Raw genomic sequence first — 45,077 nt, forward strand, 5'->3', positions numbered from 1 at the left:
TGGCGGGCCCGCGACCTCGGTGAACACCTGGCGGCGCACGACATCGAGACCCGGCCCATGTTCAAGCCGATGCACCGGCAGCCGGCCCACCTCGACCGGTGGGCGGTGGTGACCGGGGCGGCGGACCGGCTCTTCGCCGGCAGCATCTCGCTGCCGAGCGGTTCCACTCTCCCCGGCGTCGATGCCGACCGCGTCCTCGGGCTGGTCGAGGAGTTCCTCGTCCGGCACCGGTGACCCACCCGGCACCCGGCCGGGCGGCAGCGTGGGGCAGGCGGGCAACGCCGCATCCCCGGCCCGGCCGGGTCCGGTCAGTACGGCCGGGTCCCGGTCAGAACGCGGTCATCCCGCCAGCGCCGGGTCGCACAGGGCCAGTTCCGCCCGGACCTGCGGGAGGGTGAGCAGCAGTTCCATGATCTCCGGCACGTCCAGCCGCCGGGCGGTGGCGGAACTGAGCTCGGGCAGCGCCGGCAGTCCGATCCGGCCCTCGGTGACGTAGGACGCGTAGCTGAGCCGCCTGGCGTCGACCGGCAGCCGGTAGAAGTCGCCGAAGTCCTCGGCGCGGGCCAGCTCCTCGCGGCTGGCCATCGTCTCGAACTGCTTCTCGCCGTGGCGGACGCCGATCACGTCGTACTTCGGGGGCACGTCGAAGAGCTGGCACAGGGCGACGACGAGGTCCCCGACCGTGCAGGCGCCGGCCTTGCGGACGAAGATGTCGCCGGCGTGGGCGTGCTGGAACGCGTGCTCGACCAACTCCACGGAGTCGGCCAGCGACATCATGAACCGGGTCATGTCGGGATCGGTGACGGTGGGCACGACCCCGGCCTTGATCTGCTCGATGAAGATCGGGATCACCGAGCCCCGCGAGTACATGACGTTGCCGTACCGGACGCAGGAGACGACGGTCGCGCCGCCCGAGCTGCCCCGGGCGTGGGCCTGCGCCAGCTTCTCCATCATCCCCTTGCTCATGCCCATCGCGCTGACCGGGTGGACCGCCTTGTCGGTGCTCAGCATCACCACGGAGCCGACGCCGTGCCGATCCGCCGCCTCGATCACGTTCGCGCTGCCCACGACGTTGGTCCGGAACGCTTCCAGCGGGAAGAACTCGCAGGAGGGGACCTGCTTGAGCGCCGCGGCGTGGAAGACGAAGTCGACTCCCCGGGTGGCGCGCACGACGCTGTCGAGGTCACGGACGTCACCGAGGTGGTAGGAGACCCGGTCGTCGGCGAGGGTTCGGCGCATGACGTCCTGCTTGGCCTCGTCCCGGCTGAGGACGCGCACCTCCGCGACGTCGCGGTCCAGCAGCCGCCGCACCATCGTCTGGCCGAACGAGCCGGTCCCTCCGGTGATCAGCACACGGCGACCAACAGTCGAGCAAGTCATCCAAGTTCTCCTATTTCTTGGAGCGGCGCCGGCCTTCCTGGCTCCGCGCAGCAGCCACTGCGGACGGTCACGGGCCGCCGAGCTGCACGGCAACCGGTTCAACGAAGGGTCAGAGTACAGGGAAACGCCAGAAAGGTGCATATTGTCCGCTTCGTCGCCGGTGATCGACCGCGCGACCTGCCGGCCCGCCCCGGGGGTTCGGCCGTGGCCAAGGGGGCGGTCCGGTCGTTCAACGGGAGTGGAGCCCCTTCGTCCCCGGCAGGGACACCTCCGCCACCGTCCCGCCCGCCGCCCGAGAAGGACCCCCGCCATGAGTCCACCCAGCAGGTCGCACCGGCTACGCGTCGCGGTGCTGCTCAAGACGAACACCGGCGGCAGGTGGATCCTGCCGCAGGTGGACGAGCTGCGCGGGCGCGGACACGAGGTCGTGGTGATCCTGCCCGCCGGGGACGGGCCGCTCACCGGGGAACTACGGCGACGGGGCGTACGCGTCGCCGAGTCGCCGTTCGACTTCCGGGTCGGCCCCGGCGCCCCCGTCGGCCTGCTCGGCCTGCGGCGGTTGATCCGCCGGCTGGACCCGGACGTGCTCCACTACCACCTGCTCGCCTCCGCCTTCGCCGCCCGGGCGGCCACCGTGGGCCTGGCCCTGCGCCGCGTGCACATGGTGGCCGGACCGGCGTACCTGGAGTCCCGCCCCATCCGCCTCGTCGAGCGGCTGCTGTGGCGGCTCGACGACGCCATCGTCTGCGGCTGCCAGCACGCCTCGAACCGGTACGGGGCGATGGGCTGCCCGCCCCACCGCCGCCCGGTGGCCTCCTACGGGGTGAACACCGAGCGGTTCCGGCCGGACTGGTCGGCCGGTCCGCGCCCTGACGACCACCCGGACCCCTGGTCCGACGGCCACGGCGGTCCGGCGTACGCCGAGGCGCGGGCCAAGGCCCGGGCCGAACTGGGCGTCGCCGACGACGTCTTCCTGGCCGTCATGGTCGCCTACGTCTACCCGCCGAGGCGGCTGGTCAACAGGGGACGGGGGATCAAGGGGCACGACGTGCTCCTGCCCGCGTGGCGGCGGTTCCGGTCGACCCACCCGAAGGCGCACCTGTTGATCATCGGTGACGGCTGGGGCGACGCGGGCGAGACCTACCGCCGCCGGCTGCTCGACCGGTTCGGCGTCGCGGAGGACCCCGGGATCACCTGGCTCACCGGCGTCGACGACGTGCGCCCCTGGTACGCGGCGGCCGACGTCAGCGTCAGCCCCTCCCTCGGCGAGAGCCACGGCGCGGCGGTGGAGGCCGGGGCGATGGCCGTGCCGAGCATCGTCAGCGATGCCGGTGGCCTGCCCGAGACGGTCGACGAGCACAGCGGGTGGATCGTTCCGGCCGACGACGTGCCGGCCCTGACCGACGCGCTCCGCCTCGCGTACCGGGAGTTCGAGGCCGGACGGCTGCCCCGGCGCGGCCGGGCGGCCCGCAGCCTGATGGTGCGACGGTTCGACAACCGGCGCTCGGCCGTCGCCGTCGCGGACGTCCTCGAATCCGTCGTGGCCACCGGCGGACGCTAACCACAGGGTCCCTCCGCCGCCGGGCCGCGGGGCGCGACGGCACCCGGCCGCGCCGACGGCGGGCGGTCAGAGCACGAAGGCGTCGGTCCAGAGCGCGCCGGAGCGGCCCGACAGCGCGTCGAGCATCGCGACCGCCTGCCCGTCGGTGAGCTGCGCGACGAAGTCGATGATCGCCCGGCCCCGGGCCCGGCCGATCCGGTCCGGCGTACGCGGGTGCAGCTCCGCCTCGGCCAGCTCGACCAGGTCGTGCAGCCGGCGGGGCAGTCGGGACTCCTCCTCCGGGTCGAGCAGCCACTCCCACAGCGCCTCGACGAGGGTGCCGAGCAGCCGCGCCTGGCCCCGCTGGTGCAGGGCCAGGTCGGGGCGGGCCAGCACGAACCGGTGGTGGACGAACTTGAGCACCTGCACCTCGTGCCACTGGGCCGGGGCGAGCAGCACGTGCCCGGAACGCACCGAGGGGGCCCGCGTCACGGTGATCGCGTCGACGAACCGGGTGGTCCACCGGGCGGAGAACCGGGCCACGTACTGTTCCGCCTCGATCGAGCCGTCGAACGGCAGCGCGAGCAGCCCCTCGACCAGCTCCTGCCGGACGTGCTCGACGGCGGCGGCGAACGCCTCGTCGTCGGCGATCCAGCCGTCCTTGCGGTGTAGTTGCCGGCGCAGCCGCTCGATGGCGGCCCCGGGCCGGCGGCCCACCCCGTCCAGCGCGGGGCCGGTGACCGCCCGCAGGTGATCGCCCTCCCGCTGCCAGGCCATCAGCTCGGCGGCGACGGCGCCCTGCTGGAGCACCCCGACCCGGTAGAAGTCCTCCACGTCGTGGATGGCGTACGCGATGTCGTCGGCGGTGTCCATCACCGACGCCTCGACGGTCTGCTGCCAGTCGGCGATCCGCCCGGCGAACGGCTCCCGGGCCTGGCGCAGATCGGCCAGCTCCGTGCGGTACGCGCCGAACTTCGCCGACCCGCTGTCCGGGTCGTCGGCGGGCACGGCGGCACCCCGGGGCGGCGGGACGAGGTGCCGGGGGTGCGGGTCCGGGTGGTCCAGCCGGGTCCACGGGTACTTCAGCAGGGCCGCCCGGACCGCCGCCGTCAGGTCCAGGCCGGTGGTCGCCGCGCCGCGGATCTCGGTGCTGGTGACGATCCGGTACGACTGGGCGTTGCCCTCGAAGCCGTCGGCGAGGCCCAGCCGCTGGCGGGCCAGCCGGTCGAGCACCCGCTCCCCGAGATGCCCGAACGGCGGGTGCCCGAGGTCGTGGGCGAGGGCGGCGGCCTCCACCACGTCGGGGTCGCAGCCGCCGAGGGACGCCAGCAGGTCCCGCCACCGCTCGTCGGCGGTGAGCCGCTCGGCGATGGCGCGGGCGACCTGGGCCACCTTGAGGCTGTGGGTGAGCCGGTTGTGCACCAGCAGGCCGGAGCCACCCGGGCTGATCACCTGGGTGACGCCGGCCAGCCGGGCGAAGAAGGGCGAGGCCACGATCCGGTCCCGGTCGGCCCGGAACGGGCTGGCGGCGAGGTCGCCGAGGGTCCGCGCGCTGCCGCCGAAGAGCCGCCGCGCCCGCGGGTCAGCGGGATGTTCCATGATCGCCACGCTAGCGCAGCCGGTGGCGCCGCACGTCGGCTCGGCCCCGGCGGGGGTGCCGCGCGGCGTCGGGGGCGGGCGGCACAATGCAGGGCGGAACCCACACGAAGGCGGATGAAGATCGTGACCCAGTCTGTGCACCAGCGGATCGCCGACGAGCTCGGCGTCGCCGAACGTCAGGTCCGGGCGGCCGTGGAGCTGCTCGACGGCGGCGCCACCGTGCCGTTCATCGCCCGCTACCGCAAGGAGGCCACCGGCCTGCTCGACGACGCCCAGCTGCGCACCCTGGAGGAGCGGCTGCGCTACCTGCGCGAGCTGGACGAGCGCCGCGCCGCAGTGCTGGAGTCCATCCGCGGCCAGGGCAAGCTCGACGAGGCCCTGGAAGCGCAGATCATGGCGGCCGACTCGAAGTCCCGGCTGGAGGACATCTACCTGCCGTTCAAGCCGAAGCGGCGCACCCGGGCGCAGATCGCCCGCGAGGCCGGGCTGGAGCCCCTCGCCGACGCGCTGCTGGCCGACCCGGGCCAGGAGCCGCGGGAGCGGGCCGCCGGCTTCGTCGACGCCGACAGGGGGGTGGCCGACGCCGCCGCCGCGCTGGACGGCGCGCGGGCCATCCTGGTGGAGCGCTTCGCCGAGGACGCCGACCTGATCGGCACGCTGCGCGAGCAGATGTGGTCGCGGGGCCGGCTGGTCTCCCGCGTACGCGACGGCCAGGAGTCCACCGGCGCGAAGTTCTCCGACTACTTCGACTTCGCCGAGCCGTACGCGAAGCTGCCCTCGCACCGGATCCTGGCGATGTTCCGGGGCGAGAAGGAGGGCGTGCTCGACCTGACGATGGACCCGGAGGCCGAGGGCGACTCCGACGCCCCGGTCACCGGCCCGACCCGCTACGAGGCGGCGATCGCCGGCCGGTTCGGGGTGAGTGACCAGGGGCGGCCCGGCGACAGGTGGCTGACCGACACGGTGCGCTGGGCCTGGCGCACCCGGATCCTCATCCACCTCGGGGCGGACCTGCGGATGCGGCTGTGGCAGGCGGCCGAGGAGGAGGCCGTGCGGGTCTTCGCCACCAACCTGCGCGACCTGCTGCTCGCCGCGCCGGCCGGCACCCGGCCGACGATGGGCCTCGACCCGGGCCTGCGCACCGGGGTCAAGGTGGCGGTGGTCGACGCCACCGGGAAGGTGGTCGCCACCGACACGATCTACCCGCACGAGCCGCGCCGGCAGTGGGACGCCTCGATCGACACCCTCGCACGGCTGGCCGGGGCGCACGGCGTGGAGCTGGTCGCCATCGGCAACGGCACCGCCAGCCGGGAGACCGACAAGCTCGCCGGCGAGCTGATCAAGCGCCACCCGGAGCTGACGCTGACCAAGGTGGTCGTCTCGGAGGCGGGCGCGTCGGTCTACTCGGCGTCGGCGTACGCGTCGCAGGAGCTGCCGGGGCTGGACGTGTCGCTGCGCGGCGCGGTCTCCATCGCCCGCCGGTTGCAGGACCCGCTCGCCGAGCTGGTCAAGATCGACCCCCGCTCGATAGGCGTGGGCCAATACCAGCACGACCTGTCCGAGGTGAAGCTCTCCCGTTCCCTCGACGCGGTGGTGGAGGACTGCGTGAACGCCGTCGGCGTCGACGTCAACACCGCCTCCGCGCCGCTGCTCACCCGGGTCTCCGGCATCGGGGCGGGGCTGGCGGAGAACATCGTGCTGCACCGGGACGCCAACGGCCCGTTCCGGTCCCGGGCCGAGCTGAAGAAGGTGTCCCGGCTCGGCCCGAAGGCGTTCGAGCAGTGCGCGGGCTTCCTGCGCATCCCCGGCGGCGACGACCCGCTCGACTCCTCCAGCGTGCACCCGGAGGCGTACCCGGTGGTCCGCCGGATCCTGGCCCGCACCGGCCAGGACCTGCGGTCCCTGATCGGGCAGAGCGCCATCCTGCGCGGGCTGCGGGCCACCGACTTCGTCGACGACACGTTCGGCCTGCCCACCGTCACCGACATCCTGGCGGAGCTGGAGAAGCCCGGCCGGGATCCGCGCCCGGAGTTCCGCACCGCCACGTTCGTCGACGGCGTGGAGAAGATCTCCGACCTGACCCCCGGCATGATCCTGGAGGGCGTGGTCACCAACGTGGCGGCGTTCGGCGCGTTCGTCGACGTCGGCGTGCACCAGGACGGCCTGGTGCACGTCTCGGCGATGTCCCGCACGTTCGTCAAGGATCCGCGCGACGTGGTGAAGTCCGGCGACGTGGTGCGGGTGAAGGTGCTCGACGTCGACGTGCCGCGCAAGCGGATCTCGCTGACGCTGCGGCTCGACGACGAGACGCCCGCCGGCGGGCAGGGCGGCGACGGGCAGGGCGGCGGGCAACGCGGCGGCGCAGGACAGGGCGGCGGGCAACGCGGCGGAGGCCAGCGCGGCGGACAGGGCGGTGGAGGACAGGGCGGCGGCGGGCAGGACGGCCCGCGCGGCGACCGGGGCGGCTCGCGCGGCGGGCAGCCGCAGCGGCAGGGGCGCGGGGGCGGCAGAGCCCCGGCACCGGCCAACGACGCCATGGCGGACGCGCTGCGCCGCGCCGGCCTGGCCTGAGGTTGCGGAGGCGCCGCCGAGCTGGTGTCGTGACCGACTCGGCTCGGCGGCGTGACCGGGGACGCGGGCCCATGACACGGGCGCGTGACCGCGCGCGTACCGTCGGCGGCGTGGGTGAGGACGACGACCTTCGGTGGCGGGAGCGGCAGCGGCACGCGGTGCGGGCGCATGCGGCGGCCGACGCCGAACAGCGCGCCGCGGAGCAGGCGGAGGCCGCGGAGCTGGTGGCCCGGTTCGCCGCCGAGGCGCTGCGGCGCGGGCTGCGCAGCGAGCCGCTGCGGGCGATCGGCTACGACGGTCGCGGCCACTACCGCACCCGGATCACCGGCTGGTACGTGGACCGGGCCCGCACCCGCGCCGTGGACACCGAGGGTCGCTTCTATCTGCTCGCCGTGCCGCGCAGCCTGCGGGCGCGGTTGTTCGGGGCGGAGCCGGAGCCCACCCCGCCGCCGCTGGTGGTCGGGCGCGGCGGCCGGGACGGCGAGTCGGTGCCCCTGGCGACCTTGCTCAGCCTGCGTCTCGAGGCGGGCGACGACTGGCGGTGAGCCGCGCCGCGCGGCCGGACCGCGGCCGGGGCACGCTGCCTGCGAACCGCCATTGCACCCAGCGCCACCAGCAGAGCTGCACGACCAGGGTGAGCAGGCCTGCCAGCACGATGGCGGTCAGGTTGATCACGAGTTGGAGGGCGGAGCCCGCCGCCTCCCGCCACACCCCGTAGGCGGCGGCGACCGCGACGTTCGCGGCGGCCGGCACGGTGGTGACCGAGATCAGCACGCCGACGAGCGAGCCGGACTTCTTCGAGGTCAGCGAGAGCATCCCGGCCACGCCGGCCAGCAGGCCGACCACCCAGGACAGCGCGTCGGGCCGCCAGATGAAGTCGGTCAGCGGCCGGTCGGCCAGCAGCATCCCCCGGTCCACCAGCCCGGCGGCGGTCAGCGCCCAGGTGCTCAGCACGGTGGCCAGCATGGCAGCGAGAAAGCCCACCACGAGGGCCTGCACCGAACGGCCGACGACGGCGGGCCGGCGGCGCAGCAACGCCACGCAGAGGGCGGCGAGCGGACCGAACTCGGGGCCGACCACCATCGCACCGACGATCAGGATCGGCTGGTCGAGCAGCACACCGATGCCGGCGATCATGGTGGCCACCACGATCAGCACCAGGAACGTCGCGGAGAGTTCGGTCTGCTCGCCGGTCTTCGCGGCGATCTCGTCCCAGACGACCGCGTCCGTGCCGCTGCCCGGGGCCTCCTCGGCGGCCCGGTCCGCGGCGGCGGACAGCGTCAGCTCCACGTCGTCGGCGGCGATGCCGCCGCGCGCCTCGACGCCGAGTCGTTGCAGTTCGTGCAGGACGACGTCGGCCCGCTCGCGGACCACGTCGCACAGGACGAGGTCACCCGGGGGCCGGCGGGCCGCGCCGGGCAGGACCGCCAGGTGGGTCACGCCCGGGTCCGCGCCGAGCAGGTCCACCACGGCCGACGACTGGTCCGGGGGCACGATCACCCGCAGATGCAGCACAGCTCGCTCCCCAGGAGATGGGCCGGGCCCTACGCCCCGCGCAGCACCATACCCGTCCGGCGTTCCGCGCGCCGCCGGCCGTGGCCGTAACGCGACACGTGGCCCCGGGGTTAGTGGGATGAGGACCGCGAGCGGGCGGGGGTGCGTCGTCGGTCCGACCGGAGACGAAGGGGTCGACGTTGGCCAACCCAGCGCCGGGCGGCCGGTGGTCCGGCCTGTCGAAGGTGAGCTGGTTCCTCGCCGGCCTGGCCATGACCTCGCTCGCGCAGTGGACGATCGTCACGGTGCTCGCCCGGGCCGGCAGCCCCGGCCTGGTGGGCCAGTACGCCCTCGGTCTCGCCGTCGGCGCGCCGGTCGTCCTGGCCTGCGGGCTCGGACTGCAGCCGGTCCTGGTCACCGACGTGGCCAGCCGGTTCACGTTCCACGAGTACCTGCGGCTGCGGCTGGCCGGGATGGCGGTGGCGCTCCTCGCGATCGGCGTCGTCGCGTACTCGATGGGCTCCGGGGGTGGGCCTGTCGTCTTCCTCGTCGGCGTGGCGAAGGCGCTCGACGCCGTCGGCGAGATCTACTTCGGCATCCTGCAACGCCGTCGCGCGATGCGTACCGTCGGGTTGTCGATGGCCCTCAACGCCGCGCTCTCGGTCGTCGTCACCACGGGCCTGCTCCTGGCGACCGGCAGCGTCGCCCTCGCGGCCCTCGGCTCGGTCGCCGGTTCGGCGCTCGGCTCCGTCGGCTACCCCCGGTGGGTGGTCCGTCCGGACCTGCGGCGGGCCGGCGGAGCGGGCGGGAGCCAGGCGCTGCGCCGACAGCGGCGGCTGTTCGCCACCGCCCTGCCCGTCGGCTTCGCCTACAGCCTCACCTCGTTCACGGGCAACGTGCCGATGTACGTCGTGCAGCACGAGTTGGGCACGCAGGCCCTGGGGGTGTTCGCCGCGCTGAGCTACACGACGATGGCGGCGAACCTCCTCTACGCCGCGATGTACCAGGTGCTCCTGCACCGGATGGCCGAACTGTCCGGCGCGGGACAGCTGCGGGCGCTGCGCGTCCTGGTCGCCCGGCTCGTGCTGGGCTCGCTGCTGTTCGGGCTGGCGGGCGCGTTGGTCGCCCGGGTGGCCGGCGAGGCGGTGCTGGGGCTGCTCTACGGGCGTGACTACTCCCGGCACTGGCCCGTGCTGGTCGTCCTCGCGTTGGGCATCGGGGCCAGCGGCGCGCTGTACTTCGTCAACGCCGCGCTGCTGGCACTGCACCGCTTCCAGCACCACCTGACGGCGACCCTGCCCACGCTCGGGCTCGTCGCGGTGGCGAGCCTGCTGCTGGTCCCCCGGCACGGGCTGATCGGCGCGGCGTCGGCCGTCGTCCTGGCGCTGGTGGTGGAGGCCGTCACCAAGGCGCTGCTGCTGCGCCACGCGCTGGTCGGGGCGACCGGCGGGTCCGGCGTGCCGCGCGACGAGGAGCCACCGGACCTGCCTTCCGCAGGACCGGTGCCACCGGAACGAAGTACCGTACCGAAAGTCGCCACTTAACCACGCAATCGACATTTTGGACAGTGAGCTACCGATGACCTGCCTCGCCATCGTCACGGAGTACCGATTCGTCCGCACTCCCGACGGACGGCTATGGGTCGGGGTCGGCCCGGAGTACGACATCTGGACCCGCTACCTCGCGGCCTTCGACCGGGTCCGGGTGATCGCCCGGGTGCAGGACGTCCAGGAACGGCCGGCGGGGGTCGCCCGGGTCGACGGCCCGGGCGTCGAGGTGTGGCCGCTGCCGTACTACGTGGGGGCGGGCGGGTTCCTCACCCGCGCGCCGCTGATCCGGCGTACGGCGCTGGAGGGCACCAGGGACGCCGACGTCGTCATGCTCCGGGTGCCCTCCCCCATCGCCAACACGATCAGCGGCCACTTCGACCGGCGACGGCGGCCCTACTGCCTGGAGGTCGTCGGCGACCCCGACGCCGTGCTGTCGCGCGGGGTCGTCGACCACCCGCTGCGTCCCCTCCTGCGCCGCTGGGCCACCGCCGCGATGCGGCGGCAGTGCCGGCTGGCGGCGGCGGCCGTGTACGAGACCGGGCGCACCCTCCAGGCGCGGTACCCGGCGCGGGACGGATCCCTCAACGAGGGCATCTCCTCCGTCGAACTGCCCGGTGCCGCCTTCGCGGCCGCCCCCCGGACGCACGACGCCCCGCCGGGGCGGGCGGTCCTGATCTCGGTCGGCACGCTCGACCAGCTGTACAAGGGCATCGACACCCTGATCGAGGCGCTGGCGCTCCTCGACGACGGCGCGACGACGCACCGGCTCGTGCACGTCGGCCGGGGCCGGCACCTCCCGACGCTGCGCCGGCTCGCCGAGGAGCGGGGCGTCGCCGACCGGGTCGAGTTCGCCGGCTGGCTGCCCACCCCCGACGATCTCAGGCGACGGCTCGACCAGGCCGACCTGTTCGTCATGCCGTCGCGCACCGAAGGGCTGCCCCGGGCCCTGATCGAGGCCATGGCCCGGGGTCTGCCCGCGATCGGCTCGGCCGTCGGTGGGATCCCCGAGTTGCTGCCGCCCGACTGCCTGGTGCGGCCGGGTGACCCCGCCGCGCTGGCGGCGGCCCTGCGGGGGATGTTGTCCGACCCGCGGCGGCTGACCGAGGCGTCGGCGCGCAACCTCGCCGCCGCCCGCGCGTTCGGGGCGGACGCGCTGGCCGCCCGGCGTACCACCTTCTACCGTTCTTTGCGCCACCTCGGGGCCGCCCCCGCCGCGCGGGTGGGCAGGCCCGCCGCCCGCTGAGGGAGCCGGGAGCGCGCCCCGCCCGAGGATGGCCGGGCGCGGGGCACGTCCGCCGGGCGGCGCGCGTCCGACGCCTGCTCGCCGAGACGTAGTCGGTGCGGCCACTTTGTCCATTGGTCGCTTTTATTGTGATCAAAACTGATAAAAGTGGTATGTCGCATGAAACCGCCACGGGAGTCCATCATGAACGCTCGCCGCCCCGCAGTCCGGCCTCGTGCCACGTCCCCGAGTGAGGCGACGTGACGGGCCGCATCGCGCTCTTCCAGCCCGATGTGGGCCCACTCGAGGAGTCCTTCCTGCTGCGCGCCTTCCGCTCCGGCTGGCCGGGGCCGGCCGGCCCCGAGACGGAGGCGTTCGAGGCCGAGATCGCCGGGCGGGCGGGGGTCCGGCACGCCGTCGGGGTCAGCTCGGGGACGGCCGCGCTGCACCTGGCGCTGCTCGCCTGCGGCGCGGGCCCCGGCACGGTCGTCGTGGTGCCGACGCTCACCTTCGCCGCGACGGCCAACGCGGCCGTCTACACCGGGGCGCGGCCCGTCTTCGTCGACAGCGACCCCGCCACCGGCAACGTCGACCCGGGCCTGCTGGCCGGCCTGCTCGACCGCCTGGCCGCCGCCGGCACCCGGGTCGCCGCCGTGATGTCGGTCGACCTCAACGGCACCTGCGCGGACTACTCACGGCTGCGCCCGATCTGCCGGGCCGCCGGAGTGCCCCTGGTGGAGGACGCCGCCCAGGCCCTCGGATCGACCCACCAGGGCGAGCCGGCGGGGTCCTTCGGCGGGCTCGGCACGTTCTCCTTCAGCTGGAACAAGGTCATCACCACCTCGGCGGGCGGGATGGTGGTGACGGACGACGCGGCGCTCGCGGCCCGCTGCCGGCACCTGTCGACCCAGGCCCGCGAGCCGGTGACGCACTACGAGCACCGGGACGTGGGCTACAACTACCGGCTGAGCAACCTGCTCGCCGCCGTCGGGCGGGCGCAGTTGCGCCGGCTCGACGAGATGATCGAGCGCCGCCGCCGGCTACGGGAGCGGTACGCGAAGCTGTTCGCCGCCGTCCCCGGCACCCGGATCGTCGGCGACGGCGACCCCGGGGCCAACTGCTGGCTGACGTCGGTGGTGGTGGACCCGGAGGTGGCCGGCTGGGGGGCGGAGCACCTGGGCCGCCGCCTGGCCCAGCGGGGCATCGAGACGCGGCCGATGTGGAAGCCGATGCACCGCCAGCCCGTCTTCGCCGGCCACGACGCCGTGGTCACCGGCGTCGCCGACCGGCTCTTCGCGCGCAGCATCTCGCTGCCCAGCGGATCGAGCCTGACCGACGCCGACACCGACCGGCTTGTCGAGGTGCTCGAAGAATTCCTGGAGGAGCGGGGATGAACCGACATCGCTACGAGCAGATCAAGCGCGTTCTGGACGTGACCGTGGCGGCCCTGGTGCTCGTTCTGGCCGCCCCGGTGATGGGGGCGACAGCCCTGGCCATCGCCCTGACCATGGGTCGGCCGGTCCTGTTCCGCCAGGCCCGCCCCGGGCTGCACGGCGAGCTGTTCGAGCTGGTCAAGTTCCGGTCCATGCGGGCCGATGGCGACCCGCTGTCCCCCGTCCAGGACGCCGGGCGGATCACCCCGCTGGGCCGTTGGCTGCGGGCCACGAGCCTGGACGAACTGCCCTCCCTGTGGAACGTGCTGCGGGGCGACATGAGCCTCGTCGGGCCGCGTCCCCTGCTGCCGCAGTACGTGCCGCGCTACACCGCCGAGCAGTTCCGCCGCCACGAGGTCCGCCCGGGCGTCACCGGCCTGCAGCAGGTACGCGGACGCAACGCCCTCGCCTGGGAGGAGCGCTTCGTGCTCGACGTCTGGTACGTCGAGCACCGCAGCCTCCTGCTGGACCTGCGCATTCTCGCCTGGACGGTGGTCACCGTGCTGCGCCGCGACGGCATCACGGCGCCCGGCAGCGCGACCGCCCACGAATACCGGGGCGTCTCGGTGCCCGACCGCACGCGGGAGCCCGCCCGATGAGCCCGGAGCTGGTGATCGTCGGGTGCGGCGGCCACGGCCGGGAGATCCTCGGCATCGTCCGGGCGGTCAACGAGGCGGCCCTCGGCGGCCCGGTCTGGCACGTGCGGGGGTTCGTCGACGACGACCCGACGGAGGAGAACCGCAAGCGGGTGCAACGGCTCGGCGTGCCGTGGCTCGGCCCGGTGTCGTCCCTGGCCGACGCCGGGGGCGCGCACGTGGCGGTCGGCGTCGGCGATCCACGGGCGCGCGGGCGGGTCGCCCGCCGGGTCGACTCGTACGGGCTGCCGGCGGCGGTGCTGGTCCACCCGGACGCCACCCTCGGCGCGGACGCCCGCGTCGGCGAGGGGACGGTGCTGTTCGCCGGTGCCCGGGTGACCACCAACGTGACGCTGGGTCGGCACGTGCACCTGAACCAGAACGCGGCGGTCGGCCACGACTGCGTGTTCGGCGACCACGTCTCGGTCAATCCGCTCGCCGCCGTCTCCGGCGACTGCCGGCTCGACTCGGACGTGCTGATCGGGGCGGGCGCGGTGGTCCTGCAGGGACTCCGGGTGGGCGCGGGCGCGACCGTCGGCGCGGCGGCCTGCGTGGTGCGTGACGTGCCGGCCGGCGTGGTGGTGAAGGGGGTGCCGGCAAGGTGAGGGTCGTCGTCACCACCGAGTACCGCTACGCCGCCACGCCCGACGGCCGGGTCTGGACCACGCACGCGCACGGCTACGACGTCTGGCGGCGCTACCTCACGGCCTTCGACGAGGTGCGCGTCGTGGCCCGGGTGGCCGAGCAGCCCCAGGTGCCGGAGACGGCACTGCGGGTCGACGGCCCCGGGGTCACGGTGCACCCGGTGCCGCACTACGTCGGGCCGCAGCAGTACCTGCGCCAGCGGGTGCCCATCGGCCGTGCCATGGCGACTGCGGCCGGACGCGACGACGCGGTGATCCTGCGGGTGCCCTCCGCGCTGGGATCCCTGCTGGCCGGCGTCCGCCGCCGGCACGGCCTGCCCTATGCGCTGGAGGTCGTGGGCGACCCGTACGACGTGCTCGCGCCGGGGGTGGTCCGGCATCCGCTACGGCCCCTGCTGCGGCAGCGCTTCGCGACCCGGCTGCGCCGCGAATGCGGCTCGGCGGTCGCCGTCTCCTACGTGACGGCGGACTATCTCCAGGCCCGCTACCCGGCGGCCCCCCACGCGCCGACGGTCAACGTGTCGAGCATCGACCTGCCGCCCGAGGCGTTCGCCGCCGCACCGCGTGCCGTCCGGGCCGATACCGGGGGCGACCGCACGCTCATCTCCATCGGGACGCTGGACCAGCTCTACAAGGGCGTCGACACGCTCATCGAGGCGGTGGCCCGGCTGGCGTCGCGCGGGGTCGACGTCCGGCTCGTCCACGCCGGCACCGGGCGGTTCGCCGGGCACCTGGCGGCCCTGGCAGAGGCGCGGGGCGTCGCCGACCGGGTGACGTTCGCCGGCTGGGTGGCCCCGGGCGCACCGTTGTACGCCCACCTCGACGCGGCCGACCTGGCGGTCGTCCCGTCGCGGACCGAAGGGCTGCCCCGCGCGCTGATCGAGGCCATGGCCCGCGCGCTGCCGGCGATCGGCACCGCCGTCGGCGGGATCCCGGAGCTGCTGGCGCCCGAGGACCTGGTGGGCCCCGACGACCCGGCGGCGCTGGCGGAGGCGATCGCCCGGATGCTGGCCGACCCGGACCGGATGGCGCTCGCCTCGGCCCGCAACCTCGCCCACGCCCGGCGCTACTCCCGCGACTCCCTGGAGCCCCGGCGGCACGCCTTCTACCAGTCGGTGCGCGAGGCCACGGCCCGGCGGTGAGCGGCGCGCCCACCGGTGGCCGCCCGCTCGCGGCCGGGCCGCCAGGTGCGGCCCGGCCGACGCCACGGCCACCACGCACGACGGTGGCGGGAGCCGACCGCTCTCCCGCCACCCGCCTTTCACCCGCCCGTCACCGGCCGCGGGCGTCCTCCGTGCCGGCGCGCCAGGCGCGGTACCAGTCGAAGGTCCGACGCACCCCGTCCTCCAGCGGCACCACCGGCTCGAAGCCGGTCAGCCGCCGCAGCGTCGCCAGGTCGGGGCAGCGGCGGTGCACCGACCCGGGCGGCGCGGGCATCGGTTGCAGGACCGGGGCCGCGTCGGCGACCCGCAGCACCAGCTTGGCCAGGTCGCCGATGTTGGTCTGCTCGGCGTCGTTGCCGATGTGCACGATCTCGCCGGCCGCAGCCGGGCAGCGCATCAGCCGCAGCACCGCCTCGACCGCGTCGTCGACGTGGCAGAACGCGCGGTACTGGTCGGCGCCCCACACCCGGAACGGATCCTCCCCGTCGAGGGCGCGCAGCGACATCTCCGGGATGACGTGGTCCGTGCCCATCCTGGGGCCGTACACGTTGTGGAAGCGCCCGACCGTGGCGGCGCAGCGTCGGGCGCGGGCGGCGTGCACGAAGGCGGCCTCGCCGAGCAGCTTGCTGATCGCGTACGAGAACCGGGGCGACGTGACGTCGGTGATCATGACGGGAACGTCCTCGGCCGTCGGCACCGGCACGACGCGGGCGTCGACGCCGCCGGCGTACACCTCGCTGGTGGAGCTGAAGAAGACCCGGTCGCCGGGCTCGACCCAGTCCAGCAGATGCAGGGCGGTCAGGGTGTTGACCCGGATCACCCGTGTCGGATCGGCCTCGACGTTGCGCACCCCGACCACGGCGGCGAGCAGGTAGATCTCGTCGCAGCCGCGGGGCAGCGCCGCCCACGCCTGCGGCCGGGTCAGGTCCGCCGAGACGACCTCGACGGCCGGGTCGCCGCGCAACGCGCCGAGCCGTTCGTCGTCGCGGCCCCGGGAAAAGTCGTCGACGACGACCACCCGGTGGCCTTCGGCGAGCAGCCGCTCGGTCAGGTGCAGGCCGATGAAGCCCGCGCCGCCGAGGACGAGTGCCCGCCTCACGCCGTCACCCGGCCGGTGGGGGCGGCGGCGCGCGGCGCGGGGAGGTAGCCGATGCCGGCGTACCGCGCCCCGGCGGCGGTCACCGTCGCCTCGTCCAGGATCCGCCAGGAGTCGTAGACGACGCCCGCCCCGCCGGCCGCGAGCAGGCCGCCGATCTCCAGCGCCCGGTAGTCGGGGTGGTCGTTGACCACGAGCACCGCGTCGCTGTCGCCGAATGCCTTGTCCAGGCTGGTCGGCTCTCCGCCGTAGGCCCGGATCACCTGGTCGGGCACCATCGGGTCGTGCCCGAGCACGACCAGCCCGGCCGCCCGGAAGACCGGCATCATCGCGGCGATGGGCGTGCCGCGCATGTCGTCGGTAGGCGGCCAGCCCTTGTAGGCCCAGCCCAGCACGGCCAGCCGGGCGCCAACGGTGTCGCCGCGCCGCTGCCGGATCAGCTCCACGACGGTCTCGGCGACGTGCACCGGCAGCTGCTCGTTGAGCCGTCGGGCCGCACCGACCAGGAACGCGCCGTCGTCTCCGGCGCTGGCCACCATCAGGTACGGATCCTTCGACAGGCAGCCGCCGCCGACGTACCCGGGCCGGCTCAGGTCCGGCCGGGGGTAGTCGAGGTTGGCGGCCCGGATCACCTCCAGCGGGTCGAGGCCGTGCCGCTCGGCGATCAGCGCCACCTCGTTGCCGAACGAGTAGATCAGGTCGGTGTGGCAGTTGTTGGAGAGCTTGACCAGCTCGGCGGCCTCCAGGCTGGACACCGGCACCGTCTGCCGGGCGAGCCCGCCGAACAGCTCCAACCCGGCGTGCAGGCTCTCGTCGTCCACGCCGCCGACGACCTGGGGCAGCTCGACCAGTTCCCGCAGCGCCTGCCCCTGGATGGTCCGTTCCGGCGCCATCACCAGCAGCGCCCGCCCCCACGCCGCGGTCAGCGCCGGCAGGACCACCCGCCGGCTCGTCCCGACGGGGACGGTGCTGCGGACGACCACCAGCGTCTGCGGGCCGCACCAGCGGGCCACCTGCTCGGCGGCCGCCGCGAGGTTGGACAGGTCGGGCCGCCGGGACCGCTCGTCGACCGGCGTGGAGACGCTGAGCACCACCGCGTCGAGGTCCGTCGGCAGCTCGTCGTCGACGAACACCGAACGGCCCGCGTGCGTGGCGAACACGTCGGCGATGCCCGGCTCGAAGATGTGCGGGCGGCCGCCGCGCAACGCCGCCCGCACCGCCGGGTTCGCGTCCACCCCGTGCACCTCGAACCCCTTGCGCGCCAGCGCGGCGGCCAGCGTCAGCCCGACGTAGCCGAGGCCGACGATCCCAATCCTGCGATACACGTTGTCTTCTTCCCCTCGTTTGTCGTGCTCGGTGCACCGGCGCGCCCGCGGGCGGACCGGTCAGGCGCCCATCGCGGCCCAGCTCGCCTTGACCGACTCGGCGAGGTCGTAGGAGGTTCCCCAGCCCAGGTCGCGCGCGGCCCGGGAGATGTCGCCGCACATCCAGTCGACCGCCGCCGAGCGGCCCGGGGCCGGCTGGTCCTCGCGTACCGCGCCGGTGAAGCCGGCGGCCTCCGCCATCAGCCGGACCGCCTCCCGCACCGGCACCGCCCGGCCACTGGCGACGTTGTAGACCCGCTGCGGCAGCCAGGGTGCCCGGACGGCGGCGGCCACGGCGGCGGCCACGTCCCGGACGTCGACGAAGTCCCGGTGGGCCGAGAGGGGGCCGACGGTGATGCGGCCACCGGGCGTCGCGCGGCGCAGCAGCGTCGCGACCCGGCCGAGCACGGTGTCGGCGGACAGGCCGGGGCCGATCGGGTTGAACACCCGCAGGGTGACGCCGTCGACCCGGCCCGCGGCGGCGGCCAGTTCGACCAGCCGGGTGGCGGTCAGGTGGGTCAGGCCGTACTCGCTCACCGGGCGCGCGTCGTCGCTCTCGGCGGCGGCGTGCCCGTGCGGCACCGGCCCGTACTCCCCGGCGGAGCCGATCCGCACCAGCCGCGCGCCGGGGGCCTCGGCCGCGACGGCCTCGACGAGCTTCGCGGTCACCGACACGTTCGCCGCGACGAGTTCGTCGGCCCGCCCGTCGAGCCGACCGGTGCAGGCCACCACCGCGTCGGGTCGGGCGGCGCGCAGCAGCGCGGCCAGTTCGTCGACGTCGCAGGCGACGAGGTCGACGTCGCGCCGGCCGGGGCAGACCAGCGCCGCGTGCGGGCGCAGGGCGGCGCGGACGTGCCCGCCGATGAAGCCGGAGCCCCCGAGGACCAGGACGGTGGTCACACCGGCTCCGGGGTGCGCGGGGACAGCAGGATCGGCCGGAGCCGTTCGAACGCCCGGTTGGCCTCGTCGTAGTCCTCGGGCCGGCCGATGTCGAGCCAGTACCCGTCGAACGGGTAGCTCGCCGGCGGCTCCCCGCGCTCGAGCAGGTCCAGCACGAGCTGGTCGAAGCCGAAGGCGAGCCCGGCCGGGTACGCGGCGATGGTGCGCGCGGAGAGGCCGTAGACGCCCATGCTGACGTGGTAGTCGAGGATGGGCTTCTCGCTGAACTCGACCACCCGGCCGTCCTCGACCGAGAGCACGCCGAAGTCGATCTTCACGGTGCGGTGGAAGGTCGCCACGGTCAGCGGGGCCTCGGAGGCGGCGTGGGTGCGCAGCAGGTCGCCGTAGTCCAGGTCCGTGAGCACGTCCCCGTTCATCACCAGGAAGTGCTCGGGCAGCCGGTCGCGGATGCCGAACAACGGGCCGATCGTCGACAGGGGAACGCTCTCCTCGACGTACCGCACACACAGCCCGAACCGGGAGCCGTCGCCGACGAAGGCCCGGATCAGCGAGCCGAGGTGGTTGATCGCCAGGGTGACATCGGTGAAGCCACAGCTCGCGAGCTGATGCAGGACGATCTCCAGGATCGCGTGGCTGTCCCCGATCGGCACCAACGGCTTCGGCAGCGAGGTCGTGTACGGCTTGAGCCGCGTTCCCTTGCCGCCGGCCATGATCACTACATGCATCTCGTCATCCGATCCGTCCGCCGCTGCCGGCGCCCCGGCCGCCGCCAGGCATGAGCCAGGCGTCGCCGGGCGGTACGCCCCCGTAACACCCAGGGCAACGACCGACCCGCATCCAGGAAACGCCCATAACAGAGCATTAGCCGTTTTTCTCCCGGCATGGCTCGCGTCCACCCGGACGGATCCATCCGGCCCCCCGCCCCGTAGCGCTGAGTAACGTTCCCGGCCCGGACCTGGTTAGGAGGGTGTCGACGCCACCGGCGCACCCATCGCCGCCGCACGAGGAGGATCCGATGACGACCCTGGCTGGTCCCGCCGCACGACCCGTCGGCGCGCTCCGCGCGACCGGGCCGGTGACCACGGGGAAGCCGGTGGACAACAACGTCCTGGCCGTGATTCTCGTGACGTCGCTGAGCCTCACGCTGATGGCGTGCCTACCGGACCTGCGCCACTGGTTCATGGTGCCCACGACCCTCACCGGCGTCCTCATCGGCGCCGAGGCGCTGCGGTGGTTCCGCCGGGGCGTCGACGTGTTCGACCCGCGGGCCTGCGCGGGCCTGATCGGGCTCCAGTTCCTCTACCTCGCGCCGATCCTGAACGTGGCCCTCGACGAGTGGGTGACGGGCGTCTACAACCAGCCCGTCTGGCGCGACGCGCTCGGCATGCTCGGCATCCTCAACGCGGTCGGCACGGCCCTCTACCGGGTAGTGCTCGCCCTCCCCCGCCGGCCCCGCCAGCGGCACCGCCGGGCGCCTTCGATGCACCTGCCCACCTTCTACGCGGCGGGCCTGGCCCTGGCGGTGGTCAGCACCGCCGCGATGGGCTACGAGATCGCCATCTTCGGCGGCATCGACGGTTTCGTCGCCACGATGGCCGACCAGGCCAACCGGGTCAAGGACATGACCGGGCTCGGCCCGCTCATCGTGCTCTCCGAGGCGTTCCCGTACGTCCTCTTCACCCTCGCGCTCGTCCGCTGGCGCAAGACGTTCGCCCGGCGCACCGTCCTGCTGGTCCTGCTCGTGCTCGCGCTGACCGTGACGCAGTTCTTCATCGGCGGGCTCAAGGGCAGCCGGAGCAGCACGCTCTGGCCGCTGCTGCTGGCCCTCGTCCTGATCAACGTCACCGTCCGGCGGGTGCCCCGCAAGGTTCTCGCCGGGGTGGCGGTGCTCGCCTTCGCCTTCATCTACCTGTATGCCTTCTACAAGCTGGGCGGCACCAAGGCCCTCGACGAGATCCGGCGGGCAGGCACGGTCCAGGGCGCCGTGTCGGACACGGGGCGGGACATGCCCATGCTGCTCACCGCGGACCTGGGCCGGGCCGACATCCAGAGCGTCATTCTGCAGCGCTACCTCGACGGCCAGTTCGAACCGGTGCTCGGGGCGACCTACGCCAACGCCTGGTTCATGTTCCTGCCCGACGGCCTCTTCCCCGACGTGCCGGCCAGCAAGGTCGACGTGGGATCGCGCATCCTCTACAACCCGCTCTACTCGGCGGGGGAGGGCAGCTCCAGCAAGATCTACGGCACGGCCGGCGAGGGCATCATCAACTTCGGCCTGGTCGGCGGCGTGCTCTCCTTCGTGGCCTTCGGCCTCGCCGTCCGCGCCGTCCAGGGGTACTACACGGCGGCCGTGGACGCCCCGGAGCTGACGCCGAAGCTCGTCGCGCCCGTGGTGTGGGTCCTCGTCACCACCCAGAGCTCCGACCTCGACAACATCCTGTTCTGCCTCGTCAAGTACTCCATGCCGACGCTCCTGCTGGTCTGGCTGGCCTGCCGGTTCGGCCGCCGGCACCGCACCCGCGTACGCCCGCTGTCCGCGGTGCCCTGACCCGCGCCGGTCCCCTGCGGCGCGGGACCGCCCCGACCCGCCCCATCGCCGACCAAGGAGTGCCCATGACCCTCGCGGATCCGACCGCGCCCCACCCGGCCCAGCGCCGTCCAGCGGAGTCGACGCCGGCCGTGCGGGTCCTGCACGTGGTCGGGTGCCTCGACCGGGGCGGCATCGAGATGGCGTCGCTGGACATCTGCCGCGCCGTGCCACCCGGGCAGGCGCACCAGACCTTCGTCACCGTCAACGGCGTGACGGGGTCGCTGACCCCGGCTTACCGGGATGCCGGGGCCACCGTCGTGCAGTGTCCGATCCGGCCCGGCCACCTGTTCCCCCTGCGGCTGTGGCGCTGCCTGCGCGCCGTCCGTCCCGACGTGGTCGTCTCCCACATCAGCCTGTTCAGCGCGGCGGTGCTGGCCGCCGCCCGGGTCGCCCGGGTGCCGGTGCGGATCGCCCGGATGTGGAGCGAGGGCGACGGCAAGCCGGCCTCGCTGCGACGTCGCCTCCTGCGCCGACTGTGCCGGGTCGTGCTCGCGCACGCCGCGACCGACGTCCTGGGGGTGACGGCCGCGGCCGTCGACTTCGCCGGTCCCCGGCCGCACGACCGCCGGTACCGGGTGCTGTACAACGGCGTGGACACCAGCAGGGCCGATGGCTGGGACCGCGCCACCGCCCGACGGCGCTGGGACCTGCCCGGCGACGAGCCGGTGTTCGGCTTCCTCGGCCGGGCCCACCCGGTGAAGAACCGCCCCTTCCTCGTGGAGGTGCACCGCGCCGCGCGGGAGCACCGCCCGGGGGTCCGGCTGCTGGTCGCCGGGCCGCTGGGCGTCGACGACCTGACCGCCGCGCATCCGGGCGTCGACCGCGACCCGCACGTCGTGCTCGCCGGTGAGGTCGAGGAGGTCGGCCCGGTGCTGCACGCCGCCGACGTGCTGCTGCTGCCCTCCTTGCGGGAGGGCCTGCCCGGCGTGGTGCTCGAAGCGCTCGCCGTCGGCGTCCCGGTCGTGGCGGCCGACCTGCCGTCCCTGCGGGAGCTGTCCGGCCTCGTCTCGGGGCTGACCCTGGTGCCGCTGAGCGCCGGGCCGCAGGTCTGGGCCCGGGTCGCGCTGGAACAGGCCGGCGCGGACGACGTCCGGCGTGCCGAGATCGCCCGCGTGCTGCGCGGGTCGCCGCTCACCCTGGACCACGTCGCGCGGCAGTGGCGTCGGCTGTGGGGGGTCGACCCGGCCCCGTGACTCCGGCGGCGTCCGCCCGCCCTGCCGGCGGACGGACGGACGGGCGTCACGACGCGGGCTGGCACCGGGGCCGGATGCCGGCCCAGTCGTGGTGGCGGCGCACGGTCGACAGGATGAAGTCGACCACCCGGCGGGACGTGTCCGGCACCCGGTAGTCCGCCGGGCACGGCACGCCGTGCGCGGCCACCTGGTCGACGGTGAGGGCGACCGCCTCGACGACGCCCGCCGGGTCGAGCCCGGTCATGATGATGCCGCCGGCGTCCAGCGCCTCCGGGCGTTCGATAGACTCCCGCAGCGTCACGGCGGGAAAGCCGAGGATGGCGGACTCCTCGCTGATCGTGCCGCTGTCGGACAGCGTGCACCGCGCCCGGGTCTGCAGGCGGACGTAGTCGAGGAACCCGAACGGCTCGTGGAAGTCGATGCCGTCGAGCGCCACGTCGGCGGCGGGGATCGCCTCCAGCCGCTTGCGGGTGCGCGGGTGGGTGGACACGAGCACCGGCAGCCGCCAGGTGTCCCGCACGGCCGCCAGGCAGTCCAGCAGCCGCCGCAGCCGCGCCGGGTCGTCGACGTTCTCCTCCCGGTGGGCGCTGACCACGAAGTATCCGCCGGGTTCGAGGCCCAGCCGATCGAGCACCGAGGAGGTCTCCACGGCGGCGCGGTGGTGCTCCAGCACCTCCCGCATGGGCGATCCGGTGTGCAGGATGCGGCGCGGGTGCAACCCCTCGGCGAGCAGGTTGCGCCGGGCGTGCTCGGTGTAGACCAGGTTGAAGTCGGCGACGTGGTCGACCATCCGCCGGTTGGTCTCCTCGGGCACGTTGAGGTCGAAGCAGCGGTTGCCGGCCTCCATGTGGTAGACGGGCACCCGCATCCGCCGGGCCATCAGCGCCGCGATGCAGCTGTTCGTGTCGCCCAGCACCAGCAGGGCGTCCGGGCGGTGCTCCTCGATCGCCGCCTCCACGCCCACCAGCACTCCGCCGAGCACCCGGCCGAGGGACGCCGTGTCCACCCGCAGGAACCGGTCGGGGCGGCGCAGCCGCAGGTCGCTGAAGAACACGTCGGACAGCGCCGGGGCCCAGTTCTGCCCGGTGTGCACGAGGACGTGGTCCACCGTCCGGTCCAGCAGGGCGATCACCCGGGACAGCCGGATGATCTCCGGCCGGGTGCCGACCACCGTCATGACCCTGGTCATCAGGTCCACCTCCGTCGTTCGCACACCGGGACCCGCCGCCGTCGACCGCGCCCTACGCGGCGGCCACGGGCTCCGGGTAGGTGTCCGGCCGGGCCGGGTCGAACAGGTCGTTCGTCCAGAAGAGGGTGAGCAGGTCCCCGTCGCCGGTGTTGGTGATGTCGTGCGCCCACATCGTCGGCATGTCCACCACGACCGGCTCGGCCCCGTCGACCGGGAACCGGACCAGCTCCCGCCCACCGACCCGGCGGAGCCGGATCTCGGCGCGTCCGCGCAGCACGACGAAGCGCTCCACCTTGGCCAGGTGGAAGTGCTCCCCCCGGGTCACGCCGGGGCGGGTCGCCGAGCAGAACGCCTGCCCCGCGCCGTGGCTGCGGACCGCCTCCACCAGCTCGCCCCGGTGGTCGACGCGGCGGACGAGCGGGATCGGATAGCCCGCCGGGAACAGGTGCGAGCGGTAGGTGTTGAACAACCGCACGTCGTGCCGGTCGGTCAGCGGTGGGAGGTCCCCGCTGCGGTAGGTCGCCGCGAACCCGGCCAGCCGGCCGGCGAGGGCGTGGACGCCGATGCGCAGCGCCGGCATCGCGGCGTCCCAGGCCCCGGCCGGCGGGGCGTCGAGCAGCGCGGCGGCGGCGTCGGTGACGTGCACGAGGCGCAGCTCGCGGTCGTCGCGCAGCTCGGGCTCCCCGCCGTCGGCGAGGACCCGGCAGAATGTCGCGGTCACGGAGTTGTAGAACGGCCGCCCGTGCTCGCCGTACAGGTGCGGCAGGCGGTGGTCGACGAGGTGGCAGCCGGCGGCGGCCCTGGCCAGGATCGCCGCCGCCGCCGCCTTCGAGTCGCCGTAGGGGGTGCCGTTGCCGGCCTGGACGGTGTTCGCGTACACCAGGGTCTTCGGCGGCTGCGCGCAGCGGCGCAGGCCGCGCGCGAGCGCCTCGGCGACGGCGACGTTGCCGGCCGCCACCTCGGCCGGCTCCCCACGGTTGGCCCCGGCCAGGTGCAGCACCCGGTCGACGCCGCTGAGCCGGTCGGCCAGCACGGCCGCGTCGGCCAGGTCGGCCCGGCCGATCAGGACGGGATCGGGCCAGCCGAGCGCGCGCAGGAGCACCCGGGTGTGCCAGCCGAGGAAGCCCTCCGCGCCGGTGAGGGCGACCTTCACGAGGTCAGCACCGGCTCGCGCAGGGCCAGCTCCGCGCGGATCTCGGGCAGCGTGCGCAGCAGCGCCACGATCTCCGGTACGGTGAGCCGCCGCGCGTTCGCGGAGGTGAAGTCCTCGGCCGGACGGCCGCCGAGGGTCCCCTCGGTGACGTATGCCGCGTAGTTGAGATCGCGGGCGTCGACCGGCACCCGGAAGAAGTCGCCGAAGTCCTCGGCCCGCGCGAGTTCCTCGCGGCTGGCCAGCGTCTCGTGCTGCTTCTCGCCGTGCCGCACCCCGATCACGTCGTACTTGGCCGGCACGTCGAAGAGCTGGCACAGGGCGACGACCAGGTCGCCGATGGCACACGCGGCGGCCTTGCGGACGAAGACGTCGCCGGCCCGTGCGTGCGCGAAGGCGTGCTCGACCAGTTCGACCGAGTCGGCCAGGGACATCAGGAACCGGGTCATCGCGGGGTTGGTCACGGTGGGCATCGCGCCGGAGCGGATCTGCTCGACGAACAGCGGGATCACCGAACCCCGGGAGTACATGACGTTGCCGTACCGGACGCAGGACACGACGGTGCCGCCCGAGCTGCCCCGGGCGTGCGCCTGGGCGACCTTCTCCATCAGCGCCTTGGTCAGGCCCATGGCGTTGATGGGTTGGACGGCCTTGTCGGTGCTGAGCACCACCACCGAGCTAACCCCGTTGCGGGTGGCCGCCTCGATGAGGTTCGCGCTGCCCAGCACATTGGTGCGGACGGCCTCCAGCGGAAAGAACTCGCACGACGGCACCTGCTTGAGGGCGGCGGCGTGGAAGACGAAGTCCACCCCCCGGCTGGCGCGCTGCACGCTGTCGTAGTCGCGCACGTCGCCGATGTGGTAGCTCACCCGGCCGTCGCCGAGGGCGCGGCGCATCGCGTCCTGCTTGGCCTCGTCCCGGCTGAGCACCCGGACCTCGCCCACACCGCGATCGAGCAGCCGCCGGGTCATCGTCCGGCCGAACGAGCCGGTCCCCCCGGTGATCAGCACCCGACGCCCCGCTGTCGTTGGGTTCATCAGCGTTTCCTCGTCCTCGCCCCTGGTTCGGCCTGTCGGTCGTCGCCGAGATCAACGACCCGGGGCACCACTAGTCACGCATTAGTGGCAAAAGGTGCATATCACCCCTGGTGCTTCAGGGCCGGACCGAGTCCAGGAAGTCGGCCAGCGCCCGCGCGTGGACCCTGAAGTCGAACGACTCCAGGGCCCGCCGACGGGCGGCCTTACGCATGAGGGCACGGTCCTCCACGCTCAGCAGCAGCGCCCGGCGCAGGGTCGCGGCGAGGGCGTCCACCGAGTGGTCGGGGCAGACCAGCCCCTCGACCCCGTCGGTCAGGTGCTCGGCCAGGTCACTGGTCAGGTTGGCGATCACCGGCGTGCCGTTGGCCAGGCTCTCGCCGAACTTCGTGGGGAACCCGGCCCGGTTGAAGCGCGTCGGCGGGCGCAGCAGCACGCTGAAGTCCGCCCGGCGGACCTCGGCCCACACCTGCTGCTGCGGCAGCCGGCCCAGCACCCGCACCCCTGCCGGCACCGGTTCGCCCCCGAGTAGCTCGCGGACCCGCTCGACGGTGGGGCCGACGATGCGCAGCTCGACCCGGTCCCCGGATTCGTCGACCAGTCGCACCGCCCGCACGATGGTGGCGACGAGGTCCTTGCGGCCCGGGTCGCCCGCGTACACGAGCCCGAGGGGACCGTCGCCGTCGGACCAGTGGTCGGCGAGGACGGCGAGGGCGCGGGCGTCCAGCGTCGGCGGCACCCGCAGCACCGGCAGCCCGTACCCCCGGAAGTGGTCGCCGAGGTAGGAGCTGACCGCGATGACGCCGGCGCAGCGCGGGTAGTGGTACCGGAACGCCAGCAGCGCGCTGAGGTACGGCGGGGCGAACCGGCCGCCCCGCAGCTGCTCGGGGCTGTACCGGTCCACCACGTCGGCGATCAGCGGCACCCCGTTGCGCCGGCACCAGGCCCGCAGGCGTGCCGCGTAGGGGGCGTCGCCGTTGTAGAGCACCACATGGCTCGGCCGCGTCGGCCGGCTGTCCAGCCAGCGCACCGTCCGCGCCCCCCAGCTCCACCACGCCCGCACCGCCTTGTCGAGCTTCCCCGCCCCGGCTGGCGGGATCTCGCCCAACCCGAGGTAGGACACCGAGCCCGGCCCCACCGCCTCGGGCAGCGGGGTCAGCCCGGGACCGTGCTCGCCGCAGGCGACGACGACGTGCCGCCCTGCCGCCGCCAGCGAGCAGGCGATGCCGTGCACCCGCCGCGAGCTCGCCTGCCCCCAGGGGAACCGGAAGGGGCCGACGATCGCCACCCAGCCCGCCCCGCCGTCCGTCCGCGTCATGGCATCGGCCTCCGTTCCCGGCGGGCCCCGACGGCGTCGCCGTCCTGCTCAACGGCGGGCCCGGCGGACGGACTCGCCGGGCGGAGGCCAGCGTACCGGGCGAGCGTGCGCCGATAGCCGTACCAGCCGGCGGGCAGCACGGTCAGCGCGTAGACGGCGGTGCCGACGAACGGGACGGCCGCCAGCCCGTACGCCTCGACGGCGTGCCACTTGGCCACCGCGGCGACGCCGACGTAGGCGACCAGCCCGACCACCTGCGGACGGACCACCCCGGCGGCGTTCTGCACCATCATCAGGGCCGAGAACGAGCCGATCAGCAGGAACCACAGCGCGAGGCCGCCGAGCAGCCACCGGTCGCCGTCGAGCGGCACCGGCAGCCAGGCGGCGAACAGCCGGTCGCCCACCAGCACCAGCCCGACCGCAGGCGGCACGGTGGCGAGCACGGAGAGCACGACCATCCGGCGGACCGTCCGGCGGACCCAGGCCAGGTCGCCACGGGCCAGGGCGTCGCCGTTGGCCGACCACAGCGGCAGGTTGAGCACCGTCACCAGCGCGCCGAGCAGCAGCGCCAGCCGGGCCGGCACCGCGTACGCGGTGACGCTCTCCGGGCCGAGGGTGTGCGTGATGATCAGGTTGTCCATGTTGGTCGACAGCCCGGTCAGGACCGTCACCAGGAAGAACATCCCGCCGAGACGGAGCAGCGCGGCCCCCAACCGGCGGTCGACCGCGCCGATGCCCGGCCGCAGCGCGGGCATCCGCCGGCCGTAGACCCACGCGCTGTTCGCCAGGTTGGCCAGCAGCGGACCCGCCGACGCGGCGGCGACGACCGCGACGGCCGGCAGCCCCAGCCGCGCCACGAGCAGCACCAGCGGGACCGTCGCCAACGCGCCCGCCCCCTGCCACAGGTTGCTCTCGCCCACCTGCTGGTAGGCGTACTGCACGCGGACCACCAGGGCCAGCGGAATGTTCACCAGGAACGAGGTCAGGCAGATCAGCACCACGGCCCGGGTCTCCCCCGGCTCCACCACCCCCGCCACGTTGAACAGCGACGTCCACGGCACCAGCCAGGCCAGCGACCACAGCAGGACGCCCAGCGTCACGGCCACGACGGTGAGCACCGCGTAGGCGGTGGAGACGTACCCGCGCGCCCGGGCCGTGTCGCCGCTGGCGTAGCAGGGCGCGAGCTTGGTCATCAGCCCGGCGCCGAGGCCCAGGTCGGCGAAGGCCGCCATGCCGGTCAGGGCGAGCACCGCCATCCACAGCCCGTAGCGCTCCGCGCCCAGCCGAGACAGGCAGATCGGGATCAGGAGCACGGGCGCGAGCAGGCCGACGCCCCGCGCGACGCCGGCGGTCAGGACACCGGTGGCCAGCCGGCGGCTCCGCCCGGCACCGGCGGGCGGAGCGGCGGCCAGCGCCCGCGCGCCGGCCTCCGGCGGCCCCTCGGGAGCGACGGTCCCCAGCGCCGAGCGGGGCTCCGGCACGGTCAGCGGCCGGCGGGCACGCGACCGGCCATCCAACCGACGGTGGCCTCCAGCCCTTCCCGCAACGGGTGGGGACGCACGGCGGGGAACAGGTCCCGCAGCCGCCCGCAGTCCGCCTGGGAGTCGCGCACGTCGCCCGTGCGTGGCGGCCCGTACAGGGTCTCCAGCCGCCGGCCGAGCACCGCCTCCAACTCGGCGACGAGGTCGAGCAGGGAGATGCGGGCGCCGAACGCGAGGTTCACGGTGTCCGGGACGTGCACCCGGCGCAGGATCGCGTCCACGAGCACGTCGGTGACGCTGCCGACGTAGGTGAAGTCGCGGGTCTGCAGGCCGTCGCCGAAGATCTCCAGCGGCCGGCCGTCCAGCGCGGCCGAGACGAACCGCGGCACCACCGCCGCGTACGCGTGGTCGGCGGCCTGCCGGGGCCCGAAGACGTTGAAGAAGCGGAACGGCAGCACCGGCAGCCCGTAGCAGGAGGCGTACGCGTTGGCGTACGCCTCCGTCGCGAGCTTCGACACCGCGTACGGGCTCATCGGCATCGGGCGCAGGGTCTCCCGCCTCGGCAACACCGGGTTCGCCCCGTACACCGACGACGAGGACGCCAGGATGGTCTGCCCGACACCGTGCCGCCGCGCCGCCTCCAGCACCGTCAGCGTGCCGGTGGCGTTGGCATGGTGGCTGCGCAGCGGGTCCGCGATGGACCGGGGGACCGACCCGAGGGCACCCAGGTGCACCACGCTCGCCGCACCGGCAACGGCCTCGTCGAGCAGGTCAGGATCCATGACGGAGCCCACCAGCAGGCGCACCGGGAGGTCCGCCAGGTTGTCCAACGAACCCGTGGAGAGGTCGTCGACCACCACGATCTCGCCGACCCCGTCGACCCGGATCAGCTCCCGGACCAGGTTGGAGCCGATGAAGCCCGCGCCCCCGGTCACCACGACCCTCACGATCCGGCACCCGTCACGACCATCGCGCGCATGGCGCTCCTTCCCCCGCGGCCCGGGCGCTCGACGGCCCGGGTTCCGCTAGGGGTAACGGAGCACGCCCGCTCGGGTTATCCGGACGCCCCGGTCGTGCGCCGGCTCACGCCTGTCCGAGCACCGCCGTCACCAGTTCCTTGGCCTCCTCCTGGATCCGGGCCAGGTGCTCCGGGCCCTGGAACGACTCCGCGTAGATCTTGTAGACGTCCTCCGTGCCCGACGGACGGGCCGCGAACCAGCCCGACTCCGTCGTCACCTTCAGCCCGCCGATCGCCGCCCCGTTGCCCGGCGCGGCGGTCAGCGTCGCCGTGATCGGCTCGCCGGCCAGCTCCGTCGCCGTCACCTGCTCCGGGGAGAGCTTCGCCAGCACCGCCTTCTGCCGCCGGTCGGCCGGGGCGTCGATGCGGGCGTACGCGGGGGCACCGAAGCGCCCGGCCAGCTCCGCCCAGTGCTCGCTGGGCGTCCGGCCCGTCGTCGCGATGATCTCGGCGGCGAGCAGGCAGAGCAGGATGCCGTCCTTGTCGGTGGTCCAGGTGCTGCCGTCGCGGCGCAGGAACGACGCCCCCGCGCTCTCCTCGCCGCCGAAGCCGACCGACCCGTCGAGCAGGCCCGGGACGAACCACTTGAACCCCACCGGCACCTCAAGCAGCGTCCGGCCCAGGTCGGCGGCGACCCGGTCGATCATCGAGGACGACACGAGGGTCTTGCCGACCGCCGCGTCGGGGCCCCACTCGGGCCGGGTGCGGAACAGGTGCCCGATGGCGACGGCGAGGTAGTGGTTGGGGTTGAGCAGGCCCCCGTCGGGCGTGACGATGCCGTGCCGGTCGGCGTCGGCGTCGTTGCCGGTGGAGACCTGGTAGTCGGCGCGGGCGGCGATCAGCGACGCCATCGCGTTCGGCGAGGAGCAGTCCATCCGGATCTTGCCGTCGCCGTCGAGGGTCATGAACCGCCACGTCGGGTCGACCGTCGGGTTGATCACCGTGAGGTCGAGCCGGTGCCGCTGCGCGATCTCCCCCCAGTATTCGACGCTGGCCCCGCCCAGCGGGTCCGCGCCGATGCGCACCCCGGCGGCGCGTACGGCGTCGAGGTCGAGCGCGGCGGGCAGGTCGTCGACGTAGTGGGCGAGGAAGTCGTACGTGCCGGTGGTGTCGGCGGCGCGGGCCCGCGCGTACGGGATGCGGTTGACCTCCTTGAGCCCGGCGGCGAGGATCGCGTTCGCGCGGTCCTGGATCCACCTGGTCACGTCGGCGTCGGCGGGGCCGCCGTGGGTCGGGTTGTACTTGAACCCGCCGTCGTCGGGCGGGTTGTGCGACGGGGTGATCACGATGCCGTCGGCGAGCCCCGAGGTGCGGCCCCGGTTGTGGGTTCCGATGGCGTGCGACACCGCGGGGGTGGGGGTGTAGCCGTCGCGGCTGTCGAGCAGCACGGTGACCCCGTTGGCGGCGAGCACCTCCAGCGCGTCGACGGCCGCCGGGGCGGACAGGGCGTGGGTGTCCCGGCCGAGGAAGAGGGGCCCGTCGAGGCCCTGCTGGCGGCGGTAGTCGCACAGCGCCTGGGTGACGGCGAGGATGTGGTCGGAGTTGAACGCGTGGCGCAGGCTCGACCCCCGGTGCCCGGAGGTGCCGAAGGAGACCTGCTGCGCCGGGTCGTCCGGGTCGGGATGCTCGGCGTAGTAGGCGGTGACCAGCCGGGGCACGTCGACCAGGTCGGTGGGCTCGGCGGGCTGACCGGCGCGGGGGTGGGCCACTGCTGCAACCTCCAGGGACGCTACGGACGATGGGTCTTCCCGGCGCGGGCCGGGCTCACACGCGACACGACAAGTGTGGATGGTTCAGGGCTCGACCCGCTGCCCCTTGCCGATCACCACGATGCCGTTGTCGGAGACCGTGTAGCGCTGCCGGTCCTTCTCGAGGTCGACGCCGATCTCGGCCCCCTCGGGGACGATCACGTTCTTGTCGAGGATGGCCCGGCGGACCACGGCGTGCCGGCCGATGTCCACGCCCTCCATCAGCACCGAGCCGTCGACGTGCGCCCAGGAGTGCACCTTGACCTTCGGCGAGACGATCGAGTTCTCCACCAGGCTGCCGGAGACCACCGCGCCGGGCGACACCATCGAGCCGACGGCCCGGCCGACCCGCTCGCCCCACTGGTGGACGAACTTCGCCGGCGGGTACGGCGGCTGCTCGGTGTAGATGGGCCACTCGAAGTTGTAGAGGTTGAACACCGGGTGCACGTTGATCAGGTCCATGTGGGCGTCGTAGAACGAGTCGAGCGTCCCCACGTCCCGCCAGTAGCCGCGGTCTCGGTCGGTGCTGCCCGGCACCTCGTTGTCGCGGAAGTCGTAGACGTTGGCCTCGCCGCGCTCGACCAGCATCGGGATGATGCTGCCGCCCATGTCGTGCTTGCTGGTCTTGTCCTCCGCGTCCTGCTCGACGGCCTCCAGGAGCGCCTTCGTGGTGAAGACGTAGTTGCCCATCGAGGCGTAGATCTGGTCGGGGGCGTCGGGCAGGCCGACGGCGTCGGTGGGCTTCTCCCGGAACGCCCGGATCCGCCGACCGTCGGCGCCGACCTCGATCACGCCGAACTGGTCGGCCATCGACAGCGGCTGCCGTATGCCGGCGACGGTCACCCCGGCGCCGGAGGCGATGTGGTCGTCGACCATCTGCCGGGGGTCCATCCGGTAGATGTGGTCGGCACCGAAGACGATCACGTAGTCCGGCTGCTCGTCGTGGATCAGGTTGAAGCTCTGGTAGATCGCGTCGGCGGAGCCGGCGAACCACCAGGGGCCGCGCCGCTGCTGCGCCGGCACCGGCGTGACGTAGTTGCCGAGCAGCGTCGACATCCGCCACGTCATGGTGATGTGCCGGTCCAGCGAGTGGGACTTGTACTGGGTCAGCACGACGATCTTGATGAAGCCGGCGTTGGCGAGGTTGGACAGGACGAAGTCGACCATGCGGTACATCCCGCCGAACGGGACGGCGGGCTTCGCCCGGTCCGCGGTGAGCGGCATCAGGCGCTTGCCCTCTCCACCGGCCAGGACGATCGCGAGCACCTTGTCAGCCATGCCCAGACGCTAACCATCCGCGTGCGACTTCACCACTCGTACGGACGGACTTCTGCACTAGGGTGCGGGGCATGACCGCCGCCACCCCCGCCACCGGAGCACTCCGCGTCGATCTGCTCACCCGCGAGTACCCGCCGGAGGTGTACGGCGGAGCCGGCGTGCACGTCGAGTACCTGGCCCGCGAGCTGCGCCGACTGGCCGACGTGCGGGTGCACTGCTTCGGCGCGCCGCGCAGCGAGCCGGGCGTCACCGCGTACGCCGAGCCGGCCGGCCTCGCCGGCGCGAACGCCGCGCTGCGCACCATGGGCGTCGACCTGGAGATGGCCGGCGCGTGCGCCGGCACCGACGTGGTGCACAGCCACACCTGGTATGCCAACCTGGCCGGGCACACGGCGAAGCTGCTGCACGGGGTGCCGCACGTGGTCACCGCGCACAGCCTGGAGCCGCTGCGGCCGTGGAAGGCCGAGCAGCTCGGCGGCGGCTACGCGCTCTCCTCCTGGTGCGAGCGCACCGCGTACGAGGCGGCCGACGCGATCATCGCGGTGAGCGCGGGCATGCGCGCCGACGTGCTGGCGGCGTACCCGGCGGTGGACCCCGACCGGGTGAAGGTGGTCTACAACGGCATCGACACCGCCCAGTACGCCCCGGACCTTGGCACCGACGTGGTGGACCGGCTCGGCATCGACCCGGCCCGCCCCAGCGTCGTCTACGTCGGGCGGATCACCAAGCAGAAGGGGCTGCCGTACCTGCTGCGGGCCGCCCGGGAGCTGCCGGACGACACGCAGCTCGTGCTGCTCGCCGGGGCCCCCGACACGGCGGAGATCGCCACCGAGGTGGAGGGCCTCGTGACCGAGCTGCGGGCGAAGCGCTCCGGGGTCATCTGGGTGGCGGAGATGCTGCCCAAGCACGAGGTGATCCAGGTGCTCACCCACGCCACGGTCTTCGTCTGCCCGTCGGTCTACGAGCCGATGGGCATCGTCAACCTGGAGGCGATGGCCTGCGAGACGGCGGTGGTGGCCACCGCCACCGGCGGCATCCCGGAGGTCGTCGCCGACGGCGAGACGGGGCTGCTGGTGCCCATCGAGCAGGCCGCCGACGGCTCGGGCACGCCGCTGGACCCGCAGCGGTTCGTGGCCGACCTGGCGGCGGCGATCAACCGGGTGCTGGCCGACCCGGCGAAGGCCGCCACGCTGGGCAGGGCCGGGCGGGTCCGGGCGGTCGAGCACTTCTCCTGGGACGCGATCGCCGCCCGCACCGTCGAGGTCTACCGCTCGGTCGGCGCGTAGGGAAGATCCGGTCAGGTGACGCCGAGGGTGGCGGCGAGCCGCGTCAGGGCGGCCGGGGCCGCCGCCGACCGCGCCACGACGCCGACGAGGTCTCTCGCCGCCGGCCGGTCGTGCACCTCGCCCCGGGCGGTGCGCTCCGCGTCCAGCACCGCCCGGCCCGCGCGCAGCCCGTCGCCGGCCGAGCCGTACAGGCGGGCCACGTCCAGCAGGTACGCGGCCCGGTGCTCGGGCGGCAGCCACCGCCACCCGTCGCCGGCGATCAGCCTCTCGTGGCGTACCGTCGCCGCCGTGACCTGGCCGAGCGCGGACCCGGCGACCACCCGGGCGGCCTCGACCGCCGCCCACCCGAAGCCCTCGCCGCCGGAGCCGGAGCTGCCCCCGGGCTCGGCGGACCGGGCGGCCTCATCGGCCCGGCCGAGCAGCTCGCCGGCGGCCCGCTCGTCGCCCCGGCCGGCGGCGGCCAGGGCGGCCTGGATCAGCAGCGCCCCGCGCACGGCCGGGCCGTCGGCGGGCGCGGCACCGGACAGGCAGGGCCCGACGCGGTGGGCGGCCACGACCGCCGCCTCCACCGCCGACCGCAGCCGGCCACTCGCCCGCAGGGCCTGACACAGCGGTACGGTCGCGGCGGCGGCCAGCCACGGGTCTGCAGCGGCCGTGGCGACGGCCAGGCCCCGGTCGGCGGCCAGCCACGCGAGTTCCCCCTGGCCGACCTTCACGAGCACCAGCGCGACCAGCCCGTACCCGGACGCCAGCAGACCGTCGGCCGGCCGGCCCGGACAGGTGGCGCGCGCCTCGCGGGCGGCGTCGAGGAGGCCGGGCAGCAGGGCGAGCAGCTCCGGGTACCGGGCGTGCCGGTAGCTCTGCTCCGCGTGCCCCAGCCGGGCCCGCACCTGCGCCACGTCGGGCGGCCGGGCCGGGGCCGCCACGTGGTAGCGGGCGAGGGCGGCCCGGACCCCCTCCACGCCCCGCGCCACACCCGCCGCGGCCCGGTCCGCCGGCGCGGGTCGATCCGCCAGCAGCATCTCCAGGTCGATCCGGAGCGCCTCGGCGACCTCCCGCAGGCTGGACACCCGCTCCAGCCTGCGCACCCCGCGTTCGACCTTGTCCACCCAGCTCTTCGACTTGCCGAGGCGGTCGGCGAACTGCTGCTGCGTCATGTTGCGCCGCACCCGCCAGTGGGCGACCCGGCGGCCGACCGGCAGCTCGTTCACCCGCCGGGCCGTCCCGCTCACCCGAGGACCCCGAGAACCAACAGCACGAGTACGACCACCGCGATCGTCGCGCCGTAGGCGTGCTGCCGCCGGCTGACCGGCGCGCGGGCGGGCCTGGGCGGGCCGGGCACCCGGTCCCCGTCGGGTTGTGGAGGCCGGCCGTCGGGCATCGGGCGCGCCGGCGGCAGCGGCCCGTCGTGCGGGCGCTCACGCATCTGTGCCTCCTTCGGGATCAGGGGCTGTCAGGGGGCGGGGCGCACGGGGGTCGCCCCGCCCGGGTGAGAGGCACTCCGTTTGCTGACGAGAGGCCCTCATCCGCAACCTAGAGTGCAGTGAGTACAGAGTCAACCCAACATGCACAGAATGCTGTGTCGGGTGGCATGCTCGGAGGGCTGACGAGAGGTGGCCCCGCCATGCCCAGACAACCCGTTTACGAGCAGGTCATCGACGATGTCACCGCGTCGATCCGAAGCGGCACGCTCAAGCCCGGCGACAAACTGCCCTCCATCACCGAGTTGTGCGAGCAGTACCGCGCCAGCGCGACGCCGATCCGACTGGCCCTGCGGATCCTCGACGAGCGGGGTTGGATCGAGGTGCACCAGGGCAAGGGCTCGTTCGTGGCGCAGAGCCCCCCGGCGACAGCCGGGTAGATCTTGGTAAGTTTCGGCCCCCAGAGGGGCCGTTTGATACCAAGATCCACCACCTTGGGGAGCACGAGTCGCCGGGCGATCCACGCGCCTGCGACCGGGGTGGAGCGAGGCGGTCAAGCAGGGCGGCCATCAGCCGGGGTTGCGCCCCACTCCGCCACTCCCACCGTCGCCACTCCCACCGCTTTCGCTCGCCACCGCCCCCACTCGGTACGAACCACCACCCAACGTCACCATCGCCGAGCAAGCACCACGCATGGACGCGCCCTTTGCTCTGCACCCACATACGCAACGCTCACGCAGCGCAACACCCCCTCCCACCCCTCCAAGCATCCACATACTTAATAGAAGCAGCTAGAACCGGGTGCTGCGTCGATGGGTGCAGAGCAAAGGAAGGGCGAAGGGTTGAGTTTGGTCGGGCAGGGGTCACCGACAGTAGGACCCGTCGCACCATTCGAGCCCAGCCGCACTCACACCACGGAGCGTGAACATGCCGCAGGTCGCGAGCCACGCGATGCAGCCGCGGGACCACGGGATCGGAGCCCGGCACGACACCCCGCCCGCCACCCACGGGGGCATCCACCGGCTCAGCGCTCCGCGAGGGCTTGATCGCGCACCGTGATTCCGCGTAGCGTCTGGCGTCGATGGATACGAACGGGTCCGCGCAGGTGCTGGACATCCTCGACAAGGTCGCGCCGGCCGAGTTCGTCCCGGCCAGCCCGCACAACTTCGTCGTACGACCGGGCGGCTCGGTGCCGGCGGAGAGCCTGCTCGGCGACCCCGACGTCAGCCTGCACTGCCTCGACGACGAGCACCGCCTCGCGTACTTCGTGCAGGCCCCGCCCGGGGTCGACCTGGCCGGCGGGCCGTTCCTCTACCTCGACCAGTACCGGGCTGCGCGGCGGCTGGTCACGGTGTCCTACGAGACCCTGCACCGGCTCGCCGACGGCCTGCCCGACCCGGCGCGGCTGGTCCTGGTCTACTCCGTCGGGCGCTGCGGGTCGACGCTGCTCAGCAGGGCGTTGGGCGAGGTGGCGGGGGTGCGCAGCTACTCCGAGCCCGATGTCTTCACCGAGATCGCGCTGCTGCGGCACGAGGACCCGGGCCGCGACGCGGAGTACGCGCGGCTGATCCGCAGCTGCGTCCGCGTCCTCGGCAACGCCGGGAGCAACACCGGGAGCGGGGGCGCCGAGACGCTGGCGGTCAAGTTCCGGGCCAGCGGCATCCAGCTCGGCGACCTGTTCCACGAGGTGTTCCCCGCCGCCCGGGGCGTGTTCCTGCACCGCGACGCGCGCCCGTGGCTGGAGTCGATGCACCAGGGCTTCACGCCGCACCTGCCCGACCCGGGGGCGCAACTGGCGTTCCTGAAGTACGTGCTGGCCCAGGCCCCGTTGATCATGCCCTTCGTCGCCCGGCACGAGCGGCAGCCGACGCCGACGGAGGCGTACGTGTTGACCTGGTTGTCGGTGCTGGACCGCTACCGCGCGCTGCGCCGCGCCGGGGTGCCGCTGCTGCCGGTGGCCTACGAGGCGCTCGCCGCCGACCCGAAGGCGACCCTCGCCGCCGTGCTGGACCACTGCGGCCTGCCGGCCGGCGGCGTCGACGCGGCGTACGCGACCCTCTCGGCCGACTCTCAGGAGGGCACCGTGCTGTCCCGGGCGAGCCGCCGCAGCAACCCGGCGGCGGCCCTGGCCGCGGAGGACCATGCGCAGGCGCGGGCGGTCCTCGCGGAGCATCCGGTCGTCGGCCCCGACGATCCGCTCGTGCGGGGATTGATCGAGCCGTAGCGGGATCCGGGGGGAGCTTGCCCGCGCGCGAGACGATCTCGCACAGGTAGGTTGACAGGGTGACTGGACGGTTCCCGATCGAAGACGTGTCCCCCGCCGTCTCCTGCGGTCGCTACCCGGCCAAGGCGGTGGTCGGCGAGGCGGTGCCGGTGTCCGCCTGCGCCTACCGGGAGGGGCACGACGCGCTGGGCTGCAACGTGGTCTGGCTCGGCCCCGACGGGCGGGCCCGGCCGTTCACCCGGATGCGCCCCGGCGAGCCCGGCCACGACCGGTGGCACGCCACCATCCGCCCCGACGCCGTCGGCGAGTGGACCTTCACCGTCGAGGCGTTTCAGGACCCGTACCTGACCTGGCAGAACGCGGTCACCAAGAAGATCGCCGCCGGGCAGGGCGCGGCGGAGCTGGCCAACGACCTGGCCGAGGGCGTACGCGTGCTGACCGCCGCCCTGGCCGTGGTGCCGGCGGGCGACGTCGCGCGGGTCAAGGCCGCGGTGGCCGCGCTGGACGACGACGGCCGGGAACTGCCCGCCCGCGTCGCCCCGGCCCTCGACCTGGCCGACCTGCTCTGGGCGCACCCGGTCCGCGAGCTGGTCACCACCGGCGACGAGCACCGGCTGTGGGTGGACCGCCCCCGGGCACTCTTCTCCGCCTGGTACGAGTTCTTCCCCCGCTCCGAGGGGGCGATCCCGGCGACCGTGGACGCCCCGGCCCGCTCCGGCACCTTCACCACCGCGATGGACCGGCTGCCCGGCGTCGCGGCGATGGGCTTCGACGTGCTCTACCTTCCGCCGATCCACCCGATCGGCCGGGTCAACCGCAAGGGCCGCAACAACGCGCTCACCGCCGGGCCCGACGACGTGGGCTCGCCGTGGGCGATCGGCGCGGCCGAGGGCGGCCACGACGCCATCCACCCCGATCTGGGCACGCTGGAGGACTTCCGCGACTTCGTCGCCGCCGCCGCCGAGCAGGGCCTGGAGGTGGCGCTGGACCTCGCCCTGCAGTGCGCGCCGGACCACCCGTGGGTCACCGAGCACCCGGAGTGGTTCACCACCCGGGCCGACGGCAGCATCGCGTACGCGGAGAACCCGCCGAAGAAGTACCAGGACATCTACCCGCTGAACTTCGACAACGACCCCGAGGGCATCCGGGCGGAGATCCTGCGGGTGGTGCTGCACTGGGTCGGCGAGGGCATCCGGATCTTCCGGGTGGACAACCCGCACACGAAGCCGTTCGACTTCTGGCACTGGCTGATCGCCGAGGTGAAGAAGGTCGACCCGGACGTGCTGTTCCTCGCCGAGGCGTTCACCCGGCCGGCGATCATGAACGGGCTCGGCAAGATCGGCTTCACGCAGTCGTACACCTATTTCACCTGGCGCACGACGGCCGCGCAGATGCGGGAGTACTGCGAGGAGCTGGTCGCCTCCGCCGACCACATGCGGCCCAACTTCTGGCCCAACACGCCCGACATCCTGCACGAGTCGTTGCAGCACGGCGGCCCGCCGATGTTCAAGATCCGGGCGGTCCTGGCGGCGCTGCTGAGCCCCTCCTGGGGCATGTACGCCGGCTTTGAGCTGTTCGAGCACGTGGCCCGCCCCGGCGCGGAGGAGTACCTCGACAACGAGAAGTACGAGCTGCGGCCCCGCGACTGGGCCGGCGCGCAGGCGCAGGGGCGGTCACTGGCCCCCTTCATCGCCACCCTCAACCGGGTCCGGCGCGACAACCCGGCCCTGCACCGGCTGCGCAACCTCGTCTTCCACGACATCGACAACCCGGCGCTGCTGTGCTGGTCCAAGCACGACCCCGACACCGGCAACACGGTGCTCGTGGTCTGCTCGTTCGACTCGCAGACCGTGCAGTGGGGCAACACCACCCTGGACATGCCGGCGCTGGGCCTCGACTGGGCCGACCGGTTCACCGTGCACGACGAGCTGACCGGCGCGGTCTACGACTGGGGGCAGCGCAACGCCGTGCGGCTCGACCCGTACCTCCAGCCCGCGCACGTGTTCACCGTGCGCCGGCCCGCCACCGCAGACACCGCCCCCACCACCGACGCCGTTGCTGCTGCTGACAAGGACGAGCCACGATGGACGAGCTGATCGCCGGCACCGCGCACGACCCGCACGCCGTGCTCGGCGCGCACCCCGCCGACGGGCGCACCACGATCCGCACGCTGCGCCGGGGCGCCCGGCGGGTGAGCGCCGTCGTCGGCGGGCAGCGGTACCCGATGACCCGGGTGCATGACGCGGGCGTGTTCGAGGTCGTCCTGCCGGGCACCGTGCTGGACTACCGGGTCGACGTCGACGGCGCGCTGCGCGACGACCCGTACCGGCACCTGCCCACCCTCGGCGAGCTGGACCTGCACCTGATCGGCGAGGGCCGGCACGAGCGGCTGTGGGAGGCCCTCGGCGCGCGGGTGCTCGACGCGGGCGTCGCGTTCGCCGTGTGGGCGCCCAACGCGCGCGGCGTGCGGGTCGTCGGCGACTTCACCGGCTGGAACCCCGACGACGGCTGGCCGATGCGGTCGCTGGGCTCCAGCGGCGTGTGGGAAATCCTGGTGCCCGACGTGCCGGCCGGCGCGAAGTACAAGTACCGGGTGCTGGGCGCCGACGGGCGGTGGCGGGACAAGGCCGACCCCCTCGCCGCGTACGCGGAGGTGCCGCCGGCCACCGCGTCGGTGGTGCACCGCTCGGCGTACGAGTGGGCCGACGACGACTGGCTCGCCCGGCGGGCGCGGCGGCAGCCCCACCAGGAGCCGATGAGCGTGTACGAGGTGCACCTCGGCTCGTGGCGCCCTGGCCTCGGCTACCGGGAGCTGGCCGAGCAGCTCACCGCGTACGTGACGGAGCTGGGCTTCACCCACGTGGAGTTCCTGCCCGTGATGGAACACCCGTTCGGCGGCTCCTGGGGCTACCAGGTCACCGGCTACTACGCGCCGACGTCCCGGTTCGGAAACCCCGACGACTTCCGGCACCTCGTCGACACGCTGCACAACGCCGGCATCGGGGTGATCCTGGACTGGGTGCCCGCACACTTCCCGAAGGACGAGTGGGCCCTCGCCCGCTTCGACGGCACCCCGCTCTACGAGCACCCCGACCCGCGCCGCGGCGAGCACCCCGACTGGGGCACGTACGTCTTCGACTTCGGCCGCCGCGAGGTGCGCAACTTCCTCGTCGCCAACGCGCTGTACTGGTGCGACGAGTTCCACATCGACGGGCTGCGGGTCGACGCCGTGGCGTCGATGCTCTATCTCGACTATTCCCGGCCCGAGGGGCAGTGGGCCCCCAACGTGCACGGCGGCCGGGAGAACCTGGAGGCGATCGCCTTCATGCAGGAGGTCAACGCCACCGTCTACAAGCACCACGCCGGGGTGGTGATGATCGCCGAGGAGTCCACGGCGTGGCCAGGGGTGACCCGGCCCACCGCCGACGGCGGGCTCGGCTTCGGGTTCAAGTGGAACATGGGCTGGATGCACGACACCCTGCTCTACACGTCGAAGGACCCGATCTACCGCCAGCACCACCACCATCAGCTCACCTTCTCGCTGGCGTACGCGTGGAGCGAGAACTACGTGCTGCCGATCAGCCACGACGAGGTGGTGCACGGCAAGGGCTCCCTCGTCGCGAAGATGCCCGGGGACACCTGGCAGCGGCTGGCCAACGCGCGGGCGCTGCTGGCGTACATGTGGGCGCATCCGGGCAAGCAACTGCTGTTCATGGGCTGCGAGCTGGGCGACGACCGGGAGTGGAGCGAGGAGCGCGGCCTCGACTGGTACCTGCTGCACGACCCCGCGCGGGCCGGCGTGCAGCGCCTCGTCGGCGACCTCAACCGCGTCTACCGGGACACCCCGGCGCTGTGGGCGCAGGACACCACGCCGGCCGGGTTCCGCTGGATCGCCGGCGACGACGTCGCCCACAACACGGTGTCGTTCGTGCGGATCGCCCCCGACGGCGCGACGCTGGTGTGCGTGGCGAACTTCTCGGCCCTGCCGCTGGAGGACTACCGGGTCGGGCTGCCCGCCGCCGGAACGTGGACGGAGGTGCTCAACACCGACGCCCACCACTACGGCGGCTCCGGGGTGGGCAACCTCGGCGAGGTGCACGCGCAGGGCGTGCCGTGGCACGGGCTGCCGGCGTCGGTGGCGCTGCGGGTGCCGCCGCTGGGCGTGCTCTGGCTGCGCCGCGACTGACCCCGCGCTCAGCCGGAGCTGCGGGCGGGCCGTGGTCCGGCGGGGATCAGGCCGCGTCCGCCCGGGGCGCGAACGTGACGTCCAGTCTCATGTTCAGCGCCCTGGCCAGCCGTTCGAGCACCGTCAGGGTCGGCACCGTGCCCCCGGCCTCGAAACGGGCCACGGCGGACTGCGTCATGCCTGCGGCACGGGCGAGCTCGGTCTGGCTCCAGCCGTTTCGCTCACGCAGTTCCCGGACCGTCTGCCCGAGCTCGAAGGCGATCCGTGCCGCCTCGTAGGCGTCTGCCGCCCCGGGCTCGGCGAGGCGTCGCTCACGCAGTTCGTTCCAGTCGTTTCGATCGTTCATCGCTTCGCCCCCTGGTGCACAGTGTGTCGCTCCGCCACGCATCGTTCCAGCGCCCGTCGCGCCCGCTCGACCTCGCGGTCCTCCCGCATCCGGGTCTTCCGAAAGACGGTCAGCAGGATGACGCGCCGATCCGTGGCGATCCAATAGGTCACCCTGACCGGGTCGCGATCCAGGTAGAACCGCAACTCGCGCAGCTTGCCGTCGAGTTGCCTGGTGTACGGTTCGCCGAGAAGCGGCCCTCGCCCGCCGAGCAGGTCGACGTAGAAGGCCGCTCTGGCGAAGTGTGCTGTCGACAGCCCCTCCAGCCAATCGCGGACTTCGGGTTCGAGTTCCACGCTACCCCATGCCATAGCATCGATGCTATGTAACCAGGTCAGGTGACGCTCGGAGCGCGGCCCGCGTGTCGCGCCTGACCCAGCGCCGCCCGAGCCGCCTGCCGGGCGGGCCACGCTTACCGCCCGGCCGGCGGCTATCCGGTGCGCCCCGTCACGCGGATCCTGCCCGAGAGGCCGAGCACCGTCGGGGCCACGTACTCCAACTCGACGGTCTCGCCCGCGCCGACGGTGACCTCGTGCTCGGCCACGGCGAAGTCGTCGGTGCCGCCGAAGGGCACGACGACCCGCACGCTGCTCGGGCCGGCGGGCACCGCGAACTCGTGGCTGCCCCAGCCGGGCACAGGCACCTCGACACCGGCGAGCAGCAGCCGCGGCCCGGTCGACCGGTACAACTCCGCGAAGGGACCGTCGGGACAGGTGAAGGTGATCCGCAGGCACGGGCTCGTCGGCCCAGGGTAGGGGTCGGGGCGATTCGTCAGGCTGACCGGCAGCGGCACGACCCTGTTGCGCCGCGCCTCGCGGCGGTTCAGCCAGGCGTAGTAGCGCGGAACGCCGACGACTGATCGGAGCAGGGAATACCAGACGCCGAAGATCAGCATGATGGTCAGCGCGATCCGTAGCATGCCCAGGATCGTCACGGCCAGCGCCCACACCCGGGACACCGGCCGGCCGTACCGGCAGTCGGTGTTGCCCTTGCCGAAGCACGCCTCCCGGAAGTCGACCGGCCCGCCCCGGTCGGCCGGGGTGACGGCGGAGTTGCGGGTGACGATCCGCACCTCGCGCCCGTCGCCGGTCCGGACGGTCACCGCGCAGTGCCACCAGTAGCCGAAGCCGTCGCCGCTGACCGGCCCGACCCGCCGGCACTCCCCCACCGTGGCCTGCGCCGGACGCTCTGCCGGGGTGGACTTCACCATCCCCGTGCCCGAATAGAAGCCCGTCATCGTGTTGAACACCAGCCACGAGACGACGATGGCCACGGCGCAGGCGACCGCCACCCCGAACTGCGTCAGCCGACCCCAGAACGGCCCGCGTCGCTCGTACGCGGCGATCTGCTCGCGCTGCATCGCCGCGGTCTCCTCGGGAGCGGTCAGGCTCACCACGGTCCCCCTGTCCGGCCGCCGCCGTCGGACGGTCGACCCGTCGCGTTCCCCGAGACTGCCCGCGCGCTCTCGCCTTCGTCGATGAACATCACGACGAGATTCGCCAGGAGCCAGGTGATAGCCGAGGACGGCCTCCCCCGACTGGGCACGCTCATGCCTGCGACGCGAGCAGGTACGCGCCGCCGGTCAGGGCCACCACACCCAGCAGCACCATCAACATCCCGAAGGCCCGGTCGAACAGGATGAAGCGATCCCGAGGTCGCTCGTCGGCTCGCCTCATCCTTCCGCCGAGACCGATCGGGCGCACGAGGCGTTGGGCCAGCTCGATGTGCCGGGCCGCGATGCCCCGGTAGTCAGCCGCGAGAGCCAGACCCGTCACGATCAGGAGCAGTCCGAAGGAGACTGCCACAACCGCTCGCCCCACGATGACACCTCCGTGTACGGGGGCGGGCTCCGGTGCCGGCCCAACATCGATCAACTCTTCGGAATGAGCACGGCACAGAGCACCCGTCGCACTACCCGGCGGACCCGTCTGCCTTGCGGGGGGGGGGGGAACAGGCGGCCGTGCAGCCGAAGGTACCTGGGCGCACCAAGGACAGCCCTGACGACGGCAACGACCAGGGTGGACAGCAGCAGGAAGGTTCCCACCGCCGCCATCATCAGCAGGATCGAAACGACCACGTTCCGCACGCGATGTCCGACAGGGCCCGGACCCGCCCACATCCGCAGCTCGCGCTCACGGATGTCGGCGCTCTGGAAGCTCGCGTCGAACGAACGCGCCGCACGTTGACAGTCCGGATGTCAGCACTTGAGGAACCTCACGGTATAGCCCTCGTCGGGGTCACTCTCGTACCCGAAGAGCCCGACCTCCCCTTCATCCGTCCTACGAACGATCAGCTCACCGGACGGCGGGTTCACGGATGATCCAAGCTTGTCGAACTCCAGGCGGACCCGGGGCGACGTCGCAGTTTCGCCGAAGGTCCAGCTGCCATTACCGCCCGCGGGTTGCACGCCCCCGTAGTCCCGGTCAAGGAGATAGCCCTCGACCAACTCGTCATCCTCGTGCAGGACCGCGAAGAAGTCACGCGACAACCTGACGAGATCGAACTTCCCGCCGGCCTCGACGGTCAGCAGATCGCCACCGCCCGAACACCATTCTCCGGTCACTTCCTCCGCCAGGATCGGCGGCGACGCCTGACTGCAGGCACCGACAAGGGCACCCACGGCCAAACAAACTACCGACATGAGTGAGGCACTGATCTTGCCGATGGTCATCACCCGCTCCACCCGCCGCGACGGTGCATCAGCCCTCGATCGCGCGCTAGCCACCTCCGCCGCAAACTCGAAGTAGTTGCATATCAAGCCTCGGACGTTTCTCTGATGCTTGGCCAGGTACGCCGGGCCCTCGGAACCGCAGGGACGGTGGTGCGGGCCGCCCTAGGGTGGGCCCGCACCACCGTGTAATGACGTGATCTCAACAAGAATTCGGTAGGTATCGGTGTTCGTAGTGGGTGAGGTGGAGGGCGGCACGGACGATGTCGCCGAGGCTGCGTGGGCTGGCGGTGCTGTGGCGTAGCGTGCGCCAGCGG

At 73.5% G+C, this 45,077-nt stretch carries 39 protein-coding genes (1 of these 39 only partly in view); 17 read left to right on the forward strand and 22 right to left on the reverse strand.

Annotated elements, in window-relative coordinates; all coding sequences use genetic code 11:
- A protein-coding gene (locus GA0070558_RS15430; RefSeq protein ID WP_091280151.1) for a DegT/DnrJ/EryC1/StrS family aminotransferase crosses the window boundary here: on the forward strand, positions 1 to 234 show its final stretch. 930 nt of this gene lie to the left of the window's left edge; the window shows 234 of its 1,164 coding nt (coding positions 931-1,164); its start codon lies off the left edge, out of view; it ends in the stop codon at positions 232 to 234.
- Between the two features lie 105 nt (positions 235 to 339).
- Here GA0070558_RS15430 and GA0070558_RS15435 read toward each other — a convergent pair whose 3' ends face one another.
- On the reverse strand, positions 340 to 1,353 hold the full coding sequence (locus GA0070558_RS15435; RefSeq protein WP_305119940.1) for a polysaccharide biosynthesis protein: 1,014 nt from the start codon (positions 1,351 to 1,353) through the stop codon (positions 340 to 342).
- 337 nt (positions 1,354 to 1,690) lie between these two features.
- On the opposite strand from GA0070558_RS15435, the gene GA0070558_RS15440 reads away from it, so the two are divergent.
- A complete protein-coding gene (locus tag GA0070558_RS15440) occupies positions 1,691 to 2,941 on the forward strand; it encodes a glycosyltransferase family 4 protein (RefSeq protein WP_091280157.1) in 1,251 nt (416 codons plus the stop codon).
- A 66-nt stretch (positions 2,942 to 3,007) separates the two neighbouring features.
- Here GA0070558_RS15440 and GA0070558_RS15445 read toward each other — a convergent pair whose 3' ends face one another.
- Entirely contained in the window at positions 3,008 to 4,519 is a 1,512-nt protein-coding gene (locus GA0070558_RS15445; protein WP_091280377.1) for a deoxyguanosinetriphosphate triphosphohydrolase family protein, read from the reverse strand.
- A gap of 123 nt (positions 4,520 to 4,642) precedes the next feature.
- Here GA0070558_RS15445 and GA0070558_RS15450 point away from each other — a divergent pair, with 123 nt between their 5' ends.
- Positions 4,643 to 7,090, forward strand: coding sequence for a Tex family protein (locus GA0070558_RS15450; protein WP_091280382.1), 2,448 nt, complete (start codon positions 4,643 to 4,645; stop codon positions 7,088 to 7,090).
- A gap of 71 nt (positions 7,091 to 7,161) precedes the next feature.
- The gene (locus GA0070558_RS15455; RefSeq protein WP_091280160.1) at positions 7,162 to 7,635 is read left to right on the forward strand and encodes a hypothetical protein; all 474 of its coding nucleotides are present in this window, start codon (positions 7,162 to 7,164) and stop codon (positions 7,633 to 7,635) included.
- Here GA0070558_RS15455 and GA0070558_RS15460 read toward each other — a convergent pair.
- Positions 7,598 to 8,605 (reverse strand): DUF389 domain-containing protein, encoded by a 1,008-nt coding sequence (locus GA0070558_RS15460; RefSeq protein WP_091280163.1) that lies wholly within the window; start codon positions 8,603 to 8,605, stop codon positions 7,598 to 7,600. The two genes, GA0070558_RS15455 and GA0070558_RS15460, sit on opposite strands and share 38 nt — an antisense overlap.
- 179 nt (positions 8,606 to 8,784) lie before the next feature.
- Between GA0070558_RS15460 and GA0070558_RS15465 the strand changes: the two genes are divergently transcribed.
- The 6 genes from GA0070558_RS15465 to GA0070558_RS15490 all read left to right on the forward strand — a co-directional run bounded on the left by GA0070558_RS15465 (position 8,785) and on the right by GA0070558_RS15490 (position 15,210).
- Positions 8,785 to 10,128 (forward strand): lipopolysaccharide biosynthesis protein, encoded by a 1,344-nt coding sequence (locus tag GA0070558_RS15465; protein ID WP_091280165.1) that lies wholly within the window; start codon positions 8,785 to 8,787, stop codon positions 10,126 to 10,128.
- 34 nt (positions 10,129 to 10,162) lie between these two features.
- Positions 10,163 to 11,377, forward strand: coding sequence for a glycosyltransferase (locus GA0070558_RS15470; protein ID WP_091280168.1), 1,215 nt, complete (start codon positions 10,163 to 10,165; stop codon positions 11,375 to 11,377).
- Between the two features lie 239 nt (positions 11,378 to 11,616).
- Positions 11,617 to 12,750: a DegT/DnrJ/EryC1/StrS family aminotransferase gene (locus GA0070558_RS15475; RefSeq protein WP_256091961.1), complete on the forward strand. Its 1,134-nt coding sequence runs from the start codon at positions 11,617 to 11,619 to the stop codon at positions 12,748 to 12,750.
- The gene (locus GA0070558_RS15480) at positions 12,747 to 13,388 is read left to right on the forward strand and encodes a sugar transferase (protein WP_091280170.1); all 642 of its coding nucleotides are present in this window, start codon (positions 12,747 to 12,749) and stop codon (positions 13,386 to 13,388) included. The genes GA0070558_RS15475 and GA0070558_RS15480 overlap by 4 nt, the downstream gene beginning before the upstream one ends.
- A complete protein-coding gene (locus GA0070558_RS15485; RefSeq protein WP_091280172.1) occupies positions 13,385 to 14,029 on the forward strand; it encodes a NeuD/PglB/VioB family sugar acetyltransferase in 645 nt (214 codons plus the stop codon). Before GA0070558_RS15480 ends, GA0070558_RS15485 begins: the two co-directional genes overlap by 4 nt.
- Positions 14,026 to 15,210 (forward strand): glycosyltransferase, encoded by a 1,185-nt coding sequence (locus GA0070558_RS15490; protein WP_091280175.1) that lies wholly within the window; start codon positions 14,026 to 14,028, stop codon positions 15,208 to 15,210. Before GA0070558_RS15485 ends, GA0070558_RS15490 begins: the two co-directional genes overlap by 4 nt.
- A 130-nt stretch (positions 15,211 to 15,340) precedes the next feature.
- Here GA0070558_RS15490 and GA0070558_RS15495 read toward each other — a convergent pair whose 3' ends face one another.
- The 4 genes from GA0070558_RS15495 to GA0070558_RS15510 are packed head-to-tail and all read right to left on the reverse strand — an operon-like array spanning position 15,341 to position 19,316.
- Positions 15,341 to 16,330: an NAD-dependent epimerase/dehydratase family protein gene (locus GA0070558_RS15495; RefSeq protein WP_091280176.1), complete on the reverse strand. Its 990-nt coding sequence runs from the start codon at positions 16,328 to 16,330 to the stop codon at positions 15,341 to 15,343.
- Positions 16,327 to 17,652 (reverse strand): nucleotide sugar dehydrogenase, encoded by a 1,326-nt coding sequence (locus tag GA0070558_RS15500; protein WP_091280179.1) that lies wholly within the window; start codon positions 17,650 to 17,652, stop codon positions 16,327 to 16,329. The genes GA0070558_RS15495 and GA0070558_RS15500 overlap by 4 nt, the downstream gene beginning before the upstream one ends.
- A 60-nt stretch (positions 17,653 to 17,712) precedes the next feature.
- The gene (locus GA0070558_RS15505; RefSeq protein ID WP_256091962.1) at positions 17,713 to 18,591 is read right to left on the reverse strand and encodes an NAD-dependent epimerase/dehydratase family protein; all 879 of its coding nucleotides are present in this window, start codon (positions 18,589 to 18,591) and stop codon (positions 17,713 to 17,715) included.
- Positions 18,588 to 19,316: a sugar phosphate nucleotidyltransferase gene (locus GA0070558_RS15510; RefSeq protein ID WP_091280181.1), complete on the reverse strand. Its 729-nt coding sequence runs from the start codon at positions 19,314 to 19,316 to the stop codon at positions 18,588 to 18,590. Before GA0070558_RS15510 ends, GA0070558_RS15505 begins: the two co-directional genes overlap by 4 nt.
- 290 nt (positions 19,317 to 19,606) lie before the next feature.
- Here GA0070558_RS15510 and GA0070558_RS15515 point away from each other — a divergent pair, with 290 nt between their 5' ends.
- Together GA0070558_RS15515 and GA0070558_RS15520 are read left to right on the forward strand one after the other, a co-directional pair.
- On the forward strand, positions 19,607 to 21,139 hold the full coding sequence (locus GA0070558_RS15515; protein WP_091280186.1) for a hypothetical protein: 1,533 nt from the start codon (positions 19,607 to 19,609) through the stop codon (positions 21,137 to 21,139).
- 65 nt (positions 21,140 to 21,204) lie between these two features.
- A complete protein-coding gene (locus tag GA0070558_RS15520; protein ID WP_091280189.1) occupies positions 21,205 to 22,374 on the forward strand; it encodes a glycosyltransferase family 4 protein in 1,170 nt (389 codons plus the stop codon).
- A 46-nt stretch (positions 22,375 to 22,420) separates the two neighbouring features.
- Here GA0070558_RS15520 and wecB read toward each other — a convergent pair whose 3' ends face one another.
- The 8 genes from wecB to glgC all read right to left on the reverse strand — a co-directional run bounded on the left by wecB (position 22,421) and on the right by glgC (position 32,590).
- On the reverse strand, positions 22,421 to 23,563 hold the full coding sequence (gene wecB, locus GA0070558_RS15525; RefSeq protein ID WP_091280392.1) for a non-hydrolyzing UDP-N-acetylglucosamine 2-epimerase: 1,143 nt from the start codon (positions 23,561 to 23,563) through the stop codon (positions 22,421 to 22,423).
- A 52-nt stretch (positions 23,564 to 23,615) separates the two neighbouring features.
- The gene (locus tag GA0070558_RS15530; RefSeq protein WP_091280192.1) at positions 23,616 to 24,716 is read right to left on the reverse strand and encodes a polysaccharide biosynthesis C-terminal domain-containing protein; all 1,101 of its coding nucleotides are present in this window, start codon (positions 24,714 to 24,716) and stop codon (positions 23,616 to 23,618) included.
- Positions 24,713 to 25,750, reverse strand: coding sequence for a polysaccharide biosynthesis protein (locus GA0070558_RS15535; RefSeq protein ID WP_091280195.1), 1,038 nt, complete (start codon positions 25,748 to 25,750; stop codon positions 24,713 to 24,715). The genes GA0070558_RS15530 and GA0070558_RS15535 overlap by 4 nt, the downstream gene beginning before the upstream one ends.
- 115 nt (positions 25,751 to 25,865) lie before the next feature.
- Positions 25,866 to 27,065 (reverse strand): glycosyltransferase, encoded by a 1,200-nt coding sequence (locus GA0070558_RS15540; protein ID WP_091280199.1) that lies wholly within the window; start codon positions 27,063 to 27,065, stop codon positions 25,866 to 25,868.
- A complete protein-coding gene (locus GA0070558_RS15545) occupies positions 27,062 to 28,582 on the reverse strand; it encodes a lipopolysaccharide biosynthesis protein (RefSeq protein ID WP_256091963.1) in 1,521 nt (506 codons plus the stop codon). The genes GA0070558_RS15540 and GA0070558_RS15545 overlap by 4 nt, the downstream gene beginning before the upstream one ends.
- Entirely contained in the window at positions 28,549 to 29,493 is a 945-nt protein-coding gene (locus GA0070558_RS15550) for an NAD-dependent epimerase/dehydratase family protein (RefSeq protein WP_091280202.1), read from the reverse strand. Before GA0070558_RS15550 ends, GA0070558_RS15545 begins: the two co-directional genes overlap by 34 nt.
- Positions 29,494 to 29,629: 136 nt before the next feature.
- Positions 29,630 to 31,273, reverse strand: coding sequence for a phosphoglucomutase (alpha-D-glucose-1,6-bisphosphate-dependent) (pgm, locus tag GA0070558_RS15555; protein ID WP_091280206.1), 1,644 nt, complete (start codon positions 31,271 to 31,273; stop codon positions 29,630 to 29,632).
- Between the two features lie 84 nt (positions 31,274 to 31,357).
- The gene (glgC, locus tag GA0070558_RS15560) at positions 31,358 to 32,590 is read right to left on the reverse strand and encodes a glucose-1-phosphate adenylyltransferase (protein ID WP_091280210.1); all 1,233 of its coding nucleotides are present in this window, start codon (positions 32,588 to 32,590) and stop codon (positions 31,358 to 31,360) included.
- Positions 32,591 to 32,661: 71 nt separating this feature from the next.
- Between glgC and glgA the strand changes: the two genes are divergently transcribed.
- Positions 32,662 to 33,876: a glycogen synthase gene (gene glgA / locus GA0070558_RS15565; protein WP_091280213.1), complete on the forward strand. Its 1,215-nt coding sequence runs from the start codon at positions 32,662 to 32,664 to the stop codon at positions 33,874 to 33,876.
- Between the two features lie 11 nt (positions 33,877 to 33,887).
- Here the strand turns inward: glgA and GA0070558_RS34875 are convergent, their stop codons facing one another.
- Positions 33,888 to 35,108, reverse strand: coding sequence for a helix-turn-helix domain-containing protein (locus tag GA0070558_RS34875; RefSeq protein WP_305119941.1), 1,221 nt, complete (start codon positions 35,106 to 35,108; stop codon positions 33,888 to 33,890).
- On the reverse strand, positions 35,105 to 35,302 hold the full coding sequence (locus GA0070558_RS15575) for a hypothetical protein (RefSeq protein WP_091280298.1): 198 nt from the start codon (positions 35,300 to 35,302) through the stop codon (positions 35,105 to 35,107). The genes GA0070558_RS34875 and GA0070558_RS15575 overlap by 4 nt, the downstream gene beginning before the upstream one ends.
- Before the next feature lie 198 nt (positions 35,303 to 35,500).
- On the opposite strand from GA0070558_RS15575, the gene GA0070558_RS15580 reads away from it, so the two are divergent.
- The 4 genes from GA0070558_RS15580 (at position 35,501) to glgB (ending at position 41,707) form a co-directional block, all read left to right on the forward strand.
- On the forward strand, positions 35,501 to 35,737 hold the full coding sequence (locus GA0070558_RS15580) for a winged helix-turn-helix domain-containing protein (protein ID WP_077937113.1): 237 nt from the start codon (positions 35,501 to 35,503) through the stop codon (positions 35,735 to 35,737).
- A 641-nt stretch (positions 35,738 to 36,378) separates the two neighbouring features.
- Entirely contained in the window at positions 36,379 to 37,521 is a 1,143-nt protein-coding gene (locus GA0070558_RS15585; RefSeq protein WP_091280301.1) for a sulfotransferase family protein, read from the forward strand.
- Between the two features lie 59 nt (positions 37,522 to 37,580).
- Positions 37,581 to 39,617, forward strand: a complete 2,037-nt coding sequence (locus tag GA0070558_RS15590; protein WP_091280303.1) for an alpha-1,4-glucan--maltose-1-phosphate maltosyltransferase — start codon at positions 37,581 to 37,583, stop codon at positions 39,615 to 39,617.
- Positions 39,605 to 41,707, forward strand: a complete 2,103-nt coding sequence (gene glgB, locus GA0070558_RS15595) for a 1,4-alpha-glucan branching protein GlgB (RefSeq protein WP_091280306.1) — start codon at positions 39,605 to 39,607, stop codon at positions 41,705 to 41,707. Before GA0070558_RS15590 ends, glgB begins: the two co-directional genes overlap by 13 nt.
- Before the next feature lie 46 nt (positions 41,708 to 41,753).
- Here the strand turns inward: glgB and GA0070558_RS15600 are convergent, their stop codons facing one another.
- The 5 genes from GA0070558_RS15600 to GA0070558_RS15625 all read right to left on the reverse strand — a co-directional run bounded on the left by GA0070558_RS15600 (position 41,754) and on the right by GA0070558_RS15625 (position 44,763).
- Positions 41,754 to 42,053, reverse strand: a complete 300-nt coding sequence (locus GA0070558_RS15600) for a helix-turn-helix domain-containing protein (RefSeq protein WP_091280308.1) — start codon at positions 42,051 to 42,053, stop codon at positions 41,754 to 41,756.
- Positions 42,050 to 42,388: a type II toxin-antitoxin system RelE/ParE family toxin gene (locus tag GA0070558_RS15605; RefSeq protein ID WP_218107000.1), complete on the reverse strand. Its 339-nt coding sequence runs from the start codon at positions 42,386 to 42,388 to the stop codon at positions 42,050 to 42,052. Before GA0070558_RS15605 ends, GA0070558_RS15600 begins: the two co-directional genes overlap by 4 nt.
- Before the next feature lie 134 nt (positions 42,389 to 42,522).
- Positions 42,523 to 43,485: a DUF6346 domain-containing protein gene (locus GA0070558_RS15610; protein ID WP_141722219.1), complete on the reverse strand. Its 963-nt coding sequence runs from the start codon at positions 43,483 to 43,485 to the stop codon at positions 42,523 to 42,525.
- A 154-nt stretch (positions 43,486 to 43,639) separates the two neighbouring features.
- On the reverse strand, positions 43,640 to 43,897 hold the full coding sequence (locus GA0070558_RS15615; protein WP_091280317.1) for a hypothetical protein: 258 nt from the start codon (positions 43,895 to 43,897) through the stop codon (positions 43,640 to 43,642).
- A gap of 392 nt (positions 43,898 to 44,289) precedes the next feature.
- Complete coding sequence (locus tag GA0070558_RS15625) at positions 44,290 to 44,763, reverse strand: hypothetical protein (RefSeq protein WP_141722220.1); 474 nt, start codon at positions 44,761 to 44,763, stop codon at positions 44,290 to 44,292.
- Between the last annotated feature and the right edge of the window lie 314 nt (positions 44,764 to 45,077).

The organism is Micromonospora haikouensis, from assembly GCF_900091595.1.
In the GTDB taxonomy this organism is placed as follows: domain Bacteria; phylum Actinomycetota; class Actinomycetes; order Mycobacteriales; family Micromonosporaceae; genus Micromonospora; species Micromonospora haikouensis.

What these genes read in the sequence shown, in the direction of transcription:
- GA0070558_RS15440 (WP_091280157.1), top strand. Translation starts at nt 1,691, where the DNA reads ATGAGTCCACCCAGCAGGTCGCACCGGCTACGCGTCGCGGTGCTGCTC.
- GA0070558_RS15445 (WP_091280377.1), bottom strand. Translation starts at nt 4,519, where the DNA reads ATGGAACATCCCGCTGACCCGCGGGCGCGGCGGCTCTTCGGCGGCAGC.
- GA0070558_RS15455 (WP_091280160.1), top strand. Translation starts at nt 7,162, where the DNA reads ATGACACGGGCGCGTGACCGCGCGCGTACCGTCGGCGGCGTGGGTGAG.
- GA0070558_RS15470 (WP_091280168.1), top strand. Translation starts at nt 10,163, where the DNA reads ATGACCTGCCTCGCCATCGTCACGGAGTACCGATTCGTCCGCACTCCC.
- GA0070558_RS15480 (WP_091280170.1), top strand. Translation starts at nt 12,747, where the DNA reads ATGAACCGACATCGCTACGAGCAGATCAAGCGCGTTCTGGACGTGACC.
- GA0070558_RS15485 (WP_091280172.1), top strand. Translation starts at nt 13,385, where the DNA reads ATGAGCCCGGAGCTGGTGATCGTCGGGTGCGGCGGCCACGGCCGGGAG.
- GA0070558_RS15510 (WP_091280181.1), bottom strand. Translation starts at nt 19,316, where the DNA reads ATGCATGTAGTGATCATGGCCGGCGGCAAGGGAACGCGGCTCAAGCCG.
- GA0070558_RS15515 (WP_091280186.1), top strand. Translation starts at nt 19,607, where the DNA reads ATGACGACCCTGGCTGGTCCCGCCGCACGACCCGTCGGCGCGCTCCGC.
- GA0070558_RS15520 (WP_091280189.1), top strand. Translation starts at nt 21,205, where the DNA reads ATGACCCTCGCGGATCCGACCGCGCCCCACCCGGCCCAGCGCCGTCCA.
- wecB (WP_091280392.1), bottom strand. Translation starts at nt 23,563, where the DNA reads ATGACCAGGGTCATGACGGTGGTCGGCACCCGGCCGGAGATCATCCGG.
- GA0070558_RS15535 (WP_091280195.1), bottom strand. Translation starts at nt 25,750, where the DNA reads ATGAACCCAACGACAGCGGGGCGTCGGGTGCTGATCACCGGGGGGACC.
- GA0070558_RS15540 (WP_091280199.1), bottom strand. Translation starts at nt 27,065, where the DNA reads ATGACGCGGACGGACGGCGGGGCGGGCTGGGTGGCGATCGTCGGCCCC.
- glgC (WP_091280210.1), bottom strand. Translation starts at nt 32,590, where the DNA reads ATGGCTGACAAGGTGCTCGCGATCGTCCTGGCCGGTGGAGAGGGCAAG.
- glgA (WP_091280213.1), top strand. Translation starts at nt 32,662, where the DNA reads ATGACCGCCGCCACCCCCGCCACCGGAGCACTCCGCGTCGATCTGCTC.
- GA0070558_RS15575 (WP_091280298.1), bottom strand. Translation starts at nt 35,302, where the DNA reads ATGCGTGAGCGCCCGCACGACGGGCCGCTGCCGCCGGCGCGCCCGATG.
- GA0070558_RS15580 (WP_077937113.1), top strand. Translation starts at nt 35,501, where the DNA reads ATGCCCAGACAACCCGTTTACGAGCAGGTCATCGACGATGTCACCGCG.
- GA0070558_RS15585 (WP_091280301.1), top strand. Translation starts at nt 36,379, where the DNA reads ATGGATACGAACGGGTCCGCGCAGGTGCTGGACATCCTCGACAAGGTC.
- glgB (WP_091280306.1), top strand. Translation starts at nt 39,605, where the DNA reads ATGGACGAGCTGATCGCCGGCACCGCGCACGACCCGCACGCCGTGCTC.
- GA0070558_RS15600 (WP_091280308.1), bottom strand. Translation starts at nt 42,053, where the DNA reads ATGAACGATCGAAACGACTGGAACGAACTGCGTGAGCGACGCCTCGCC.
- GA0070558_RS15625 (WP_141722220.1), bottom strand. Translation starts at nt 44,763, where the DNA reads ATGACCATCGGCAAGATCAGTGCCTCACTCATGTCGGTAGTTTGTTTG.